This is a genomic window from Streptomyces sp. RG80 (genome assembly GCF_040446465.1).
In the GTDB taxonomy this organism is placed as follows: Bacteria; Actinomycetota; Actinomycetes; order Streptomycetales; family Streptomycetaceae; genus Streptomyces.
In genome coordinates this window covers 782,118-839,788 of the sequence record NZ_JBEAAJ010000003.1, presented here as the reverse complement: position 1 = coordinate 839,788, position 57,671 = coordinate 782,118, and the positions used below count along the sequence as shown (strand labels likewise).

Below are 57,671 nucleotides of genomic sequence, written 5' to 3'. Positions count from 1 at the left end.
CGGCGAGGTCCTCGCGCCGGCCGGGGTGCGTGAGGGACTGCGCGCCGTCCTCCTCGGCGGGGCGGGCGGCGGCTTCGTACGCCCCGACGAACTCGACATCCCGCTCACCTTCGAAGGCGCGCGGGCGGCCGGTACGACACTCGGTGCGGGCGTCGTCATCGCCTTCGACGACACGGTGCCGCTGGCCCAACTGGTGCTGCGGATGGCGGAGTTCTTCCGCGACGAGTCGTGCGGAGGCTGTGTGCCGTGCCGGATCGGGACCGTGCGGCAGGCGGAGGCACTGCGCGGGATCGTGGCGCGGGGCGGCACGGCCGCCGCCGACGATCTCGCCCTGCTCAGGGATGTCGGCCGGGCGATGCGGGACGCCTCGCTCTGCGGTCTGGGGCGGTCCGCGTGGAACGCCGTGGAGTCGGCCGTCGACCGGCTGGGGGTGTACGCATGACCGTGACGGCGTCGGGGGTGTACCCATGACCGTGACAGCGCTGGGGGTTCCGCGCCGGATGCTCGCGATCAGGCTCGACGGCGAGGAGACCAGGGTTCCCGAGGGCGCGACGGTCCTCGACGCCTGCCGGGCGGCAGGCAGGGACGTCCCGGTCCTCTGCCACGGCGAGGCCCTCGCCCCGAGGAGCACCTGCCGCCTCTGCGTGGTCGAGGTGGAGGGCTCGCCCGCTCTCGTCCCGGCCTGTTCCCGCGGGGTCGAGCCCGGGATGGAGGTGCGGACGGACACCGAGCGGGTACGGCACAGCCGCCGCACCGTCCTCGAGCTGCTGGCCTCCGCCGTCGACCTGTCGACGACGCCGGGTGTCGCCGGGTGGATCGACGAGTACGGGGCCCGGCCGGATCGTTTCGGCCCGGCCGCGGCCCGGCTCGACGAGGGGACGAGGGTCGACAACGACCTGTATGCGCGCGAGCCCGGCAAGTGCATTCTGTGCCGGCGGTGCGTGGACGCCTGTGGCGAGGAGCGGCAGCACACGTTCGCGATCTCGGTTTCCGGCCGGGGGTTCGGCGCCCGGGTCACCGTGGAGCACGATGCTCCGCTCACGGAGTCGGCGTGTGTGTACTGCGGGAACTGCGTCGACGTCTGTCCGACGGGGGCGTTGTCGTTCCGGTCGGAGTTCGACCGACGCGCGGCGGGCACATGGGACGAAACGGCGCAGACCAGGACGACGACGGTGTGCGGGTACTGCGGGGTGGGCTGTGGGCTGACCCTGCACGTGCAGGACAATGAGATCGTGAAGGTCACCTCGCCGCCCGACGACCCGGTGACCCACGGCAACCTCTGCATCAAGGGCCGTTTCGGCCACCAGGACGTACAGAACCGGGGCTGATCAGGACATGGGACGAGTCACGGAACGACGCAAGGTGATCCGCATCCGGGACGGGGCGGTCTCCTCCCGACCGGACACGCTGGTCGCCGAGGAACCGCTGGAGATCCGGCTGAACGGCAAGCCGCTCGCGATCACCATGCGCACCCCGGGCGACGACTTCGCCCTGGCGGCCGGTTTCCTGGTCAGCGAGGGTGTACTGGCGACTGCATCCGATCTGCAGAACATCGTCTACTGCGCCGGGGCGACCGTGGACGGCTCCAACTCCTACAACGTGGTCGACGTGCGGACCACGCCCGATGTGGTGATCCCCGACATCACCCTCGAACGCAACGTGTACACCACCTCGTCCTGCGGCCTGTGCGGCAAGGCGAGCCTCGACGCGGTCCGTACGACGGCCCGCTGGCCGATCTCCGACACTCCCCCGGTCCGTCTCGAACCCGAACTGCTCGCGGGCCTCCCCGACCGGCTGCGCGCGGCGCAGAGGGTCTTCGACCGGACCGGGGGTCTGCACGCCGCCGCGCTCTTCACCGAGGACGGCGAACTCCTCGACATACGCGAGGACGTCGGTCGGCACAACGCCGTCGACAAGCTGGTCGGCCGCGCCCTGCAGAACGACGGTCTGCCGCTGTCCCGTGCGATCCTGCTCGTCTCCGGCCGGGCCTCGTTCGAGCTGGCCCAGAAGGCCGTCATGGCCGGCATCCCGGTCCTGGCCGCCGTCTCCGCGCCCTCGTCCCTCGCCGTCGACCTCGCGGCCGAGACCGGCCTCACCCTCGTCGGCTTCCTGCGCGGCTCCTCCATGAACGTGTACGCGGGAGAGGACCGCATCGCCCTGCCGACGGCGGCGGCCCAGAGCTGACCGACCCGATCCTCCGCGGCACGCAGGGCGGGCGTGCACGTCGGACAGCGCCGCGAGTCGACTCCGCACGGACGTCAACTCCGCATGAACGTCAGCTCCGCCGCCCGCGCCACCGACCCCAGTCGCGGGAAGTCCAGCCGTACGGACGCCTCGTGCTCGGCCGTGGTGAAGGCGGCCATGGCGTCCTCGACGAAGACGAGGTCGTAGCCGAGGTCGCCGCCGGCGCGGGCGGTGGACTCCACGCCGAGGTTGGTGGCGATGCCGCCGAACACGAGCGTGGTGACGCCGAGTTCACGGAGGCGCTCGTCGAGGCCGGTGCCCTGGAAGCCGCCGATGGTCCGCTTGACGATCTCGATGTCGCCGTCCCGGGCGAGGCCGGCCACCAGTCCGCTGCCGGGCGGCTGTTCGGCGACTCCGGGACGTTCGACGCGGATCAGGACGACAGGAGCGCCCGCCGCCCGGAAGGCGGTCACCAACTCCTCGGCGACGACGAGGACTTCGGTGCCCTTGCGGGGCTCCAGGGCCAGCGCGACGATCCGGTCCATCAGATCGACGAGGACGAGCGCGCTGCGCGCCGGATCGAGGGTGAGGGGTGCGGTCATGACGGAACGTTATCCGCCGTCAGCCCTCCGTACCGGAAATCCGGATCAACAGGCCTGTGAAAGGCCCGCGTTCGGCCGGCGCCGCCCTCACCGACGCAACGCCCGGCGTCATCCCTGACGCCCCCTCACCACCCGTCCGGCGTAGTCGGCGCCCGTGGCACACCCCGACGGCAAGTGGCTCGTTGAATCCGGTGAGTTCTCCGGGTCGCGTCTTGTCGGAACCGGCCCGTCGTCCAAGTAGGAGGCAGTCCCTTGGATGCCGGCACCACCCTGCTCGGCTCGTTAGTGGCGGCCGCGGGCGTGCTGGGCGCAGCCGCCGTGGCCTATCTGGGCAAGCGCGGGGAGAACGCGCTCAGCGGCTACTCCAGCCTGACCGAGAAGCTCCAGACCGAGCGCGACCGGCTCGAACGCCAGGTCGCCGAACGCGACTCGCGCATCGACGAGTTGACCTCGCTGCACACGGCCGACCAGTCGGAGATCGCGCGGCTCAGGCTCGACATCCACCGACTCGGAGGTACGTCGTGAGAGCTCGCTTCGAGCGGCTGCTCGCCCCGCGCTGGCGCAGTGTCTTCCTCGTCTGCGTACTGGTCGCGCTCTGCGGGATCGCCGTGATCCTGTGGGCGCGTATCGACGCCGGCGACCGCCGCGCCGCCGAGATGCAGGCCGAGGCCGACCGGCGCGGCCAGGCCGTGTCCACGCTGGCGCAGGACGTGCGTGAGCTGCGTGCCCAGGTCGAGGCCGGCGGGGGCACCCCGGCCGCGCCCGACCCCTCGGACGCGGTCGACGACCTGATCGACCGCATCCGGGTGCCCGCGGCGCTGCCCGGCGAGCGCGGCGAGAAGGGCGACCGGGGGGCCACCGGCGCGGGCGGGGCACCCGGCGAACGCGGCGAGCCCGGCCCGTCGGGGCCACCGGGACCGGAGGGCTCTCCAGGGCCGTCCGGTTCGCCCGGCGAGCCCGGGAGTCCCGGGGACCCAGGGGATCCCGGCGACCCGGGCCCCGCGGGTGCCGACGGCTCCGCCGGACCGGTGGGCCCCGCGGGGGTCGACGGCACCCAGGGCTCCGAGGGCCTCCAGGGCCCCAAGGGCGACAAGGGGGACCCCGGCCCGCGAGGCGCCCCCGGCCCCGACTGTCCCGCCGGCTACACCCTCCAGGTCCCCGCCACCGACCCGGACGCCCTGATCTGCCGCAAGGCGGGCGTCACCGACCCGGCACCGGCTCCCAACCCCGCCGCCGTCCTGCCAGTCCTCCCCGTGACACTCCGCCGCCGGGCGGACGCGCGCTCCCCGTGGAATCGGGATCCCGGAGACCTCAACCGGCCTCTGTGACGGGCACATACGAGAAACCGGCCCCTGTGACGGGCACATACGAGAAACCGGCCACCGGCGGCACCCCTACGCACCCCACCGTCCCCCGACTACCCATGGACCAGATCAGCGACAGCCACTAACGTCCCGTGGGTGCCCGACGACGTACGAGCACGACAGCGGACGGGAACGGGGCTCGGCCTGTTGCTGGCCCTGGTTCTCGGAGCCGTGCTGCTCACGGCCCTGCCGGATGACGACGAACGACAGGATGCGGGCGACTGCATACCGCAGACCGTCGACGCGTGGTCGCCGGACGACCGGCTCACCACCGAGTTCGCCCGCTACGGCGACGACGCCACCCGCGCCGACGACTGGACCGGCGGCGACGGCACCCACTCGCTGCGACTGCCGGACGGCCGGGTGCTGTGGCTGTTCTCGGACACCTATCTCGGTCAGGTGTACGCCCCGCCCAACCCGGTCGGCGAGTCCTTCACCTGGCGGGACACCGCCGCCCCCCTGGTCCGCAACTCGGCGGTGCTGATGCGCGAGGGCCGGCTGGAGTCCACCCTGCCCGCCCCGCTGTTCCCCGACCCGGCCCCCAACCAGTGGCGGTGGCCGGTCGCGGCGCGCGTCGAGCCTCGTACCCCCGGATCGGACGAGCGGGTCGTGCGGGTGGTGCTGTGGGTGCGGACGGCGGGGGCGGCGCCGTGGATCTACGGGATGCCCACCGCCACCGAGGTCGCCACGCTGTCGCTGCCCGATCTGCGGGTGGAGTCCGTGACCAAGGTGTTCGACCAGCAGCTGGTCCCGGACGCCTCCCGGCGGGTCCAGTTCGGCACGACGCTCGTACAGGAGGGCGGCTGGACGTATGTCTTCGGCGGCGACGACGGTCAGGCCGCCGCCCGTCCCGTGTCCTCGGCGTACGTGGCCCGGGTGCCGGAGGGCAGGCTCGGGGAGCCGGGCGCTTGGCAGTACTGGAACGGCTCCCGGTGGGCGGCCGGCGCCCGGCCCGTACCGGTGCTGGGCGATCAGAAGCGACGTACCGGAGTGGGCAGCGCCTTCTCCGTCGTACGCGAGGGCGGGACGTACGTCCTGTTCACCATGGCGGCGGGCACCGCGGGTCTGACCACCGTGACCTCGTATTGGGCCTGCTCCCCCACCGGGCCGTGGCACGGGCCGACGAAGGATCTGCCCGCCGCGCTGCCGGACGGCGAGGTGGCGGCGTACAACCCGCAGGTCCATCCCGCTGTTTCCGACGGCGCGGGGGGCGGCGGGGGCCGGCTGGTGCTCAGTTACGACGTCAACTGGCTGGAGCCGACCGCCGCGGCCGCGCAGCTCAACCGGAACGTGTCCCTGTACCGACCGCGGTTCGTGACCCTCCGGCTGAAGCCGCAGGCGTGACCTCGGCCCCCGGACCGTCCGCGGGGAGCGGGTCGTGGGAGCGGCGCTTGGCGATGACCGCGCACACCATCAGCTGCATCTGGTGGAAGAGCATCAGCGGGAGCACGGCCAGCGAGGCCTGCGCGCCGAACAGAACGCTCGCCATGGGCAGTCCGGCGGCCAGGGACTTCTTGGAGCCGGCGAACTGGATCGCGATCCGGTCCTCCCGGCCGAAGCGCAGCGCCTTGGCGCCGTACCAGGTCAGGGCCAGCATCACGGCCAGCAGTACGGCCTCGACGACGAGCAGCCCGGCGAGCCGCAGCGGGCTCACCTGGTGCCAGATGCCCTCGACCATGCCCTCGCTGAACGCGGTGTAGACGACGAGCAGGATCGAGCCGCGGTCGACCAGGCCGAGGGCCTTCTTGTGACGGGTGACGAACCCGCCGATCCAGCGGCGCAGCAGTTGTCCGGCGACGAAGGGCACCAGCAGCTGGAGCACGATCTGGACCAGCGAGTCGGCGGAGAACCCGCCCGCGCTGCTGCCCAGCAGGGCGGCCGCGAGCAGCGGTGTGATGACGATGCCGACCAGCGAGGAGAAGGAGCCGGCGCAGATGGCGGCGGGTACGTTGCCGCGGGCCATGGAGGTGAAGGCGATCGACGACTGGATGGTCGAGGGGACGAGTGCGAGGAAGAGCAGGCCCTGGTAGAGCGGCTGGGTCAGCAGGACCGGGACGAGTCCGCGGGCCGCCATGCCGAGGAGCGGGAAGACGACGAACGTACAGGCCAGGACGGTGACGTGGAGCCGCCAGTGCTTGAGTCCGTCCAGTGCCTCGCGGGTGGACAGGCGGGCGCCGTACAGGAAGAAGAGGAAGGCGATCGCGGCGGTGGAGGCTCCGGAGGCCACGTCCGCACCCGTGCCGCGCGCCGGGAGGAGGGCCGCGAGGCCCACCGTTCCCAGGAGCAGCAGGATGTACGGGTCGATCGGCATCCAACTCGGCCAACGCAGGCGTTTCACGGTGCTCCATCTAGCTTGTGTCTGTCGGGCCCGGCGGCCCATCCGGCTTGTGTCTGTCGGGCTCGGGTCTGTCGGCGGTGCGGGGCCCACAGGGTCCCCCTTCATCGTCCTCCTCCGGCCCGCGATCGGGAATCCTGCATACCGTTCTGACTGTCATCACGTTTTGCGATAGGCCGCGGTAGGCTCCGGGACATGTACGACCCGTCCCAGCTGCGTACGTTCCTGGCGGTGGCCCAGACGCTGAGCTTCACGCAGGCCGCCCGGCGGCTCGGGCTGCGCCAGTCGACGGTCAGCCAGCACGTACGGCGTCTGGAGGACGCGGCGGGGCGGCAGTTGTTCACCCGGGACACCCATTCCGTGGAGCTGACGGAGGACGGCGAGGCGATGCTCGGTTTCGCTCGCCGGATCCTGGAAGTGCACGAGCAGGCGTCGGCGTTCTTCACGGGTACCCGGCTGCGCGGCCGGTTGCGCTTCGGGGCGTCGGAGGATTTCGTCCTGACCCGGCTGCCGGAGATCCTCGAGGGCTTTCGCTACGACCATCCCGAGGTCGACCTGGAGCTGACCGTCGAACTCTCGGGCACCCTGCACGAACAGTTGGCGGCCGGGAAGCTCGATCTGGTGCTGGCGAAGCGGCGTCCGGAGGACCCGCGCGGCGAGCTGGTCTGGCACGACAGGCTGGTGTGGATCGGCGCGGAGCGGCTACGGCTGGACCTGGACCGTCCGGTTCCGCTGATCGTCTATCCCCCGCCGGGCATCACCCGCGCCCTCGCCCTGGAGTCGCTGGAGCGGCAGGGCCGTCAGTGGCGGATCGTCTGTACGAGCGGCAGCCTCAACGGCCTGATCGCGGCGGCCCGCGCCGGCCTCGGTGTGATGGCCCACTCCCGCGGTCTGATCCCGCCGGGCCTGGTCCGCATGCCGGACCGCGCCGGCCTGCCGGAACTCGGCCGCGTCGACTTCGTCCTGATCCACGGCCGCAGGCGTACGGCGGCCCAGGGCGCGGCGGACGCGCTGGCGGCGGCCATCCTGGCGGGCGGCGACCGGCTGCACCGGCGCCAGCGGTAGGGCGCCGACGTCCCGCGGGTGTGACGGATTGGGCCGCGGCGACGCTGGAAGGAGAGACGGCGGCGCGGCGGAATTGATCCTTCCGCGGGCGGCCGCGGGCCGTAGCCGGGACGTACAGATTCGGTGGAGATTACGGGGCCGAAACTTACTCAACCGTCAGTTTTCTGTCCGACCCTTCCCCATGTGAGCGCATTTTCCGGCGCTGACCTGTGCGTACCTGAACATTGCTCGGATCCGCACCCCCTCCCGTCCGGTCGCCGGGTGGGGTAGCTTTCACGGCGCTGTGCGGAGCGTCACCAGGAGCGGGGACCAGGGACCAAGGAGCGGGGAGCGGGGTTTGCGCGAGTTCACCAACCCTCCGTTGGCGTTGCCGGCCCCCGTGGGCGGACTGGCCGACGTCGTCTTCCGGCGTGCCCAGGAGGACCCGCTGCACATCGCGCTCGGCCGCAAGGACGAGCACGGACAGTGGCAGGACGTCTCCTCCGCGGAGTTCCGCGACGAGGTCCTGGCCCTCGCCAAGGGGCTGCTCGCCCAGGGCATCCGGTTCGGCGACCGGGTCGCCATCATGTCCCGCACCCGCTACGAGTGGACCCTCTTCGACTACGCCCTGTGGACGATCGGCGCCCAGGTGGTGCCGATCTACCCCACCTCCTCGGCCGAGCAGTGTTTCTGGACGCTGTACGACGCCGAGTGCACGGCCGCGGTCGTGGAGCACGAGGACCACGCGATGACGATCGCCACCGTCATCGACCGGCTGCCGCAGTTGCGCCGGCTGTGGCAGCTGGACGCCGACGCCGTGCACGAGCTGTACGACGCCGGTGCCGCCATCGACGACGAGGTGGTGCACCGGCACCGGCAGGCGGTCACGCCGGACTCGGTCGCCACGATCATCTACACCTCGGGCACCACGGGCCGCCCCAAAGGCTGTGTCATCTCGCACGGCAGCTTCATGTGGGAGGCGGACACGGTCGCCGAGCACTGGGAGCCGGTGTTCCACTCCAAGAAGGGCGACGAGGCGGCCACCCTGCTCTTCCTGCCGCTCGCGCACGTCTTCGGGCGGATGGTGGAGGTGGCGGCGATCTCACGCGGGGTGCGCTTCGGGCACCAGCCGCAGCTGAACGCGGCGGCCCTGCTGCCGGACCTGGCCGCCTTCAAGCCGACGTTCATCCTCGCGGTGCCGTACATCTTCGAGAAGGTCTTCAACGCCGCCCGCCGCAAGGCCGAGAAGGAGGGCAAGGCCGGTCCGTTCGAGAAGGCCGTGGAGATCGCGGTGAAGTACGCGGAGGCCGTCGAGGCCAAGGCCTGGGGCATCGGACCCGGCCCTTCGGCGGGTCTACGCGTGCAGCACCAGCTCTTCGACAAGCTCGTCTACGCCAAGGTGCGAGCCGCGATGGGCGGCCGGATCCGCAACGCGATGTCCGGCGGCTCGGGGATGGACCGCCGGCTCGGCCTGTTCTTCGCGGGCGCGGGCGTGCAGATCTACGAGGGCTACGGTCTGACCGAGTCGACGGCGGCGGCGACCGCCAACCCGCCCGGCCGCACCCGCTACGGCAGCGTGGGACAGCCCATCCCCGGCGTCACCGTGCACATCGCGGACGACGGGGAGATCTGGCTGCACGGCCCCAACATCTTCCAGGGCTACCTCAACAACCAGAAGGCCACCGACGAGACCCTGCACGACGGCTGGCTCGCCACCGGCGACCTGGGCTCCCTCGACGAGGACGGCTTCCTCACCATCACCGGCCGCAAGAAGGAGATCCTGGTCACCTCCGGCGGCAAGAGCGTGGCGCCCGGGCTGCTGGAGGAACGGGTCCGGGACCATCCGCTGGTCGCCCAGTGCATCGTCGTCGGCAACGACCGGCCCTACGTCGCGGCCCTGGTCACCCTCGACCAGGAGGCCGTCGAGCACTGGCTGGCGATGCGCGCGAAACCGCAGATGACCTCGGCCGAACTGGTGCGTGACGCCGACCTGGAGACAGAGGTGCGGCGAGCGGTGGTGGCCGCCAACACGCTGGTCTCGCAGGCCGAGTCGATCCGGACGTTCCGGATCCTGGCGCAGCCGTTCACCGAGGAGCACGGCCTGCTGACGCCGTCGCTGAAGCTGAAGCGCAAGGCGATCGAGACGACGTACGCCGACGAGGTCGAGGCCCTGTACCGGGCCTGAGGGTCTGCCTGAGGAAGTTTCCGGCGGATTCTGTCCGATTCCGCGGTCAGGAATGCATCGGGGCGGTTGATCGTTGACGATGGGAGTACCACCTGTCGACAACCGTAAGGATCAAGAGCTCGTGAGCAGCAAGGTCCCCCCGATCATCCTCAACAACGGCGTGGAGATGCCCCAGCTGGGGTTCGGAGTCTGGCAGGTGCCGGACGACGAGGCCGAGCAGGCGGTCACCACCGCTCTGGAGGCCGGGTACCGCAGCATCGACACAGCGGCGATCTACGGCAACGAAGAGGGCACCGGCAAGGCGCTCGCCGCCTCCGGCGTCCCGCGCGAGGACATTTTCGTCACCACCAAGCTCTGGAACAGCGACCAGGGCTACGACTCCACGCTCCGCGCCTTCGACACCTCGCTGGCGAAGCTGGGCCTGGACTACGTGGACCTGTACCTCATCCACTGGCCCACCCCTGAGCGGGACTTGTACGTCGACACGTACAAGGCGTTCGAGAAGCTGCTCGCCGACGGCCGTGTCCGGGCCATCGGTGTGTCCAACTTCGAGCCCGCGCACCTCGAGCGGCTGATCGCCGAGACGTCCGTCGTCCCGGCCGTCGACCAGATCGAGCTGCACCCGCACCTTCAGCAGCACGCGGCCCGCGAGTTCCACGCGGAGCAGGGCATCGCCACCGAGGCCTGGTCGCCGCTCGGCCAGGGCAAGGGCCTCCTGGAGGTCCCGGCGGTCGTGGCCATCGCGCAGAAGCACGAGCGCACCCCGGCGCAGGTCGTCCTGCGCTGGCACCTCCAGCTGGGCAACGTGGTGATCCCCAAGTCCGTGACCCCGTCCCGGATCAAGGAGAACATCGAGGTCTTCGACTTCACCCTCGACACGGAGGACCTGGCGGCGATCAGCGCCCTCAACGAGGACCGCCGCCTCGGCCCGGACCCGTCGACGTTCAACATGGCCTGACAGCAAGGCACTTCGAGGCCCGGACGGGACACACCGTCCGGGCCTTCGTCACGTCCCCGCCTCGGGCTCCGGGAACAGCCGCGCGACGGCTGCGGTACGGCTGGAGACGCCGAGTTTGCGGAAGGTGTTCTCCAGGACACCCTCAACACAGGCTCAGCCGTGGACGTCATATCCGGTCTCGGCGGCAACGACACGGTCGACAGCGGTGCGGGCAACGACGTCGTCTGCGGTGACGCGGGGGACGACCGGCTCGCCGGCGGGAACGGCAACGACCGGATCGCCGGCGAGGCGGGCCACGACGTCCTCGGCGGGAACGCGGGCGCCGACCGCCTGAGCGGGTTCGCCGGCAACGACATCCTGCGGGGCCAGGCGGGCGACGACGTCCTGGACGGCGGTGACAGCCACGACTTCGCCCGGAACTGGGGCAACGACGTCCTGGTCGGCGGTGCCGGTCGGGAGGTGCTCAGGGGCAGCGCCGGCAACGACACCTTCTACACCCGCGACGGTGAGGCTGACATCGTCCGCGGCTACGCCGGCAAGGACACCTGCTGGGCCGAGCGCCTGGACGTGATCACCGGTTGTGAGACCGTCCACATCGGCTAGCGATCCTGAGGGGCGTCCTGGTCGGGGGCGCCCCGTCGCCCGATCACCGTGGCGTACGCGCTGACGAGGATCAGCGCGCAGCCGGCCCACTGGGCGAGCGTGGGTCGTTCATCCAGCACCACCGCCCCCAGGACCAGCGCGCCGACGGGTGTGAGCAGCAGCAGGACCGCGCCGACGTGGCTCGGTAGTCGGGGGGAGTAGACGGCGACCATCAGCCAGCCGATGATTCCGCTGGTCAGTGCCGCCAGGGCGAGCCAGGCCAGGGCGGTTCCGGACGGCGTGGGGTCGAAGGCGCCCCAGGCCCAGCCGCCGAGGGCGGAGGCGACGGTGGCCGAGACGACGACCGCGGTGTACGTCGTGCGGACGTGCCCCTGGAAGCCGCCGCGGCGGAGCAGAAAGAGGAACCCGGAGTAGCTGAGGGCCGCCAGGATCGCGTGGATCGTGCCCGCGGCCGGGTCGTCGCCGCTCGCGCCCTGTTCGAACAGCCCGCCGGTGAGCACGACACCGACGACCAGCACCGGCAGCCACAGCAGGAACCGGCCGGGTACCCGCTCGCGGTCCACCAGCCAGGCCAGCAGCGGTACGAGAACGACCTGCACGTTCACCAGCACGGTCGACAACCCGGCGCCCACCTCGGTGATCGCCTCGGTCCACAGCAGCATGTCCCCGGCGAACAGCACCCCGCCGACCAGCCCGTACATCAACTGCCGCCGCGGCGGCGGGCCTTCACGGCGGTACTCCGGGACCACCAGCAGCACCAGCACGGGCAGCGCGAGCAGACACCGGTACACCGACGCCGTACCGGCGTCCGCGCCGGACAGCTCGATGCAGACCGGCGACACGGACAGCGCGACCGCCGCGACCGCCTGCCCCGCACGCGGGCCCATGGACGCCGGGGGCAGGCGCAGACGGTCTCGGGCGATGTCGGTACGAGCCACGGAACAGGGTCCTCGCGACGGGGACGGAGATCCGCCGCGTACCCGCCCACGGAAGGTCCATGCATCGGCCACCGGTCCGGGCGGCGCGGCCGCCAGAACGGTCCGGCGGCGGTCTCCCGCCCCCGTGTCCGTCAGTTGGGCTGACCGATGGGACGTACGACCACGGTGTTGACGTCGACGCCCTCGGGCTGCCGGATGGCCCACACGACCGAGTCGGCGAGCTGGTCGGCGGTGAGGAGGTGGCCGGGCGGGAGGCTGCCGTAGCCGTCCCAGAAGGGGGTCTCGACGCGGCCGGGGGCGATGAGGGTGACGCCGATGCCCCACTCGGTGACCTGGCGGCGGGTGTTCTCGGCGAGTCCGGTCACCGCCCACTTGGTCGCGCCGTAGATGTTGCCGGGCGTGGGCACGAACCCGGCGACGCTGCCGACCAGCACGATCCGGCCGCGCGTCTCCTTCAGGGCGTCGACGGAGGCACGGATGAGCAGCGCCGGGCCGAGCACGTTGGTCAGCACCATCTCGGTCCAGCCGGCGGGGTCGCCCTCGGCGACGGAGTCGTGAGTGGCGATGCCCGCGTTGCTGACGACTGTATCCAGTCGACCGAATTCCTTGAGCGTACGGTCGACCGCCGACCGTACGCTGTCGTAGTCGGCCGCGTCGCCGACGAGCGTCAGCAGCCCGTCCGGGTCGCCGAGCTCCTCGGCGAAGCCGCGCAGCCGCTCCTCCCCGCGCCCGGTGACGGCCACCCGGTGCCCGGCGTCGAGCAGCTGCCGCGCGACGGCGGCGCCGATGCCACTGCCGCCGCCCGTGATCAGTGCGACCGGTGAGTCGGTCATGGTTACCCCCTGTGGTGTCCTGCGGATGCCGGGAGTAGATCACTTGGAGCGTTCTCGAAGTCAAGCATGCGCGACTCAACTTCCGTACGTGCCGCGGCACTCGGCGCCCCGGACGGTGCCGAGGGTTCAGACGGCGCGGACGGCCGTGTGGACCGTGCGGGCCGTCAGGACGAACACGTCCGGGCGGTGGTGGACGCTCGCCTTGTCGTCCGGGTCGATCAGCCGGTCGAGGGTGGCGAGGTCGTCGGCGTCGAGGCGTTCGCCGAGGACCTCGCGCATCCGGGTCAGCGTGGCGACGGCGCAGGTGCGTGCCCGGTCCGTGGTGGGCGCGGGCAGGTCCAGCAGGAAGCTGCGGCTGCCGGTGGGCCTGAGGCCCACGGAGGTGAGCAGCGCCGGCCAGTCCTCGACCTCGTCGACCGTGCCGGGCAGGGCGGCCCGCATCTCGGCGAACCACTCCTCGTGCACCGCGTCGAGCCGGGCCTGGAGACCCGGGCGGCCGATGCCGATGTCACGCGGCAGGTACCGCGTGGGCAGGCCGCCCTCCAGCAGCGCCAGTGTGCCGCCGGGTGCGAGGCGGGCGGCGAAGGCTGCGAGGGCGGCCCGCTGGTCGCCGAGGTGGTGCAGGCTCCAGCTGGCCCAGAGCAGGTCGGCGGGGTAGTCCAAGTCGTCGAGGACGCCGGGCAGTTCACCGGCGAGGGTGCCGAAGCGGTCGGCAACGCCGAGCCGGCCGGCCCGGTCGCGGGCTCGCTCCAGAAGTGGCTCGGAGCTGTCGACGGCGACGATCCGGGCGCCGGTGAACGTCTCGGCCAGCAGGCACGAGACGACCCCGGGCCCGCTGCCCGCGTCGACGACGAGTCCGGGTTCGGTCTGCCGTTTGGCGAGCCATGCCGTGGCCCGTTCGTAGAGCGGCGTGTACAGCTCGGCCTGCTCCTCCAGCAGCGGGGCCATCTCGGCCCAGTCGATGTCGGTGTGGTCGTGATGGCGGTGACCGTGCCCGCCGCCGTGATCGTGCTTGCCGTCGTGACCGTGGTGATCGTGCGCCATGGGAGTCAGCCTCTCGTCCGGGTGCGACCAGCGTGCGCCGACGCACCGTGAAGAGGCCAGTGATGTTGCCGGGACGGCAAAAAAAGGGCGCTCGGATTTCCTGGACGAGCCCCCTGCCGAACCGTCGCGCACCGCCGGGGCCCGGCGCGGGAGGAAGCCCGGGCCCCGGCGGATCAGCCCGCTAGGACAGCGGCGGGTACGCGTTCTGCATCAGCTGCTGGAACTGCGCGGAGAACCAGTGCCCGGACAGCGGCGCGTTGGGCAGCGAACCGGACATGCTGTTGCCGTTGCGCGGGTTGCCCGTGTACGTCGGGTCGCACATCCGGTCGAAGCCCTTGCCCTCGTCGTTGGGGATGGCCGAGCTCGAACCGTCCGACTCCCCCGGGGGCTTGACCCACACATAGGCGTCGATCCCGGCGGCGGGGCTGGCCTGCGGGCGCTCACCGAGGCCGGCTCCGGACTGGTTGCACCAGTTGCCGACGTGGATACGGCGGTCGTAGCGGCCGCCGTTGACGTAGGTGTCGACGTCCGTCGTCGCCCCCGGTCCGGCGGGCCGGGCCGAGCCGCCCCAACCGTTGCGGGAGGTGTCGATCAGCATGCCGATACCGGAGTTGAAGCCGGTGGTGACCAGCTGGTTGCGGAACGCCTGGGCGAACGACAGCTCGTCCACGTACCGGTTCCAGTCGACCCACTTGGACTCACGGACGGACTTGCCCGCCACGGAGTCGTTGATGGTGAAGTTGTTCTCCTTCAGGGCGCTGTAGTTGGCGGTGTTGGCGATGAAGCCGTGCACGTCGTTGACGGTCGCGCCCTCGGAGGTCGCGGCCTCCTTCATCACGGTGGCGCTGGCGGCGAAGTTGTCGTCCCAGCCGATCCAGCCGTGGTGGCCGGCGTCGATGTAGTTGTAGACGTTGGCGACGTCGCCGAGCTTGTTCAGGGCGTAGCCGACGCCCTTCTGGTAGTTGCCGTTGGCCTTCATGACGTCGCACTGCGGGGTGGCGGTGGGACGGCTGCCGGTGTTGGTGACGAGGTTGGGCAGCGAGTCGATCTCGATGGTGGTGACGATCCTGAGGCCCGCGTACTTGGAGTCGGCGAGGATCGCGGCGATCGGGTCGATGTACTGCGTCTTGTACTTGTCGATCTCCGTCGGGCCGAGTTCACCGTTGGAGGCGAGGGCGGCGCAGTCACGGCCGGGCAGGTTGTAGATGACCAGCTGGACGACGAGTTCGCCGGAGCCCTTCTGGGCCAGGGCGGCGTCCAGGTGGGCGCGCAGGCCCATGCCGCCGTTGACGCCGTTGATCGCGGCGATCCGGTCCAGCCAGACGGCGGTCGGCTGGTTGGCGATGCGGCTGCCGCCCGGTTCGGCGGCGGCCTTCGCGGACCACTCCGGGTTCACGTACACCTTGGCGCCGCTGTACGGGTTGTCGACGCGGGTGCCGGTTCCCGGGCCGGGCGGGTTGGTCGGACCGCCGCCACCGTCGTCGACGTTGCAGGTCACGCCGTCGAGGGTGAAGGTGGCGGGGATCGCGTTGGTGCCGCTGTAGGTGCCCTGGAAGCCGAAGCTGGTCGAACCGCCGGTGGCGAGGGTGCCGTTGTACGTCTCGTTGGCGGCGGTGACGGCCGTCCCGCTCTGGCTGATCTTCGCGTTCCAGCCGTTGGTGACCTTCTGGCTGCCGGCGTACGACCACTTGACCGCCCAACTGCTCTTGGCGGCACCGTTGTTGGTGATCGTGACCGCGGCGGTGAAGCCGGAGCCCCAGTCGTTCTGGATCTTGTAGTCCACGGTGCAGGGGATGGCGGCGGCGCCGACGTCCGCGGGATTGACGGCGAGCGCCGTCCCGGAGGCCCCGGCGACCAGGGCCATGGCTGCGAGGAGCGCGGTTCTGGTACGACTCATGAGTGCGGGTTTCCTTCTTCCGTTGCGAGATTCTCGGATGTCGGTCGTGGCTGAGGGGTTATCCGTTCAGGGAGCGCAGGTGGTCGCGCAGCCCGATGCCGAACGCCGTCGGCGTACCGTCGTAACCGGAGATCAGGGCGGGTCCCGAGGAGCAGTTCCAGGTGTTCCAGGTCCAGCCCAGGTAGGACAGGCCACGCTCGTCGAACCACTTCATGACCTGGTCGATGAACGCGTGTCCGCAGGTGTTCTCGCCGATCTCCCCGGCCACCAGCGGCACTTGGGCCGCCACCGGGGCGAGCTGGGAGTTCCAGCAGCTCTCGTCGGCACAGGTGTTGAAGTTGTAGACGTGCCAGGCGGCCGCGAGATTGTTCTTCGGGTCGCTGGGCCGGTACGTCAGCCACTGGCTGAGGTCGTTGGAGTACGCGATCCCGCCGGCCAGGATCAGGTTGCCGGCGCCGGTCGCCCGTATGGCGTCGACGAGATCCTGCATACCGGCGACCTCGTACCCGATGCCGGAGCAGGTGCCGCCGTCCCGCCAGCACTGCCACGCCTGGGTGGTCGTGGCCGTCGCGCGGTCCGGGTAGGGCTCGTTGAACAGGTCGAAGACGACGGTCGGGTCGGACTTGAAGGTGTTCGCCACCGACGTCCAGAAGGACGGGGTGTACTGCATGTCGGGCATGGGCTTCTGACAGCTGGCGTGCACGTCGGAGCAGCCCGCCGAGTTGCCCGTGTACTGACCGTGGGACCAGTGCAGTTCGAGCATCGGCGTCATGCCGTTCGCCTTCACCTTCGCCACCAGGTCCTTGACGGCGTCGATGTAGTTCGAACCGGCGTACTCCGGCTTGATGTTGGACAGGCCGAGCCAGCACTCCTCGTTCAGCGGGATGCGGACCGTGTTGGCGTTCCAGTCGGCGATCGCCTTGATGGCGGCGTCGTCGACCGGGCCGTCCCAGATGCCGTGGCCCTGCACACACATGAACTCGCCGCCGGAGCGGTTGACGCCGAGCAGACGACGGGTCGTGCCGTCGGCGTCCACGAGCTTGTTGCCGGAGGCTTTGAGCACCGGCGGTCCGCCGTCACCGGTGTCCGGTGGATCGGTGGGCGTCGGTGTGGGTGTCGGCGTGGGCGAGGGGTCCGCGCCGGCGTTGCACGGGGTGCCGTTGAGCTTGAACGAGGTCGGTACCGGGTTGCTCCCCGACCAGGAGCCGAGGAAGCCGGCGCTGACGCTCGCGCCGGTGGTCAGCGTGCCGTTGTAGCTCTCGTTGGCAGCCGTCACCGTCGTACCGGACTGGGACCACTTGGCGTTCCAGCCCTGATTGAGCTTCTGACCGGCCGTCAGATCGAAGGCCAGGCTCCAACTGCTTACGGTGGCGCTGTTGTTGGTGATCGTCACGGCACTCTGGAAGCCGGTGTCCCACTGGCTGGTGACGGAGTACTCCACCGTGCAGGCAGGGGTGGCTCCCGACGCCGTGACCACCGGCACCGTCACGGCCCCGAGAAGGGCGACCGCGCCGGACACGGCTAAAAGTACTGAACGCGGGGGGTGTCGCATGAGCGACTCCTTGCAGATCAGCGCGCCGTGACGGACGCGTCGACTGATGGAATCGCTCCCACTGGTGCTTTTGAAGCTAGCGCCAAGTGACGGCAAAGAACAGAGGAGTCACTTGACTTTTCCTCAACCACGTTCGTCGAATCTTTTCGACTCTTCAAGCACCTTGACCCCTCACACCCTCGTCCTCACTATGGGAGCGCTCCCACTGGTTCAAGCCTTGACTTCTCCGAGCCGCGAGGAGGAACCAGCACATGGCCCCCAGAAAGAGACGCCGGACTGTCCGGCGCTTGTGGACGGCTGTAGTGGCCGCCCTGGCCCTGCCGATCGCGATGTTGAGCACGGGTTCAACTCCCGCACAGGCAGCGGCAGTTCAGTGCAGCGTCGACTACAAGACGAACGACTGGGGCTCCGGCTTCACCACGGACGTGACGATCACCAACCGTGGTACGGACGCCATCAGTGGCTGGACCCTGACGTACGCCTACACGGGCAACCAGAAACTGAGCAACGGCTGGAACGGCACCTGGTCCCAGTCCGGTCAGACGGTCACGGTGAACAACGCGACGTACAACGGGAACATCGCGGCCGGCGCCGCCGTGTCCACCGGCGCGCAGTTCACCTACAGCGGCACCAATGCCGCCCCGACGTCCTTCGCGATCAACGGCACCACCTGCACCGGCGCCCACCAGCCGCCGATCACGGTGCTGACCAGCCCGGCCGCGGGCGCCGTCTACACGCAGGGCAACGCCGTCCCGCTCGCGGCGACCGCCGCGGCCGCGGACGGTGCGACGATCAGCAAGGTGGAGTTCTACGACAACACCACGCTGCTGGGCACCGACACCACGTCGCCGTACTCGCTCTCGGTCTCAAGTTTGACCGTGGGCAGTCATTCGCTCCTCGCGAAGGCGTACGACAGTCTGGGCGCGTCCGGGGAGTCCACCCCGGTCGGCATCACGGTCGCCTCGGGTCCCGCCGTGGTGGCCTCGGCCACCCAACTCGCCGTGCAGCAGGGCGAGACGGGCACGTTCGGGGTGAAGCTGTCGACGCAGCCGTCCGCGAACGTGACGGTGACGACCGCTCGCGCGAGCGGCAACTCGGGTCTGTCCGTGACCGGCGGGGCTTCCCTGACCTTCACCCCGTCGAACTGGAACACCGCCCAGAACGTCACCATCACGGCCGCCGCCTCCGGCACCGGGGCGGCGACCTTCGAGTCCTCGGCCACCGGACACGCCAAGGCGTCGGTGACAGTCACCCAGATCGAGGCGGCGGGTGAGTACGACGCCCGCTTCCTGGAGCTGTACGGGAAGATCACCAACCCCGCGAACGGCTACTTCTCGCCCGAGGGCATCCCCTACCACTCGGTGGAGACGCTGATCGTCGAGGCGCCGGACCACGGTCACGAGACCACCTCGGAGGCGTACAGCTACCTTCTCTGGCTGCAGGCCATGTACGGCAAGGTGACCGGCGACTGGACCAAGTTCAACAGTGCCTGGGACATCATGGAGAAGTACATGATCCCCACGCACGCCGACCAGCCGACGAACTCCTTCTACAACGCCTCCAAGCCGGCGACGTACGCACCCGAGCTGGACACGCCCAACGAGTACCCGGCCAAGCTGGACACCGGGGTGTCGGTGGGATCGGATCCGATCGCCGGTGAACTGAAGACCGCATACGGTACGGACGATGTCTACGGTATGCACTGGCTCCAGGACGTCGACAACGTGTACGGCTACGGCAACTCGCCCGGCAAGTGCGAGGCGGGTCCGTCCGACACCGGTCCGTCGTACATCAACACCTTCCAGCGCGGTGCGCAGGAGTCGGTGTGGGAGACGGTTCCGCAGCCGACCTGCGACGCCTTCAAGTACGGCGGCAAGAACGGCTATCTGGACCTGTTCACGGGTGACGCCTCCTACGCCAAGCAGTGGAAGTTCACCAACGCCCCGGACGCCGACGCCCGTGTCGTGCAGGCCGCGTACTGGGCCGACAAGTGGGCGGACGCGCAGGGCAAGGGCAGCCAGATCTCCGCGGCCGTGGGCAAGGCCGCGAAGATGGGCGACTATCTGCGCTACTCGATGTACGACAAGTACTTCAAGAAGATCGGCAACTGCGTCGGTCCGAGCACCTGTGCGGCCGGCACCGGCAAGGACGCCTCGATGTACCTGATGTCCTGGTACTACGCCTGGGGCGGCGCCACCGACACCTCGGCGGGCTGGGCCTGGCGCATCGGCTCCAGCCATGCGCACGGCGGCTACCAGAACCCGATGGCCGCCTACGCGCTGAGCAGTTACGCCGATCTGAAGCCCAAGTCCGCGACAGGGGCCGCCGATTGGGGCACCTCGCTGACCCGGCAGATCGAGTTCTACCGCTGGCTCCAGTCCAACGAGGGCGCCATCGCGGGCGGTGCGACCAACAGCTGGGCGGGCCGGTACGCGCCCCCGCCGGCCGGGAAGTCGACCTTCTACGGCATGTACTACGACCAGCAGCCCGTCTACCACGACCCGCCGTCCAACCAGTGGTTCGGCTTCCAGGCGTGGTCGATGGAGCGGGTGGCGGAGTACTACCAGCAGACGGGCAACGCGGCCGCGAAGACCGTGCTCGACAAATGGGTGGACTGGGCGCTGTCCAAGACCACGATCAACCCGGACGGCACCTACCAGATCCCCTCCACCCTCCAGTGGTCGGGCCAGCCCGACACCTGGAACGCGTCAAGTCCCGGCTCCAACAGCGGACTTCACGTCACCGTCGCCGACTACACCAACGACGTCGGTGTGGCCGCCGCGTACGCCAAGACCCTGACGTACTACGCGGACCGCTCCGGTGACACCGAGGCGGCGACCACGGCGAAGGCGCTTCTGGACGGCATGTGGGACAACCACCAGGACGCGCTCGGCATCGCCGTGCCGGAGAACCGGGCCGACTACAACCGGTTCGACGACGCGGTGTACATCCCGAGCGGCTGGACCGGCACCATGCCGAACGGCGACGCGATCAACTCCTCGTCCACCTTCGACTCCATCCGGTCCTTCTACGAGGACGACCCTGCCTGGTCGAAGATCGAGGCGTATCTCGCGGGCGGCGCGGTGCCGTCGTTCACGTATCACCGGTTCTGGGCCCAGGCGGACATCGCCCTGGCCATGGGTTCGTACGCGGAGCTTCTCGAATAGCCCCCGCGAAGCGCTCCGCGGGAAGGCCGGTGGTCGAAGTGCGGGCCGTCTGTGGCTGGTCGCGCAGTTCCCCGCGCCCCTGAAGGGGCGCGGTGGGCACCGTCCCTTCCCCGGAACCGCTTATGAGTTCCGCGTACGAGGTCTCGTCACCTGACGGCGGGACCGACTCCGCCGGGCGGCCCCCTCCCGCACTGGGGGTCGCCCGGCACCTCTCGCGCCATGTGGTAAGCGCTTGCTATTCGCACCTTCCCCTCCTCCCCCGCATCCCCCACGTCCCCGGAAAGGACCCCCCGTGCGAAGAACACGCATCCTCACCGCCGCGCTCGCGCTCGCGGCCGGCCTGCTCGCGGGCACCCCGCCCGCGCTCGCCGCCGACAGCGCGCGGGTGGCCATCGCCGCCGACAGCTACACCTGGAAGAACGCCCGGATCGACGGTGGCGGATTCGTCCCCGGCATCGTCTTCAACCGCAGCGAGAAGAACCTCGCCTACGCCCGCACCGACATCGGCGGCGCCTACCGCTGGCAGGAGTCGAGCAAGACCTGGACCCCGCTGCTGGACTCGATCGGCTGGAACGACTGGGGGCACACCGGCGTGGCGAGTCTCGCCACCGACTCCGTGAACCCGGACCGGGTGTACGCGGCCGTGGGCACCTACACCAACAGCTGGGACCCGGGGAACGGGGCGATCCTGCGCTCCTCGGACCGGGGCGCCAGCTGGGCGAAGACCGACCTGCCGTTCAAGCTCGGTGGGAACATGCCGGGTCGTGGCATGGGTGAGCGGCTGGCGATCGACCCGAACAAGAACAGCGTGCTGTATCTGGGCGCGCCCAGCGGCAAGGGCCTGTGGCGGTCGACGGACTCCGGGGTGACCTGGTCGCAGGTGGCGAACTTCCCCAACGTCGGCAACTACGTACAGGATCCGAGCGACACCTCCGGCTACGCCAACGACAACCAGGGCGTCGTCTGGGTCACCTTCGACGAGCGGACGGGCAGCGCGGGCAGCGCCACAGGGACTATCTACGTCGGGGTGGCGGACAAGGACAACGCGGTGTACCGCTCGACGGACGGGGGCGCGACCTGGTCGCGGCTGGCCGGGCAGCCGACGGGGTATCTCGCGCACAAGGGTGTACTGGATACCGTCAACGGCTATCTGTACATCGCATACAGCGACAAGGGCGGTCCGTACGACGGCGGCAAGGGCCGGCTGCTGCGGTACGCGACCGCCACCGGCACCTGGACGGACATCAGCCCGGTCGCCGAGGCCGACACCTACTACGGCTTCAGTGGGCTGAGCGTCGACCGGCAGGACCCGGGCACGTTGATGGCCACGGGCTACAGCTCCTGGTGGCCGGACACCCAGATCTTCCGTTCCACCGACAGCGGCGCCACCTGGACGCGCGCCTGGGACTACACCTCCTATCCCAACCGCTCGAACCGCTACACGATGGACGTCTCGTCGTCGCCGTGGCTGACCTGGGGCGCGAATCCCTCGCCGCCCGAGCAGACGCCGAAACTCGGCTGGATGACCGAGGCGTTGGAGATCGACCCGTTCAACTCCAACCGGATGATGTACGGGACGGGTGCGACGGTCTACGGCACGGAGAACCTCACGAACTGGGACTCCGGCAGCCAGTTCACCATCAAGCCGATGGTGCGGGGCCTGGAGGAGACCGCGGTCCTCGACCTCGCCTCTCCCCCGTCCGGCGGCGCCCAGCTCTTCAGCGGTCTGGGCGACATCGGCGGCTTCCGGCACACGGACCTGACCAAGGTGCCGGCGATGATGTACACCCAGCCGAACTTCACCACGACGACGAGCCTGGACTTCGCCGAGACCAACCCGAACACGGTGGTGCGGGTCGGCAACCTCGACTCGGGCCCGCACATCGCGTTCTCGACGGACAACGGCGCCAACTGGTTCGGCGGCAGCGACCCTTCGGGGGTCAGCGGCGGCGGCACGGTCGCGGCGGCCTCGGACGGCAGCCGCTTCGTGTGGAGTCCGGCGGGCACCGGTGTGCAGTACACGACGGGCTTCGGTTCGTCGTGGGCGGCCTCGAGCGGGATCCCGGCCGGTGCGATCGTCGAGTCGGACCGGGTCGACGCGAAGACCTTCTACGGCTTCAAGTCGGGGAAGTTCTACGTCAGTACGGACGGCGGTGCGACCTTCACGGCCTCGGCCGCCACCGGGCTGCCGAGCGGCGACACCGTCCGGTTCAAGGCACTGCCCGGCACCAAGGGCGATGTGTGGCTGGCGGGCGGTGCGACGGACGGCACGTACGGGCTGTGGCACTCGACCAACGGCGGTACGTCCTTCACCAAGCTGTCCAACGTCGAGCAGGCCGACACGATCGGCTTCGGCAAGGCGGCGACGGGGGCGTCGTACCAGACGCTCTACACCAGCGCGAAGATCGGCGGGGTCCGCGGCATCTTCCGTTCCACGGACCAGGGTTCGTCCTGGACGCGCATCAACGACGATGCCCACCAGTGGGGTTGGACGGGCGACGCGATCACCGGTGACCCGCGGGTGTACGGCCGGGTCTACGTGTCGACCAACGGCCGTGGCGTCATCTACGGCGACTCCTCCGACTCGGGCGGTGGCGGTGGTGGCACCGACCCCACACCGACGCCCACGGGTGCCTGCGCGGTGACGTACAAGATCACGAATCAGTGGTCGGGTGGCTTCCAGGCGGACGTCCAGCTCAGCAACACGGGCTCAAGTGCCTGGAGCGGCTGGTCACTTGGCTGGTCCTTCCCCGACGGGCAGACGATTGGTCAGGTGTGGAACGCCGAGTACACCCAGTCGGGTGCGGCGGTGACGGCGAAGAACGTCGGCTGGAACGGGAACGTGGCGTCGGGCTCGTCCGTGAGCTTCGGCTTCACGGGCAACTGGTCCGGCAGCAACACGAAACCGGCCGCGTTCAAGGTGGGCGACCAGACCTGCAAGGTGAGTTGACGCACAGCGCGCACGAGGAGGCCCCGTCCGTTCTCGGACGGGGCCTCCTCCTTGGGGTGCGTCAGGGTTCTTCGGTCGAGGCGCGTCAGGGTGTGTAGACCGTCGGCCGTGGTGCCGTCGCCATCCCGTTGCCGATGAAGAAGCTCGGGTGCGGGGGCTGGTTGTAGGCGGTGTTCTGCCAGGCCAGGCCCGTACGGTACATCGTGTCGTGCAGCAGGGTGGTGATCTTGGTGGTGGTCTCGTGGGGGGTCGAGTAGATCCTGAGGGCCGTGTTGTCGGACGTCGGCCAGACGACCTCCTCGCGCCAGTCCCCGAAGAGGTCGCCGGACAGGGACGGTGTGGCCTTGGTGCTGTTGTTGGAGTGGACGCTCGCACCGGTCAGCAGGCGGGTGTCGGAGGAGGTGCCGTACTTGTCGATGTGGGTGCCGTCGAGGAGTTCGCGGGTGGTGTCGCAGTCCCACCAGGACAGGAAGTTGACCGACGAGGGTTCGCGGCCCTTCGAGGCGCCGGCCTCGTCGCGGATGGAGGTGTCGGAGGCGGACCACATCTCGGCGCCGTCGTTGCCGGCGTAGATGTCACCGGCGACCCCGCGGCCGTTGTCGCAGCAGGCCGCCAGCTTCCAACGGATCGCTCCCGTGGCGGGGTTGATGTACAGCTCGGCGGGCTGGGAGGTGGACTCGGAGACCTTGAAGTACTCCAGACCCGATGTCGAGGGGTCGAGGTCACCAAGGTGCTGTGCGTCGCCGTGGCCGGTCCTGGTGGTCCACAGGCCGCTGCCGTTGTCGTCCACGGCCATCGCGCCGTAGACGATCTCGTCCTTGCCGTCGTTGTCGACGTCCCCGACGGAGAGGCTGTGGGAGCCCTGACCGTCGTACCCCTTGCCGGAGTTGGTGGAGGAGGAGCTGTCGAAGGTCCAGCGGCGGGTGAAGGCGCCGCCGCGCCAGTCCCAGGCGGCGATCACGGTACGGGTGTAGTAGCCGCGCGCCATGATGACGGACGGTCGGGCGCCGTCGAGATACGCGGTGCCCGCGAGGAAGCGGTCGACGCGGTTGCCGTAGGAGTCGCCCCAGGAGCTCACCGTGCCGCGGGCCGGGACGTAGTCGACGCTCTGCATCGCCTTGCCGGTCTGGCCGTTGAACATGGTCAGGTACTCGGGCCCGGACAGGACGTACCCGCTGGAGTTGCGGTAGTCGGCCGACGAGCTGCCGATCACCGCGCCCGTCCCGTCGACGGTTCCGTCGGCGGTCTTCACGGCGACCTCGGCCTTGCGGTCACCGTCGTAGTCGTAGACCTGGAACTGTGTGTAGTGGGCGCCGGAGCGGATGTTGCGGCCCAGGTCGATGCGCCACAGCCGGGTGCCGTCGAGCTTGATCCCGTCGAGGATCGTGTTGCCGGTGTAGCCGGACTGGGAGTTGTCCTTGGCGTTGGTGGGCTGCCACTTGAGGACGAAGTCCAGCGCCCCGTCGCCGTCGAGGTCGGCGACGGAGGCGTCGTTGGCCTCGTAGGTGTAGGCGACGCCGTCGGGCGTGGTGCCGCCGGCGGGCGGGCTGATGGGCACGTCCTTGTAGCCGGTGCGGAACTGGATCGCGTGCACCGAGTCGGCCTGTTCCACACCGCCGACGATCGCCCGGATCGTGTAGTCGGCCTGGGAGGGGGCGCCGGAGTGGAAGTAGTTGGTGGAGCCGGTGATGGGGGTCGGGTTGACCTTGGTGCCGGCCCGGTAGACGTTGAACGACACGTCGTTCGGGTCGGTGCCGAGCCAGCGCCAGCTGACCAGGTTCCCGGCGTCGGTGTGGACGCTGACGACGCCGCGGTCAAGTGCCTCCACCTGACGGGCGGTTGCGGCCTCGGCGGTGCCGGTGGCGAGGTGGGTGAGTCCGGCGGCGACGAGCGCCGTGGCGGCGGTCAGTGCGGCGAGGACGGCTTTTCGTCTGCGGCGCGGACGCGGGTTCGGCTGCTGGTCCGGCTGCGGTTGCGGCTGTGGACGCCGCGGCTGGTGCTGGTACGAATGCAGGTGCGGGTGCTGCACGAGACGTACCTCCTGGGAGGACGGACGGATTCCGTTCCTCAGTGGCCGCCGCGCGCGCTGGAGTTGCCGTACATTTCGGCCAGTTGTGCCACTGTCCGCGCGAGGCGTTCGCGCAGTTCGGGCGGCTCCATAACCTCGATGTCCGTGCCCATGCGCAGGAATTCGCCGAGGGCGTGGTCGATCGACTCGACGGGGACGGTGGCCAGGGTCCAACCGTCCGTGCTCTCACGGACGTTCACCGCCCTCGCCATCCGCACGCCCGGTGCCAGCCGCACCACCGCCTCCCCCCGATACAGCCGCTCGTGGAAGTCGCGTTGGTACGCCTCCCAGTAGGCGGCCAGGTCGAAGTCCTCGGGTCGGCCGAACTCCTCGTCCGACGTGGCGAGTTCGAGGATCTGGTCGACACGGAAGGTGCGCGGTCCCGGCCCGGCGACGACGTACCAGCGGCCCGCCTTCAGCACCAGACCGTACGGCTCCAGGCGGCGCTCCACGTCGGTGGGTGTACGCCAGCGACGGTATACGATATTCAGTACACGATTGTTCCAGACCGCGTCGGCGACCGTGGCCAGGTACGGCGTCTCCTCCGCCTCCGCGTACCAGCCCGGCGCGTCCAGATGGAAGCGACCGCTGACCCGGTCGGCATGCGCGCGCAGCTCCGTCGGCAGCGCGGCCCGCACCTTGAGCTGCGCGGCCGCCAGCACCGACCCCAGTCCCAGCTCGGCGGCCGGCCCGGGCGCGCCGGCGAGGAAGAGGGCCTCGGCCTCGTCGGTGGTGAGGCCGGTCAGACGGGTGCGGTAGCCGTCGAGCAGGCGGTAGCCGCCGGCGTGCCCGGCGTCGCCGTACAGCGGCACACCGGCCGCGCTCAGCGCCTCCACGTCCCGGTAGACCGTACGCACCGACACCTCCAGCTCCTCGGCGAGCTGGGCGGCGGTCATCCGGCCCCGGGTCTGGAGCAGCAGCAGGATCGAGACGAGGCGACTGGACTTCACCGTCACAGAATCCCAGACTTCACTGACACAGGTTGTCAGTGAAGCCGCTCTAGCGTCCCGCCATGAGCTTCACCGAGAAACTCCTGACCGTGCCGCCGCCCATCGAGGTGGCGGGCCGGCACATCAAGCGCTACCACGTCACCAGCGATCCCGCGGGCATCACGCCCGACGTGGCGAAGGCGGCGTACGAGATCCTTCCGGAGCTGCTGCCGGAGCCGGACGGCACTCCGCCGGCGACCTTCGTCGTGCTGCACCGCGGTGGCGACGACGGCGCCTACCTGAACGCGTACAGCTGGGTGTGGGACAACGTCCTGCACTTCCGGGGCGCTTCGGCGGGCCAGCCCGTGCTCGGCTGCCCGGACGACGACCCCACCCACTTCATCAAACCCGACCTGCCCTGGATCGGCTGTGTCTGGGAGCTGCCGCCGATCCTGCACGAACGGGACGCCTGGGTACGGCATCTGCTGACGCCCGAAGTCCCTGATCTTCAGGCCTACTTGGCCGACTCCCTGCCCGCAGGAACCACTGGAGACCGTTCATGAGCAGCTCGCACGACTTCGACTTCTTCCACGGCGACTGGCAGGTCGTGAACCGCCGCCGCACCGACTTCCTGGACCCGGACAGCGGCTGGGAGGAGTTCCCGGCGACGAACCGCTGTTGGCCGCTGTTCGACGGCGCCGCGAACGTCGACGAGATCGACATGCCGCACCTCGGCGCGAAGGGCGCGCCCCTGCGGCTCTTCGACCACGAGAGCGGACAGTGGTCGCTCAACTGGGCCTCCAGCCGCAGCGGTTCGGTTTTCCCGCCGGTCTACGGCCGGTTCGAAGGTGACCGTGGCGAGTTTTACGGGGACGACACGCACGAGGGCAAGGACGTGCGGGTGCGGTTCGTCTGGTCCGACTGCTCCGCCACCGGGGCCCGTTGGGAGCAGGCCTTCTCGCTGGACGGCGGAGAGAGCTGGCTGACCAACTGGGTCATGGAGTTCACTCGGGCTTCCTGAAGGCCCGCAGCGCGAACACGGGGTCGGGGCGCGGCCGGTCCTGGTCCGGCAGGGACTCCAGCCGCGCGGCGAAGCCGTCGGTGCGCGGGTCGCCCGGCGGGAGCAGCGTGAACCAGCCGCGCCGCAGGTCGGCGGCCGTGCGCCGGGGGCTGCGGCCCTGTCCCCGGCCCGGGAAGCGGGCCCGCCCCGCGTCGACGAGGCCCTGTGCGGCGGCGTACGCCTCGACGCGGGGCTCGGCGTCCGGGGCGGGCCGGCGGGGGCGCGGGGCGAGCACGGCGTCGATGTCGCTGCCGACGTCGTGCGCGGCGGCCTTGTCGACGGTGGTGACGTAGACCCCGCCGGGCCGCAGCACCCTTGCGCACTCGGCGACGATGCTGCGCACGTCGTCGGCGTCGTCGATCAGGTGCAGCAGCCACACGCTGGTCACCGCGTCGAACACCCCGTCGGCGAAGGGGAGTCGGCGGCTGTCGCCGAGCACGATCGCGCCGGGCAGCCGGGCGGCCGCCATCCGGGCCATGCCGTACGTCAGGTCGGCGCCCACCACCCGCAGCGCGGGCCGCGCCCGGGCGAGGCGCCGGGTGACGATGCCGGTGCCGCAGGCCACGTCGAGGAGGCGGCGGGCACTGTCGGGGAGGAAGCCGAGGACGGCGTCGGCGGCCGCGGCGGCGCGGGGTTCGCCGCCGCGGGTGACGTCGTAGGCGTCGGCCTCCTTGTCGTAGTCCAGCACCGCTACCGGGCCCCGTGGCCGGGGGCGAGCGCCTCCACCTTCTGCGCGAGTTCGAAGTCCTTGTCGGTGACCGCGCCGCCCACGCTGTGCGTGTTCACGGTCAGGGACACGGTGTTGTAGCCGAGGGTGAGGTCGGAGTGGTGGTCGAGTTCCTCCTGGACCTGGGCGATGTGGACGACCATCGCCGTGGCCGCGAAGTGCGAGGCGAGGCGGTAGGAGCGGGCCAGGCGGTCACCGTCGAGCGACCAGCCCGGCAGTTCCGCCAGTCGGTCCTCGATCTCCTTCTGCGACAGCGGTTCGACGGGCATGGGGGCGCTCCTTCCGGGGCTGCGGGTTCTCCTTCAGCGTGCCACACCGAGCCCGCCGAAGCCCTGGTCAGAAGGGTCCCCGCTGCTCTTTTCCCGCCCCGGTCCGCTCCGGGCCGCCGGTTCGTCGTCTACGGTCCTCGTATGACGACCACTGCCGCCGACAAGGGCGTCGGCCCCCTGCTGCGGGCCTGGCGGGAGCAGCGCCGGGTCAGTCAGCTGGAGCTGGCGCTGCGGGCCGACTCCTCCGCCCGGCACATCAGCTTCGTCGAGACGGGGCGTTCCCGGCCGAGCGAGGAGATGGTGCTGCGGCTGGCCGAGCACCTGGACGTGCCGGTGCGGGAGCGCAACGCGCTGCTGCTGGCGGCGGGTTACGCCCCGCGCTATCCGGAGACCCCGCTCGACGATCCGGCGCTGGACGCCGTGCGGGCGGGCATGGAGCGCCTGATCCAGGGCTACGAGCCGTATCCGGCGCTGGTGTTGGACGCGATGTACAACGTGCTCGCGGCCAACCGGGGCATCCTGATGCTGCTGGAGGGCATCCCGGACGAGCTGCTCGAACCGCCACTGAACGCGATGCGGCTGACGCTGCACCCCAAGGGCATGGCGCCCCGGATCCGCAACCTCCGTGAGTGGCGCGGGCATCTGCTGGCGCAGATGGAGCGGCAGATCGCGCTGCACCGCTCGCAGCCGCTGCGGGAGCTGTACGAGGAGGTGGCGGCGTATCCGGTGCCCGACACCGACCCCGGTGAACCGCTGGAGGACGTCCCGTACTTCGCGCTTCCGATGCAGATCGAGCTCGAGGGGCGGGTGCTGTCGTTCATCTCGTCCATCTCCACCTTCAACACCCCGATGGACGTGACCGTCGCCGAGCTGGCCATCGAGACGTTCCTCCCGGCCGACCCGGCGACGGTCAAGTACCTTCAGTCGCTGATGTCCTGATGTGCCCTCAGGGTCGCGTGCTCCTCAGGGCCGCGTACTGGAGTGCGGCGAACCCGGCGACGGTGAGCGCCTGGAGGACGGCCCACACGCCGCCCGTCGCGGTCGGCGACAGCCACAGGGCCAGGGCGAGGCAACTCAGCACGGACCAGGCGAGGTTGGCCTCGATGACCGCCCGGACCGGGAGGGCGGCGGGGCGGGTCCGGGAGGCCAGCAGGCCGACGGCGCCCGCGTACACGGCGAGGAACGCCCCGAGTGCGAGCAGCAGAGCGTCCTCGACGCCGAACAGGCTGCCCAGCGGCCCGGAGAGGGCCAGATAGGCGAGGGCGTTCGCGCCGGTCACGGCCGCGTCGAGGGCGAGGAAGCGGCGCAGCGCGGTGGTCGGGTCGGCTGTCCGGGCGAGGGCGGAAAGCTGGATGGCGGACATGGCGGATCACCCTCCGGCGAGGTCGAATTGAAGTCGTGCAAGGCATCGGGACCCGGGTTCCGGACCGGAGTGCGCCGGCCCGGAACCCGGTGTCACCACGATCCCGCCGCCGGGCGGCACGGTCGATTACCCCCGAGGTAATGACCACACGTGGCGAGCGCCTCACCGCGGACCCCGTGAGACCGACGGCGGAACATGACACACTGCCCTGCGTACTTCGGCGCGTAGGGGAGGCGTGGCGTGAGTGAGCGGCGGCCTGCGCCCACCGTGGGTCAGGTGGTGCTCGGCAAGCGGCTTCAGGAGTTGCGGGAGGCGGCCGGGCTCAAGCGCGAGGAGGCCGCCAAGGTCCTGCGCGTGGCACCCGCGACCGTACGGCGCATGGAGATGGCCGAGGTCGCCCTGAAGATCCCGTACGTGCAGCTGCTGCTGTCCACGTACGGCGTCTCGGAGGAGGAGACCGAGGCCTTCGTCGCGCTGGCCGAGGAGGCGAACCAGCCGGGCTGGTGGCAGCGGTTCCACGATGTGCTGCCGGACTGGTTCAGCCTGTACGTGAGCCTGGAGGGCGCCGCCCGCATCATCCGCTCCTACGAGCCGCACTTCGTGCCCGGGCTGTTGCAGACCGAGGCGTACGCGCGTGCCGTCATGGAGGCGGGCACGATCGCGCAGCAGGGCTCGGAGACCATCGAGCGGCACGTGTCCCTGCGTATGACCCGGCAGCGGCTTCTGGAGAAGCCTGATCCGCCTCATCTGTGGGTCATCATGGACGAGACGGTGCTGTGCCGGCCGGTCGGCCAGGGCGGCGAGATCATGCGTGAACAGCTCGACAGGCTCCTGGAGTTCGCCGACCGCGACCGGGTCACCCTCCAGATCGCGGAGTTCGCGGCGGGCCCGCACCCGGGGACGTACGCGCCCTTCTCGCTGTTCCGCTTCGCCGAGCCGGAACTGCCCGACATGGCGTTCACCGAGTACCTGACCGGCGCCCTGTATCTGGACTCCCGCACGGAGGTCTCCGCGCATCTGGAGGTCCTGGACCACATGACGGCGCGCGCCGCGTCGGCCGAGCGCACCAAGAAGCTCCTGCGGGAGCGCCGGGCGACCTACTGACGCCGGGCCTGTCGAGCGGCGTACGGCAGCCTGTCGACCGCCCACCGACGACTGTCGACCGTATGCACGGCGCGTCGGCGACGACGAGCACCCCGAGGACCGAGGACCGAGGAGACCCCATGACCGGATCCGAAGCCGCGCCCACCCCCGTCGACACGAGCCGGCCACATCCGGCGCGGGTGTACGACTGGTGGCTGGGCGGCAAGGACAACTACCCGGTGGACGAGGAGCTCGCGCGCAGGATCCTCGCCTCGGACGGCACGGTGGTACGCGGGGCCCGCGCGAACCGCCGGTTCATGCACCGGGCGGTGCGCACGGCCGCCGAGGCCGGGATACGCCAGTTCCTGGACATCGGCACCGGCATCCCCACCGAGCCGAACCTCCACCAGGTGGCGCAGGAGGTCGCCGCGGACTCGAGGGTCGTGTACGCCGACAACGACCCGATCGTCCTGCGGCACGCCCAGGCGCTGCTGCACAGCACCCCCGAGGGTGCCACGCACTACGTGCACGCCGACGTCCGGGACCCGGACACGATCCTGCGGCCGGCCGCGGAGACGCTGGACTTCTCGCGGCCCCTCGCGCTGTCGCTGGTCGCGCTCACCCACTACCTGAGCGAGGAGCCGGACGGCGACGACGTCCACGGTCTGCTGAAGCGGTATGTCGCCGAGCTGGCGCCGGGCAGTTTCCTGATCCTCTCGCAGGTCACCCCGGACCTCAGTCCGGAGGCCGTCGGGAAGGCCGCGGAGCACTTCCGGGCCGTCGGCACACCGTTCTATCCGCGGTCCCTGGCCGAGTTCACGCGCTTCTTCGACGGTCTGGAGCTGCTCGGCCCCGGCGTGATCCCGGTCTCCGGCTGGCGGCCGGGCCCGGAGGACGTGGCGGCGCAGGCCGAGGGCATCGTGCCGGTGTACGCGGGGGTCGCCCGCAAGGTGTGACCTGACCCGAACGGGTGCCGCCGGCAGGTGCGCTCCCCTGCTCAGCCCTAGCTTCGAAAGGCACGGGCCCAGCAAGGGAGCGCATGTGACCGACACCCAGACCCCGCCCACACCGCCCTCGGAGCCGGGTGCGGCGCTGCTGCGGGCCGGGAGGTTCTTCCGGCCCGGCAAGGCCGCGCCCGACCTGCACAGCATCGGGCTGACGGGCGGCCGCGAGGCGGACGCGTTCTACCGGGACCGGTGGAGCCATGACAAGGTCGTGAACTCCACGCACGGGGTGAACTGCACGGGTTCCTGCCGCTGGAAGGTGTACGTCAAGGACGGCATCATCACGTGGGAGACCCAGCAGACGGACTATCCGAGCGTCGGTCCGGACCGTCCCGAGTACGAGCCGCGCGGCTGCCCCAGGGGCGCCGCGTTCTCCTGGTACACGTACTCCCCCACCCGGGTCCGCTACCCGTACATCCGCGGTGTGCTCCTGGAGCTGTACCGAGAGGCCCTCGGCCGGCTCGGCGACCCGGTGCTGGCCTGGGCGGACATCCAGAACGACCCCGAGCGCCGGCGCCGCTACCAGCGGGCCCGCGGCAAGGGCGGTTTGGTGCGCGCCACCTGGGACGAGGCCGTCGAGATCGTCGCGGCCGCGCACGTCCACACGATCAAGACCTACGGCCCCGACCGCATCGCCGGCTTCTCCCCGATCCCCGCGATGTCGATGGTGTCGCACGCGGCGGGTGCCCGTTTCCACTCCCTCATCGGCGCGCCGATGCTGTCGTTCTACGACTGGTACGCCGACCTGCCCGTCGCCTCCCCGCAGGTGTTCGGCGACCAGACCGACGTGCCCGAGTCGGGCGACTGGTGGGACGCCGCGTATCTGATGATGTGGGGCTCGAACGTCCCGGTGACCCGTACGCCGGACGCGCACTGGATGGCGGAGGCCCGCTACCGGGGCCAGAAGGTGGTCGTGGTCGCGCCGGACTACGCGGACAACGCCAAGTTCGCCGACGAGTGGCTGCACCCGCACCCGGGAACGGACGGTGCGCTGGCCCTGGCGATGGGGCACGTCGTCCTCAAGGAGTTCTTCGTGGACCGCGAGACGCCGTTCTTCGCGGACTACGTACGGAAGTTCACGGACCTGCCGTTCCTGGTGACGCTCGACGAGAAGGACGGCGCCTACGTCCCGTCCAAGTTCCTGCGCGCCACCGATCTCGGCCAGGACGGCGAGGGCGCGGAGTGGAAGACGGTCGTGCTGGACGCGGCGAGCGGCCGCGCGGTCGTCCCGAACGGTTCCCTCGGTTTCCGCTGGACCGAGTCCGGCAAGGGCCGCTGGAACCTCGAACTCGGCCCGATCGAACCGACGTTGACCCTGCACGGCCAGAAGATCTCCAGCGGCGTCGAGGTCCTCCTGCCCCGCTTCGACACCGACGGCGGCGAACACGGCCAGGGCCGCGGTGACGTCGTACGGCGCGGGGTGCCGGCGACCCGGCTGGGCGGCGCGGGCGGCCCCCTGGTGACGACTGTCTACGATCTACTGCTCGCGCAATACGGTGTACGGCGTCCCGACCTCCCCGGCACCTGGCCCGCCTCCTACGAGGACGCCGAGGCGCCCGGCACCCCCGCCTGGCAGGAGGTGCACACCTCCGTCCCGGCCGCGAAGTGCGTCAAGATCGCCCGGGAGTTCGCGCGGACCGCCGAGCGCTCCAAGGGCCGCTGCATGATCCTGATGGGCGCCGGCACCAACCACTGGTTCCACTCCGAGACCATCTACCGCGCCTTCCTGGCCCTGCTCCAGCTGACCGGCTGCCAGGGCCGCAACGGCGGCGGCTGGGCCCACTACGTCGGCCAGGAGAAGTGCCGCCCGGTGACCGGTTGGGCGACCCTGGCGGCCGCCTCCGACTGGTCGCGGCCGCCGCGGCAGATGATCGGCACGGCGTACTGGTTCCTCAACACCGACCAGTGGCGCTACGACCGCTTCACCGCCGACGTGCTCGCCTCGCCGCTCGGCGAGGGCCGGTTCAAGGGCATGACGGGCGCCGACTGCCTTGCCCTGTCGGCGCGTTCGGGCTGGATGCCGTCGTACCCGACCTTCGACCGCAACCCGCTGGAGCTGGGTGCCGCCTTCGGTGATCCGGTGGCGAAGGCGGTGGCCGAACTCCGTGCCGGGACACTGAACTTCGCCTGCGAGGACCCGGACGCACCGGAGAACTGGCCGCGCGTGCTGACGCTGTGGCGGGCCAATCTGCTCGGCTCGTCCGCGAAGGGCGCCGAGTACTTCACCAGGCATCTCCTCGGCACCCACTCGTCGTTGAGCGCCCAGGAGGCCGATCCCGCCGAGCGGCCGAGGGATGTGACCTGGCGGGACGAGGCCCCCGAGGGCAAGCTCGACCTGCTGCTGTCGCTGGACTTCCGGCAGACCTCCTCCACGCTGCTCTCGGACGTGGTCCTGCCGGCCGCGACCTGGTACGAGAAGCACGACCTGTCCAGCACGGACATGCACCCCTACGTGCACTCCTTCACCCCGGCGGTGGACCCGCCCTGGCAGGCCCGCACCGACTTCGACACCTTCAAGGCGCTGGCCGACCGGCTCAGCGAGATGGCCGTGCTGCACCTCGGCGTCCGCAAGGACCTGGTGGCGACCCCGATGCAGCACGACACCCCGGGCGAGATCGCCCAGCCCGGCGGGGTGGTCCTGGACTGGAAGCGCGGCGAGTGCGATCCGGTGCCCGGCAGGACGCTGCCGAACCTCACGGTGGTGGAGCGCGACTACACGGCGATCGGCGCGAAGTTCCGGGCGCTCGGCCCGCTGGTCGAGCAACTAGGGCTGCCCTGCAAGGGAATCGCCCTCCGCCCGGACGAGGAGGTCGACCACCTGCGTGAGCTCAACGGCGTGGTCCGCGAGGGCCCCGCCGCCGGACGCCCGTCCCTCGACACGGCCGTGAAGGCCGCCAACACCATCCTCACCCTCTCCGGCACCACCAACGGCCGCCTCGCCACCCAGGGCTTCCACACCCTCCAGGAGCGCACCGGCCAGGAGATGGCCCACCTGTCCGCCGAGCACGAGGGCAAGCGGATCACCTATGCCGACACCCAGGCGGCGCCCGTCCCGGTGATCACCTCACCGGAGTGGTCCGGCAGCGAGGCCGGCGGTCGACGGTATACGGCCTTCACGCTGAACACCGAGCACCTCAAACCGTGGCACACCCTCACCGGCCGCCAGCACTTCTTCCTCGACCACGACTGGATCCACGAACTGGGCGAGGCGCTCCCCGTCTACCGCCCACCGCTCGACATGAACAAGCTGTTCGGCGAACCCCGGCTCGGGACGGACGGGCAACGGGAGGTGACGGTCCGTTACCTGACCCCGCACAACAAGTGGTCCATCCACTCCGAGTACCAGGACAACCTGTTCATGCTCGCTCTCTCCCGCGGCGGCCAGTCCATCTGGATGTCCCCGCAGGACGCGGACGCGATCGGCGTGAAGGACGACGACTGGATCGAGGCCGTCAACCGCAACGGCGTCGTCGTCGCCCGCGCCATCGTCTCGCACCGCATGCCGGCCGGCACGGTCTACATGCACCACGCGCAGGAGCGCACCGTGAACGTCCCGAAGACGGAGACCACCGGGAAGCGCGGCGGCATCCACAACTCGCTCACCCGACTGATCCTCAAACCGTCCCATCTCATCGGCGGATACGCCCAGTTGAGCTGGGCGTTCAACTACCTGGGCCCGACGGGCAACCAGCGCGACGAGGTGACGGTCATCCGCCGTCGCAGCCAGGAGGTCGAGTACTGATGCCCCGTGACGGAGTCACCGTCGGACGCTGTATGGCCCAGATCGCGATGGTCATGAACCTCGACAAGTGCATCGGATGCCACACCTGCTCGGTCACCTGCAAGCAGGCGTGGACCAACCGGCAGGGCATGGAGTACGTCTGGTTCAACAACGTCGAGACCCGCCCCGGCCAGGGCTACCCGCGCCGCTACGAGGACCAGGAAAAATGGCGCGGCGGCTGGGAGTTGAACAAGCGCGGCGCGCTCAAGCTCAAGGCGGGCGGCCGGTTCCACAAGCTCCTCGGCATCTTCTCCAACCCGAAGCTGCCGGAGATCAAGGACTACTACGAGCCCTGGACGTACGACTACAGGAACCTCACCGACGCCCCGCTCGGCGACGACTTCCCCGTCGCCCGGCCGGTGTCGCAGATCGACGGCAAGCCGATGAAGATCGAGTGGTCCTCGAACTGGGACGACAACCTCGCCGGCGCCCCCGCCTACGGCGACCTCGATCCGATGGTCGAGCGGACCCGACAACAGGCGGCGGACAAGGTGAAGTTCGAGTTCGAGCAGACCTTCATGTTCTATCTGCCGCGCATCTGCGAGCACTGCCTCAACCCGTCCTGCGTGGCCTCGTGTCCGTCGGGCGCGATGTACAAGCGGGCGGAGGACGGCATCGTCCTGGTCGACCAGGACCAGTGCCGGGGCTGGCGGATGTGCGTGACCGGATGCCCGTACAAGAAGGTCTACTTCAACCACCGCACCGGCAAGGCCGAGAAGTGCACGATGTGCTATCCGCGCGTCGAGGTCGGCCTGCCGACGGTGTGTTCGGAGACGTGCGTGGGCCGGCTGCGCTACCTCGGCGTGATCCTCTACGACGCGGACAGGGTGACCGCCGCCGCCTCCACACCCGACGACAAGGGCCTGTACGAGGCCCAGTTGGACGTCTTCCTCGACCCCGACGACCCCGCCGTGCAGCGGGCCGCCGAGGAGGCGGGGATCCCGTACGACTGGATGGAGGCGGCCCGCCGCTCCCCCGTGCGGGCCCTCATCAGCAAGTACAAGGTGGCGCTGCCGCTGCATCCGGAGTACCGCACCATGCCGATGGTCTGGTACATCCCGCCGCTGTCGCCGGTCGTGGACGCGCTCACGGAGACCGGGCACGACGGCGAGGACGCGGGCAACCTCTTCGGCGCCATCGACACCCTCCGTATCCCGCTGGAGTACCTCGCGGAGGTCTTCACGGCGGGCGACACGGCTCCGGTGCGGGCGTCCCTGGAGAAGCTGGCCGCGATGCGCGCCCACATGCGGGCGATCAACCTCGGCGAGGACCCCGACCCCGCGGTCAGCGAGGCGGTCGGCATGAAGCCGAGCGAGATCGAGGACATGTACCGGCTGCTGGCGATCGCCAAGTACGAGGACCGGTACGTGATCCCGACCGCGGCCGTGGGTGACGCCCGCCGGCTGGAGGAGTCGGCGCTCCCCGACGAGTGCAGCCTGGAGTACGACGGCGGCCCGGGCATGGGCGGCGACGGGCCGTTCGGCCAGGACTCCGGACGCAAGCTGCTCCCGGTGGTGTCCGTGGAGAACTTCCACGGCCTGCGCAGACGCCAGACGTCCGACGACCCCGCCGACGCCGAGGAGGTCTGATGCCGTCGTACGCCGTGCTGTACCAGGCAGCCGCGCTCTGTCTGACCTACCCCGACGACGACTTCCGCGCCCGGCTGCCGCTGCTGCGTGAAGCGGCCCCGCAACTGCGGGAGTTCGTGGACCACGCGGCGCTCACCGAGCCACAGGAGCTGGCCGCGCACTACGTCCAGGTCTTCGACTTCAAGAACCGCCACAGCCTCTACCTGAGCTGGTGGCAGGACGGCGACACCCGGCGGCGCGGCATGTCGCTGGTCCGCTTCAAGGACGTCTACCGGGCGGCGGGCCTGGAGTTCACCGGTGAGGAGCTGCCCGACTTCCTGCCCGCGGTCCTGGAGTTCGCGGCCCGCACCGGCGACACCGGCCTGCTCACCGAACACCGGGAGGGCCTGGAGCAGCTCCGCGCCCGGCTCACCGCCTTCGGTACGCCGTACGCATCGGTCCTGGATGCCGTATGCGCCACACTGCCGACCGCATACACCGGGGTGCGCTCATGACCACACTGCTCTGGGGCGTGCTGCCGTACGTCGCCCTCGCTCTGCTCGTAGCCGGTCTGGTGTGGCGCTACCGCTACGACAAGTTCGGCTGGACGACCCGTTCCTCGCAGGTCTACGAGTCGAAGCTGCTGAACATCGCCTCGCCGGCCTTCCACTACGGGATCCTGTTCGTGTTCGCCGGGCACGTCATGGGCCTGTTCGTGCCGATGTCGTGGACCGACAAGCTCGGGATCAGCGAGCACACGTACCACCTGCTGTCGCTCTACGGCGGCACGGCGGCCGGGGTGCTGGCGGTCGGCGGGATCCTGTTGCTCGTATACCGTCGACGGACGAAGGCGCCCGTCTTCCGCGCGACGACCGCCAACGACAAGCTCATGTACCTGGTGCTGCTCGCGGCGATCGCGATGGGCATGATCGCCAAGCTCTCGCACGCCTCCGGCGACGGCTACAACTACCGCGAGACCATCGCGCCCTGGACGCGCAGCCTGTTCACGCTCCGGCCGGACGTCGACCGGATGGCGGGCGTGCCGGTGCTGTACCAGGTGCACGCGGTGATCGGGATGGCGCTGATCGCGTTCGTGCCGTACAGCCGGCTGGTGCATATGTTCAGCGCGCCGGTGCAGTATCTGTTCCGCCCGTATGTGGTGTACCGCAGCCGCGACCCCAGGCAGTTGGGGCCGCGGCCGGAGCGGCGGGGTTGGGAGAAGACGGACGCCTAGCCTCGTCAGCCGCCGTCGATGTGACCGGCGGGGGCGGCGCCTCCGTCGTAGTGGCCGGTCGTGCCGTTGTCGTGGTGGCCCGCCGGTGCCGCCTCCACGGAGAAGTCCCGGTTGTCCACGGAGAAGTCGCGGTTGTCCGGCGAGTCCACGATCCCTGGCACGCCCACGGCCGCCGCCCCCGCCAGCAGTGATCCGGCCGCCAGCGCCGCCCACCGTGTGCGGCGTTTCCTGAGTTCACTCATGCTCGTGTCCCTCCGTGAAGTCCGGTACTGGTGACCAGCATTGGGCTTCAGGAGGGCACAGGCGACACGTTGCGGAGCATCTTCACAAGGGGAATCTCAGGCGGCCCCGCCCTTTTGGTCCTTGTCGTCGTCGACGATCTCCGCGTCCACCACGCCGTCCTCCTCGGGGGGCGGGGTGTGCTGTTCCTCTGCGGTCGGCTCGGACTGGGCCTGCGCGTACATGGCCTGGCCCATCTTCTGGCTGACGGTGGCGAGTTTCTCGACGCCGGTGCGCAGGGCGTTGGTGTCGGCGCTCTGCTCCAGGAGCGTCTTCAGCTCGGTGATCGCCGACTCCACCTCCGTCCTGGTGTCGGCGGGGACGCGTTCGTCGTTGTCGCGGATGAACTTCTCGGTCTGGTAGACGAGTTGCTCGGCGTGGTTGCGGGTCTCGGCGGCCTCCCGGCGGCCCCGGTCCTCCTCGGCGTACTGCTCGGCCTCCCGCATCATGCGGTCGATGTCGTCCTTGGGGAGCGCCGAGCCGCCGGTGACCGTCATCTTCTGCTCGCGGCCGGTCGCGAGGTCCTTGGCGGAGACGTGCATGATGCCGTTGGCGTCGATGTCGAAGGCGACCTCGACCTGCGGGACGCCGCGCGGGGCGGGCGGGAGTCCGGTCAGGTCGAAGACGCCCAGCTTCTTGTTGTACGCGGCGATCTCTCGTTCGCCCTGGTAGACCTGGATGCCGACGGAGGGCTGGTTGTCGGTGGCCGTCGTGAAGATCTCCGAACGGCGGGTCGGGATCGTGGTGTTGCGCTCGATGAGCTTGGTCATGATGCCGCCCTTGGTCTCGATGCCCAGGGACAGCGGGGTGACGTCGAGGAGCAGGACGTCCTTGACGTCGCCGCGGATGACGCCGGCCTGGAGGGCGGCGCCGACGGCGACGACCTCGTCCGGGTTGACGCCCTTGTGCGGGTCCTTGCCGGTGAGTTCCTTGACGAGGTCGGTGACGGCGGGCATCCGGGTGGAGCCGCCGACGAGGATGACGTGGTCGACCGCGGCGAGCTTGATGCCGGCGTCCTTGACCGCCTGGTGGAAGGGGGTCTTGCAGCGGTCGAGCAAGTCGGCGGTCAGCTCCTGGAACTGAGCGCGCGTCAGTTTCTCGTCGAGGTGCAGGGGGCCTTCGGCGGAGGCGGTGATGTAAGGGAGGTTGATGGTCGTCTCGGAGGAGCTCGACAGCTCGATCTTGGCCTTCTCGGCGCCCTCGCGCAGCCGTTGCAGGGCCATCTTGTCCTTGCCGAGGTCGACGCCGTACTGCCCCTGGAACTTCTTCACCAGGTGCTCCATGACCCGCTGGTCCCAGTCGTCGCCGCCGAGGTGGGTGTCGCCGTTGGTCGCCTTGACCTCGATGACTCCGTCGCCGATCTCCAGCAGGGAGACGTCGAAGGTGCCGCCGCCGAGGTCGAAGACGAGGACGGTCTGCTCCTCGCCACGGTCGAGGCCGTAGGCGAGGGCGGCCGCGGTGGGCTCGTTGATGATCCTCAGGACGTTCAGTCCCGCGACCTCCCCGGCCTCCTTGGTGGCCTGCCGCTGGGCGTCGTCGAAGTAGGCCGGGACGGTGATCACCGCGTCGGTGACGTCCTCGCCGAGATAGGACTCGGCGTCCCGCTTGAGTTTCTGCAGCACCCGCGCCGACAGCTCCTGCGCCCGGTAGCGGGTACCGTCGACGGAGCCCTCGTCCGGGAAGCGCCAGCTCGTGTCGCCCATGTGGCGTTTCACCGAGCGGGCCGTGCGCTCGATGTTCGTCACGGCCTGCCGTTTGGCGACCTCCCCGACCAGTACCTCGCCGTTCTTGGCGAAGGCCACGACCGACGGTGTGGTCCTGGCCCCCTCCGCATTGGCGACGACCGTGGGGTCGCCGCCCTCCAGGACGGCCACCACGGAGTTCGTGGTCCCCAGATCGATCCCGACCGCGCGTCCCATCGCTGTCCCCTTCCGCCAGGGCACTTCCCGGACTCCAGCACAAAACTTGAGTGCGCTGTTGTCAATGCCGCGTACCCCGAAAGCCGGGTACCCCGGAAAGGGCCGATGCCGCGCTCCCCGGTCGGGAGCACGGCATCGGACGCGTACGAGAACGTCAGGCGAGCTTGGCCGACAGGGTGATCGGCACGGTCTTGAGGGCCTGGCTGACGGGGCAGTTGACCTTGGCCTCCTCGGCCGCGGCGACGAAGGCGTCCTCGTCGAGGCCCGGCACGGTGCCCTCGACGGTGAGGTGGATGCCGGTGATGCCCTCGCCGGGCTGGAAGGTGACGTCGGCGGAGGTGGTGAGCTTGGTGGGCGGGGTGCCTGCCCCGGCCAGGGCGTGCGAGAACGCCATGGAGAAGCAGCTGGAGTGGGCGGCCGCGATCAGCTCCTCGGGGCTGGTCTTGCCGTTGGCCTCCTGGGCGCGGGAAGCCCACGTCACCGGCTGCTGGGCGATGGCGCCGGAGGAGTCGAAGGAGACGACTCCGTTGCCCTCGAGCAGGTTGCCTTCCCAGACGGTGTGTGCGGAGCGCGTGGTAGCCACGGTCAGTCCTTTCATATGGTCCCGGTTCCGGGTTGTGGGGCCCATCCGATCACACTCGGACGCGGCTCACCTCGAAGACCGGCCCTCGGGGGCTGAAGGGCAGCCGCGCCCCCTCGGGGATCAGATACGCGTGCTCGCGCCGCACCCGCAGAACGTCGCACCAGCCGTCCGTGATCACCAGGACGGGTGCGCCGGGCGGGAAGTCGTCGGCGCGGTGCAGCAGGTCGATCCCCGGCTGCAGGACCGTACCGCCGCGGCCGCGCACCCGGACCCGGCCGGCGATCTCGGTGACCGGCAGATAGCCCGCGTCGTAGGGGGCGGCGTCGCAGAACACGACCCGGGCGGCCGGTACGTCGCGGGCCTGGGCGTAGGAGGCGATGGCGCCGAGCGCCTTGCCGAGCAGGGTGCGGTCCATGGAGGCGGAGGTGTCCAGGACGACGCCGAAGGTGCAGCGGGCGACCTCCTCGGGCGGGAACCAGCGGCCCGCGCGCGGGATGTCGGGGGTGGACGACTGGCGGCGGGAAGGCCGGGCGTACGAGCGCAGTGCCTCGGGGCGGGGGACGAACTCGTCGAACCAGCGGGCCAGTCGCGCGTCCCAGGGCAGCGGCGGATGGCTGAGCGCGCGGATCTCCTCGACCAGGCCGCCGGGCAGGAAGCCGCGTTCCTGCTGCTGGTGCAGGTCCAGGCCGTGGCCGAGGCCGCGGCGGTAGAACTCGTCGAGGTCGACGTAGTCGCGGGGTGAGCCGAGCGGACCGCCGAGGACGTCGCCGAGGCCCTTGCCGCGCAGGGTGCCCAGCCGGCGCAACCGGCGCAGGTCGCCGGCGATGCGGTCGTAGACCTCCTCGGCGGAGAGGTCCTTGAGCTCGGGGTCGTGCAGGAGGCCTTCGGGCATGGTGCCGATCTGCATCTCGGTCAGCCAGCCGTTGACGACGTAGTCGCAGGCGACGTTGAAGAGGTAGGGGTCGCGGGTGCCGCAGCGGTCGCCGTGGCGCAGGGCGGCATGCAGCATCTCGTGGGCGAGGACGAACCGCCATTCCTCGTCGTCGAGTTCGCGCAGCGGGTTGATGTAGATCTCGGCGAGTTCGGCGTTCACCGCGGCGACGGAGATGTCGTGGGCGCGGGCGAGTTCGGCGTCGGCGACCAGGGTGATGCCGGCCGCGATGCCGCCGAGCAGCGGATAGGAGGAGACGAACCAGCTCAGGGCCCGCTCCCAGGGCCGGCGCGGGGTGGTGCCGCCGCGCATCGACCTACGGCGGCCGCCCGCGACGTCCATGGCAGTGGCGACGGTGCGGGTGAGGGCGTGGGCGAACGCCAGCTGCCAGTTCGGCGGGGTGCCGCCCCGCCAGGTGTCCCAGGGCACCAGCAGCTGGTCCGGTTCGTGGCCCGCGGTGCCGCAGTGCTCGTACACGGGTGGGATGCCGTCGCGGCGCCAGCGGGCGGCGAGCTGTTCCTCGTCGCCGTCGGGGTAGGCCGGCGGCAGGTCCTCGGGGGTGCGGCCGACGGGGAAGCCGAGCAGGAAGCGGTTGACGACGGCGCAGCGGGCGGCGAGGTCGTGGCGGTCGGGCTGGGTGCGGCGGCCCTGCTTCGCCGGGACGTGGCCGAAGCCGAGGTGGATGACGGCGTGGGCGACGGCCCAGGCCCAGTCGGCGGGTTCGGCGCGGCGGGTGGGGTGGGCGTGGACGATGCCGTCGGAGTCGACGCGGACGAGGCCGGTGTGCGGCGCGTGCGGGCAGTCGTCCTTGCGGCAGGTGCTGAAGCCGATGGCGGCGAGCGCCCGGTTGGCCCGCACCAGCCGCATGCCCTCCGCGAACGCCTCGGCCGCCAGGTCGGTCTTGGGTCGCTTCGGACCGCGCGTACGGCTCACTGCGGCTCCCCCTTCGAGGTCCGCGCGCCACCGGACAGGCGCACCGGGCCCTTCGATGCGCGCCGGGTACGGGAGCGGCTCACTGGCGTGCCTCCACCAGCCGTGGCATGTCGCGGGCCGCCTCGACCAGGAACCAGGCGGGCAGCAGCGGGTTGCCGTCGTCGTCCGGGGCGATGACGCCCTGCGCGACCTCCACCGAGATCTCGGCGAGCTGCACGAGCAGCGACTTGGCGCGGTACGCCGTCTGCTGCCCTCCGCCGGAGAGGTGCTCCTTGCTGGCGGGGAGCTCCTTGACCAGGCGGCCGCGGAAGGACTCGGCGAGGTAGTAGAGCAGGTCGCGGTCCTCCATGCGGTGCGGCCAGCGGGCGTCGCCCTTGATGATGGCCTCGATGCCGAACCGGCTGCGCACGATCTTGACGTAGCCGCAGAACGCGGTGGCGTGCGCGGGGGTCAGGGTGCCGTGTGCGACGACCTTCAGCGTCTCCTCGTCGAGGCCCTGGCCGAAGGAGTGCAGGGCGTCGGAGAGCATGTGCCAGGAGCGGGGTGTGGAGAACGGTTCCTCGGTCTTGGGCGGCTTGGACCACAGGTGGTCGGGCCGGTCGGTGAGGTGGTCCAGGATCCAGGGGTGGATGTCGTGGCCCGCGGCCCAGGTCAGCCAGTCCTTGGCGGAGGCCTCCAGGTGGACGTGGGCGAGCCGGTTGACCAGCGCGGAGGCGATGGGGCGGGCGAGGGCGTTGTCGGTGGCGCGGTTTCCGGCGCCGATCACGATGGAGCCGGCCGGGAGGTCGTAGTTGCCGATCCGGCGGTCCAGGATCAGCGAGTAGAACGCCTTCTGCACGTCCGGGGTGGCCGCGTTGAGCTCGTCCAGGAACAGGCAGTAGGGCTCGTCGCGGGCGATCGCCTCCGGCGGGCAGAACACCGAGCGTCCGTCGCGGATCTGCGGGACCCCGATCAGGTCCTCGGGAGCGAGCTGGGTGCCCAGCAGGCTCACGCACTCCAGGCCCAGGGACTCGGCGAACTCCCGTACCAGGGAGGACTTCCCGATGCCGGGGGCGCCCCAGATGAAGACCGGCCGTACGGTCGCGAGGCCGAGGAGGAGCTCCGGGATACGGGCGGGAGTGACGGTGACGGCTGCCTGCAAGAAGTGGCTCCAGGGAATGTTCGAGGAGGCCGCGCCGGTGGGCGGGGTCCGATACGCACAGTGTGTGCGGGAGCTTTTCCGGGCGCACTCGATTTTCGGGGCCGGCGGCGTGCGGGGCGTGCCGTGGGAGGCGTTGACGGGTGGGGCGGGAGGGCATGTCCGGGGCGCTCGGCGGTGACCGGAATGTGCCCTGGGCAAACCCGTGCCGCGGTGACACGGTGTGCGCGGTCCTCCATGTGAGCCGCTCCTCCGTTCATGGGGGTACGGAGGGGCGGCGGATCCCGGCGGATCCCGGCGGACTAGGCGGCGCGCCGGTCCTCGTCCTGACGGGTCGTCAAAGGTACCTGGGGGCCGTCCGATTCGCGCAGCCAGCGGCGCAGGACGCGGTGGATGTGCTCGGCGCCGACGAGTTCCTCGGCCTCCGCTACGGGCGCGGACAGCACGACGGGCGACATCAGGAACGGCCGTCCCTGCGCCCCGCCGAGGCCGCCGTGGGAGCCGATCTGCTCCTCGAAGGCGAGGACTTCGCCCTCGGCCGGGTCGTACCAGGAGTTGACCATGATGTCGGCGGTGTGCGCGAAGCCGTGCGTGCGGCGTACGGCGTCTGCGGCGCCCGGCCCGAAGGCGGCCAACGGGCCCGGATCCGCGTCGAGTTCGTCGAGCGGGATCTCGGTGCCGAACGGGCCGAGGACCACTCCGCCGTGCTCCTCGCTGCGTACGAGGAGGAAGCCGATGCCGGGATGGTTGGCGAGCGTGGTCAGCAGGGCGGGGTGGCGGGCGTCGATCTCCTCCTTGCTCATGCGGTGCGGGACGTCGGGGAAGGAGACCAGGCCGAGGTTGCCGGAGGCCAGCACGAGCGGCTCGGAGCGGCGGCTGGGGCGGTGCTGCTCGCCGCCCTCCTCGACGGGGATGCGCAGGGCGGCGCGTACGGCCGCGCGGGCCTCGGCGCCGCTGTGGGTGCGCTGCGCCTTGCGCGGCACGGGCAGTCCGCAGCCGGCCCGCACCAGGTCGCCGAGGGAGAGGCCGTAGCGGGTGCGGAAGGTCTCGCCGGGGCTCTGGCCGTGGTCGGACAGGACGACGATCCGGTACGGGCGCGGGGCGTGCTCGGCGACCTGCTCGATCGACGCCAGGGCGCGGTCGAGGCGTTCGAGGACCTTCTCGGTGTCGCGGCTGTGCGGCCCGGAGTGGTGGGCGACCTCGTCGTAGGCCACCAGGTCGGCGTAGACGGCGGTGCGGCCGGCGAGCATGTCGCCCATCACGGCGGCGACCACGACGTCGCGTTCGACGACGGTCGCGAAGGCGCGGATGAAGGGGTAGAGGCCGCCGCGCTTGACGTGCGGGCGGGCCCGGCCGAGGCGGGCCCGGGTGGACTGGCCGATCTCCCGGCCGACCTCGGCGAAGAAGGACAGGGCGGTGCGCACGGCGTTGGCGGGGTCGGAGAAGTAGGCGAAGTAGCCCGCGCGCGAGCGGGTTTCGCGGCTGCGGCGACGGGTGGCGATGGACAGGACGAGGGCCTGTTCGTCGGCGCCGCCGCTGAAGAGGTTGCCGCGGCTGGCGCCGTCGGCGCTGAGCAGCCCGCCGTCGCCGGTGCGTTCGACCGCCCGGCGCTGGAGTTCGGCGGCGCTGGTGGGGCGGTTGCAGACCATCACCTCCCGGCTGTCCTTCTCGTACCAGCGGAAGGCGGGCACGTCCTCGTTGCTGCCGTGCAGGATGCCGAGCTGGCTGGCGCCGGTCTGGCTGGACCAGTCGGTGCGCCAGGGGGTGAGGCGGTGGGTGCCGTCCAGCCACTGGGCGACGGTGGGCATCAGGCCCTTCTTCACCGCGGCTTCGAGAACGTCGTGGCCGACGCCGTCCAGCTGGAGGAAGAGCGTCCCCGGCGTGGACGGGCCGGCCGGGCCGGATCTGCGGCGGCGATCGGCGAGCCGGTAGAGGCGGCGCCGGTAGGCGTCGTCGTCGCGTACGGCCAGCGCGGCGCCGGTGGCGGAGGCGACGGCCGACATCACGGCGGCCACCACGACCGCGGTCTCCGGAGCGGCCGCGCCGCGCTCGGCGGGGTTCAGGCTCAGGGCCAGCAAGAGCAGCGCGCCGTTGAGGAAGAAGACCAGCAGGCCGAGGACGAGGGCGGGCACGAGCAGCAGGAGGCGTACCAGGAGCGGCCAGACGAGGGCGGAGAGCACACCGAAGGCGCCGGCGCCGAAGGCCGCGGTGACGGCGATGTCGGTGGCGCTGTCGCCGTCGGCGGACCTGAGCCGGAAGTCCGGCAGGATCCCGGCGAGCACGAGCATGGTGAGGGTGGAGACCGCCCACACCGCGACACTCCGCCCCGCCTGACTGGCGACCCGCCGCCAACGCCCGCCTCGCACGCCCCGCACCTCACGTCCCGGCCCGTCGTCGGTGCGGGCCTGTTCCCACACCCTGTCACAACGGACCAAGGCCCCCCGGTGTCCCCGCGGAGTTGTCAGCGGCCGTCGTACCCGGCCGTCGGCATCGACAGCCGGCGGTGGACCCGGGCCTTCATCTGGGCGTCGTACGACGGTTCGGCGCGGCCCACCGTCTCCACGCGCACCCCGCGGCGGGCGCATTCGGCGGTGAACTCCTCGACGGAGGACAGAGCGCTCTCCAGGACCCGGCGGCTGGGCGCGACGAAGAGGTCGGTGCCGGGGCGGACGCCGTCCCACAGGACGCAGTGGTCGGCGCGCAGGCCCCGTACGAGCAGTTCCCGGCTGACGATGTAGCCGCGTTCCGCCGCCCAGCGGGCGCACATCGCGTGCTGGCTGCGGGAGTCCACCAGGAAGGGGTCGGCCTCCAGCTCCTCCAGCGGCGTCAGACTCGCGATCGCCGTGACGCGAACCGGTCCCATGGCGTCCCCCTCACCTCCGGGTTTCGCCGCCGACCCTACTCCTGCCCGTAGGCTTCGGGGAGTCGCGCGAAGGAGGCAAAGAGGTGCCGGTGGAGATCACCTGGTGGGGCCACGCGACCTGCACGGTCGAGGACTCGGGCGTCCGTGTGCTCACCGATCCTCTGTTCGCCCGCCGGCTCGCGCATCTGCGCCGCCGCCGGGGCGCGCTGCCCCCGCCGACCGCCTGGCGCGCGGACGTGGCGCTCGTCTCCCATCTGCACGCCGACCACCTGCACGTGCCCTCGCTCCAGCGGCTCGCGCCGGGCACGCGCCTGCTCGTGCCCCGGGGCGCGCCACGGGCCGTGCCGGGGCTGCGCCGGCTCGCGCATCTCCAGGTCAGCGAGGTGTCGGCCGGTGACGAGACGGTGATCGGGGACGTGGTGGTGCGGACCGTGCCCGCGCGGCACGACGGACGGCGGCTGCCGGTCGGACCGCACCGCTCCCCCGCGCTCGGATTCGTCGTCCAGGGCGAGGCGCGCACCTACTTCGCCGGCGACACCGGTCTGTTCGAGGAGATGGCGAAGGAGGTCGGTCCGGTCGACGTGGCGTTGCTGCCGGTGGGCGGCTGGGGGCCGTATCTCGGTGAGGGGCATCTGGACGCGGGGCGGGCGGCCGAGGCGCTGGCCCGGCTGGATCCGGTGAGCGCGGTGCCGGTGCACTACGGCACGTACTGGCCGATCGGGATGGACGCGGTGCGCCCCCATGAATTCCACGCCCCCGGCGAGGAGTTCGTCCGGCTCGCGGCGGAGCGTGCGCCCGGCGTGGCGGTGCATCTGCTGGGGCACGGGCAGAGTGTGCGCCCCCGGGTGGCGCGGTGAGCTGGCTGGCGGTGGCCGCGACGACCGTGCCGACGGAGTCGACGCAGCAGGCGCTCGGGTATCCGTCGCTGTTTCTGCTGGTGCTGATCGGGGCGTTGGTGCCGGTGGTGCCGACGGGGGCGCTGGTGAGTTCGGCGGCGGTGGTGGCGTTCCATCAGACGGCGCCGTTCGCGCTGGCCCTGGTGTTCGTGACGGCGTCGCTGGCGGCGTTCCTGGGGGACGCGACGCTGTACTGGCTCGGGCGGCGCGGGATGAGGTCGAAGAACGGCTCGCGGTGGCTGGAGGCGATCCGGTCCCGGGCGCCGGAGGAGCGGCTGACGCAGGCCCAGGACAAGCTCGTCGAGCACGGTGTGATGGTCCTGGTGCTGTCCCGGCTGGTGCCCGCCGGCCGGATTCCGGTCATGTTGGCCTGTCTGATGGCGAAGTGGCCGATGCGCCGGTTCGTCCGCGGCAACTTCCCGGCCTGTCTGGCCTGGGCCGTCACCTACCAGCTGATCGGGATCCTCGGCGGTTCGCTGTTCAGCGAGCCCTGGGAGGGCGTGGTCGCGGCGATCGTACTGACCGTGGTGATCAGCGTGGCACCGGGTGCGTGGCGCCGGGTGCGCAGGACCGCGAAGGCCTGAACGCTCCGCTGGGAAGTGCCGCGATGGAGGTCGATTGCCTGCGGCGCCATCGTGGCTGGTCGCGTCCACGCGGCGGCATCGGCGCAGCCTCGCGCCGCTTGGGGTGTCGCCGAACCGCCGTTGACTTCGCGCGGCCCGCTCAGGGACCGTCGGCGCCGGCCGCGCGCAGGAGGGCCGCGGTCTCGGGGTGGGGGCCGTTGTTCGCCCAGGCCAGGGGCGCCCAGCCGGTGCCGTGGTCCTCGCGGAGGTTCGGGTCGGCGCCGTGGGTGAGCAGTTCGCGGACGGTCTCGGTGTGCCCCCAGCAGGCGGCCGCGCACAGGGCGGTGCCCTCCGAGCCCATGCCCTCGCTCTGGGTGTCGGGGGCGGCCCCCGCTTTCAGGAGCAGGCGGGCGACACCCGCCTCGCCCTGCACGGCGGCCAGGTAGAGCGGGGTGGCCCCGTCGTCGTACCGCCGCTCCGGGTCCGCGCCGCGCCTGAGCAGCGCCGCCACCCGGGCGAGGTCACCGTCCAGGGTCGCCTCGTACAGCTGACGGGAGAGCTTCTTGCGGCGCCGCTGGTTCATGGTCGGCGAGGCTAGCGAGCGCGGGCGCGGGACGGCCAGTCATTTCCGCGCGCCGGGGTCAGCGTCCCTGGCCCAGGATCCGGGACCCTCCCACCGGCAGGTCCCACAGGTCCTCGCGGGCGAGGCCCGCCTGGTCCCACGCCGCCCGGACCCGGGTCAGCGGTTCCAGCACCGGTTCCGCCGACAGCACGAACGTCCCCCAGTGCATCGGCGCCATTCTGCGCGCGCCGAGGTCCTGGGCGGCCCGCACCGCCTCCTCCGGGTCGCAGTGCACGTCGCGGAGCCACCAGCGGGGGTTGTAGGCGCCGATGGGCAGCAGGGCGAGGTCGATTCCGGGGTAGCGCCGGCCGATGCGGGCGAACCAGTGGCCGTAGCCCGTGTCACCGGCGAAGTAGACGCGCCGGCCGTCCCGGTCGGTGAGGATCCAGCCGCCCCACAGGCTGTGGCAGGTGTCGGTGAGGCTGCGCTTGGACCAGTGGTGGGACGGGACGAAGTCGAGGCGGACGCCGTCCAGTTCGGCCGCCTCCCACCAGTCCAGCTCGGTGATGTGCGTGAAGCGGCGGCGGCGGAACCAGGCGCCGAGTCCGGCGGGTACGAACACCGGGGTGTCGCGCGGGAGTCGGCGCAGGGTGGGGGCGTCCAGGTGGTCGTAGTGGTTGTGGCTGATGACGACGGCGTCGACGCGCGGCAGGGCGTTCCAGGCGATGCCGACCGGGGTGATGCGGGCCGGGGTGCCGAGGATGCGGCGGGACCAGACGGGGTCGGTGAGGATGGTCAGCCCGCCGATCCGCACCACCCAACTGGCGTGTCCGGCCCAGGAGACGGCGACCGTGCGGGCGTCCACGCGGGGCAGCGGGCCGGGTTCGAACGGCAGCCGCGGGATGTCGGCGAGGCCGTCGCGGCCGGGGCGGACGGCGCCCTCGCGGGCGAACCGGGCCATGGCCTTCAGGCCGGGCAGCGGGGCGGTCAGGCGGTCGTGGAAGGTCCGCGGCCACACCCGGCGTTCGCCCGGCGGCCGGGGTTCGGTCAACGGCGGGACGGGGGGCGCGAACAGTGTCGTGGCCGCCGGGTCGTCGGCTTCCCGGGTGGTCGTACGCGTGCTGGTCGACTCGGACTGCTGCGTCATCGAGGAGGCTCCCATCGCTGAGCTTCGTCGCGGAGGTCGTCGAAGACCGACTTCAAGGTGATCAACGCACGGTGCACGTGCGGCAGTTCCAACGGTGTGGGTGAACTGAGGCATTCCTCGAGTTCCCGGTCCGTCCCGGCGAGCAACGAGCCGGTGGACAGCCGTACCCGCAGGGCGTTCAGGTCGTCGCCGAAACGATGGCCGCCGGGGGCGGGCAGGCCCAGCCGGGCGCTGAGGAACTCCTCCAGGTCCTGTGCGTCGCCCACGCCGTGCGCGCCGAGCGCGCCTCGCAGCGGGCCGAGGTCGACGTAGAGATGCCGGCCGGCCCGCGGGGGCCGGGCCAGGGCGCCCGCCGAGACGACGGCGGTGTGCGCGGCGGCGGCCACGCGCGCGTGCAGTCGTACGGCGGCCCGTACGCGCGCGGTGACCGGTTCGGGTTCGGTGAGCGCGTGGCCGGCCGCGGCGGCGACGGGGGCGGCGACCCGGGCGCCGAGGGCGGTGAGGATGTCCAGCACGCGCGCGTGGAGGCCCGTCCCGACCTCGCCGGCGGGGAAGCGGGCGACGGCGGCGGGCCAGCCGGGCGGGAGCAGGGCGCCGGCCAGGTCGGTGACGACGGTGACCTGTTCGGGGAGCATCTCGGCGGGGCCGATCAATACGGTGTCGTGCGGCGCGTGCACGGTGTCGCGCCAGGTCTCGTCGCTGACCAGGTGCAGTCCCTCGCCGGTGGCCGCCTCCACGGTCTCGTGCAGCACCTCGGGGGGCGCCACGGTGGCGGTGGGGTCGTCGGCGACGGACAGCACGAGCAGCCGGGGGTCGCCGCCCTCGTCACGGACCCGGCGCACGGTCTCCAGCAGGGCGTAGGGATCCGGGACACCGCCGCACTCGGCCGGTGTCGCCACGTGGAACACGGGTCTTCCCAACAGGCGTGCGTACGGCGCCCACCAGGCCGCGCACGGCCGGGGCACCAGGACGTCGCCGCCGAGCGCGGCGGTCAGGGCGAGCAGCAGCGAGGGCGCGCCGGGGGCGGCCACCACGCGGTCGGGCCCGGCGGGCAGTCCGCGCCGGGTCCAGTAGCCGCTCGCGGCCTGGAGGAGGGCGGTTCCGCCGCCGACGGGCTCGCTGTCGCCGCGGGCCGCGGCCGCGGCGAGCACGGCCGACAGCTCGGGGAGCACGGGCAGTCCGTCGTCCGGCAGCGGCGGCCCGTAGCGGACGGGGCCGTGGCCTTCCAGATCCGTCCGCCGCATCCGTACCTCCGGGTGAGCTGCTGTGTCGCGGTGCCGTCCGGTGTGCTCCCCGGTGCTCCCTCTGTACGACGGGGGCGGCGCCCTCGGAGTCCGGGTACCCAGGGTGGCGTACGCCGATGGGGATCCGCTCGAATTGCGCCGGTCACACGCCCCGGCTCAGGCCCGGGTGCGGGGTCCCTTGCGGCGCACCCGGTACCCGGCGGCGCCGAGGGCGCCCGCGATGAGGAGGCCGCCGGTGACCAGGGCCGGTACGGAGCCGGTGAAGGCGCCGCCCTGGCCGGCCCGGACGCCCCGCTGGACCGGGGCGGGGGAGCACTGCTCGGTGCGCGGTTCGGTGCAGGAGTGGCTCTCGCCGCCGCCGTTGGTGACGGTGAAGGTCGCGCTCCACTGCTTGCCCTGGCCGCCGGGTGCGGCCGGACAGGTGCCGTCGACGGTCCACGCGGAGTCGTCGCCGACCCCCTCGGGGCCGCCCTCCAGGTCCTGGGCGGAGGCGATGCGGGCGGTCCCCCGGTAGGCGGGTCCGGACACCGCTCCGGCGTTGCCGGGGACCAGCTGGAGCGCCACGGCCTCCTCGTCGAAGGCCTGTGAGGTCGCCTCGATGCTGGTGGGCGCCGTGCCACCGCTGGAGTCGCAGGTGACGGAGACGGTGACGCTGCCTCCCGGGTGGGCGCTGCTCGGGCTGACCTCCGCGGCCGGGTCCGCGAAGGCGACCGGCACGGCGACGCCCACGGCGACACCGGCCACGACGGCGACGGACAGGGCACGGGCGGTGCGGCGCATGGGGTGGGCTCCTTGGGCCGGCGGCTGCGAGGGCACGCAGCCATCACAGCCCGCCGGGCCCGGACCCGCGCGCGGCCGGACCCCATTAGCGGGACCCGCTCGGCCGACCGGGTGACCCCCGGGCCCCACCTGCGGCCCGGCCAGGGTCCTACGCCACGTCCCTCATCACTTGCTCCCGGACCCGTCCGCAGCACCGGCTGATCAGCCGGGAGACGTGCATCTGCGAGATGCCCAGCTGCTCGGCGATCCGCGACTGCGTCATGTCGCCGAAGAACCGCATGTACAGGATCGCCCGCTCGCGTTCGGGCAGTGCGGCGAGCCGTGACCTCACGGCCTCCCGGTCCACGACCGTGTCCAGGGCCGGATCGACCGAGCCCAGCGCGTCGCTCAGCGAGTATCCGTCCTCGCTCCCGGGCAGTTCCGCGTCCAGGGACAGCGCGGTGAAGCTCTCCAGCGCCTCGAGGCCGACCCGCACGTCGTCCTCGCTCATCTGCGCGTGCTCGGCGATCTCCGCGACGGTGGGCCTGCGCCCCGAGATGGTCTGCGAGAGGTCCTGCCCGGCGAAGCGCACGCGGTTGCGCAGGTCCTGGACCCGGCGGGGCACGTGCAGGGTCCACATGTGGTCGCGGAAGTGCCGCTTGATCTCGCCGGTGATGGTCGGTACGGCGTAGCTCTCGAAGGCGTTGCCGCGTTCGGGGTCGTAGCGGTCGACGGCCTTGATCAGGCCGAGGGCGGCGACCTGGCGCAGGTCCTCGAAGCTCTCGCCGCGGCTGCGGAAGCGTCCCGCGAGCCGGTCGGCCATGGGCAGCCACGCCTCGACGATCCGTTCGCGCAGTGTGTCGCGCTGCGGGCCGGCGGGCAGTGCCGCGAGCCGGCGGAAGTCCTCCACGGTGTCGGGGGCGTCGTCGTGCGGGTGGTGCCTAGCGCTCACTCGAGTGGACATGGTGCGTCGCAACTCCCTTGGTCGCGCTGCGGTTTGGCAGGTCACCGTGGGAGCGCGGCCGCGACCGGAAGACAGCCGGGGCGGCTCTGGGCCTCTCCCACGGGCGTGCCTCCGGTCCGAAGCACTGTGTGTGCGCCTGCCCCCGGCCCTCGGGCGCAAACCAGGGCCCAGGTTTTCCCGGAGCCCGTGCGGTCACTCGTAAGGCGCCCGTATGCCCCTATGCCCGGGAGGTCCCGTCCATGAGCACCAAGGTCTCCGACCACGTCCTGCAACGGCTGCGCGAGTGGGGTGTGGACCATGTGTTCGGTTATCCCGGTGACGGCATCAACGGCCTGCTCGCCGCGTGGGGGCGGGCCGAGAACGAGCCGCGGTTCGTGCAGTCGCGGCACGAGGAGATGTCGGCGTTCCAGGCGGTCGGCTACGCCAAGTTCAGCGGCCGGCTCGGCGTGTGCGCGGCGACGTCGGGACCCGGCGCGATCCATCTGCTCAACGGTCTGTACGACGCCAAGCTGGACCATGTGCCGGTGCTGGCGATCGTCGGCCAGACGCACCGCACCGCGATGGGCGGCTCGTACCAGCAGGAGGTGGATCTGCACACCCTGTTCAAGGACGTCGCCTCGGACTTCGTGGAGACGGTGACGGTCCCCGAGCAGCTGCCGAACGTCCTGGACCGCGCGATCCGCACCGCGTACGCGCGCCGCTCCCCCACCGCGATCATCATCCCCGGCGACGTCCAGGAGCTCGAATACTCCGCGCCCACCCACGAGTTCAAGATGGTGCCGTCCAGCCTGGACCGCAGTTCCTGGACGGCGGTGCCGTCCGAGGAGTCGCTGCTGCGCGCGGCCGAGATCCTCAACTCCGGCGACAAGGTGGGGATCCTGGTCGGTCAGGGCGCCTCGGGCGCGCGGGCCGAGGTGCGGCGGATCGCCGAAATGCTCGGCGCGGGCGTCGCCAAGGCGCTGCTTGGCAAGGACGCGCTCAGCGACGAACTCCCGTACGTCACCGGGGCGATCGGTCTGCTGGGCACCCGCCCGTCGTACGAGCTGATGCGTGACTGCGACACCCTGCTCACCATCGGATCGTCCTTCCCCTACACGCAGTTCCTGCCGGACTTCGGCCAGGCGCGCGGGGTGCAGATCGACATCGACCCGCACATGGTCGGGATGCGTTATCCGTACGAGGTGAATCTCGTCGGGGACGCGAAGGCGACGCTTCAGCGGCTGATCCCCCTGCTCAACGGGGAGGAGCGCGGGCGCGAGTGGTACGACACGGTGTGCGACAACGTGACGCGCTGGCGTGAGGTGAGCGAGCGGCGCGCGCTGCTGTCGGCCGATCCGATCAACCCGGAGTACGTGGCCCACGCCCTGGACCCGCTGCTGCCGGGCAACGCGATCATCAGCTCCGACTCCGGTTCGGCGGCCAACTGGTACGCGCGGCACCTGACGATGCGCGACGGCATGCGGTCCTCGCTGTCGGGGACGCTCGCGACGATGGGCTGCGGAGTGCCGTACGCCATCGGTGCGAAGTTCGCTCATCCCGACCGGCCGGCGATCGCGCTGGTCGGGGACGGGGCGATGCAGATGAACGGGCTGGCGGAGCTGATCACGGCGGCGAAGTACAAGCACCTGTGGGAGGACCCGCGGCTGGTGGTGGGCATCTGGAACAACCACGACCTGAACCAGGTGACGTGGGAGATGCGCGCCATGGAGGGCGCCCCGTCCTTCCTGCCCTCGCAGGAGCTTCCGGACGTGCAGTACGCCGCGTTCGCCCGCTCGCTCGGTCTGACCGGCATCCGGGTGGAGAAGCCCGAGGACGTCGAGGCGGGCTGGCGCGCGGGCCTCGAGGCCGACGGGCCGGCGGTGATCGAGTTCCTCACCGACCCCGCCGTACCGCCGATCCCTCCGCATGCCACCTGGGACCAGATGGAGGCCACGGCCGAGTCGATCCTGAAGGGCGACGCGGACCGCGGGTCCATGATCAGGCAGGGGTTCAAGGCGAAGGTGCAGGAGTTCCTGCCGGGCCGGGAGAAGAAGTAGCCGGCAGCGCCACTGGTTCCTCCCGTTCCTCGGGCAGCAGCAGCTCCTCATAGCGGCCCAGTGCCAGCACCACGCCGAGCATGAGAAGCGGGATGAACACAGCGAGGACCGCCATGACGTTCTCCCTCTCCGGGATCGCGTGGGGGGTGTCCGGCCGGGTCTCCCCCGAAGCGGAGGACAAACCCCCGTGTCGGGGTCCTGTCCTCGGGTACGCGGAGGCCACTTCTCGAAGATCTGGAGGGAGCACCATGCAGCGAGGCAGCGACCGGCTCGGGGTCCACCGCGACGACGAGATGAAACACGAGCTCCAGGGGCTGCTGCGGTCCGGTCACCCCACGCGGGCCGAGGAGTGGCACGACCCCGAGCCGACCGCCGACGACGATCCGGTGCTCGCGGGCGGGCCCGTGGCCCCGGGGCGCCCGGGGGCGTCGCTGGGCGCGGTCCGGCTGGAGCTGGCCCGGCATCTGAACCGCAGCGCGTTCCCGGCGAGCCCACGGCACCTGGCGATGGAGGACTTCCACTTCCGGGAGAAGCTCACCCGCTTCGACCACGAGCGGATCCCGGAGCGGGTGGTGCACGCGCGGGGCGCGGGCGCCTACGGGTACTTCGAACCGTACGAGTCGTGCGCGGAGTTCACCCGTGCCGCCTTCCTCCAGGACCCCGCCGTGCGCACGCCGGTCTTCGTCCGGTTCTCCACCGTGCAGGGGCCGAAGGGCTCGGCGGACACTGTGCGGGACGTGCGCGGTTTCGCGACCAAGTTCTATACGTCGGAGGGCAATTACGACCTGGTCGGCAACAACTTCCCGGTCTTCTTCATCCAGGACGGCATCAAGTTCCCCGACTTCGTGCACGCGGTGAAGCCGGAGCCGCACAACGACATCCCCACGGGCGCCTCCGCGCACGACACCCTGTGGGACTTCGTGTCGCTCCAGCCGGAGACGCTGCACGCGATCATGTGGCTGATGTCGGACCGGGCGATCCCGCGCAGCTACCGCATGATGCAGGGCTTCGGCGTGCACACCTTCCGGTTCGTGAACGCCGACGGGCGCGGCACGTTCGTGAAGTTCCACTGGAAGCCGCGGCTCGGGGTGCACTCGCTGGTGTGGGACGAGGCGCAGGAGTGCCAGGGCCGCAACCCGGACTTCAACCGCGGTGACCTGTGGGACGCGATCGAGGCGGGCGAGTACCCGGAGTGGGAGCTCGGTGTCCAACTGGTGCCGGAGGAGGACGAGTTCGCCTTCGACTTCGATCTGCTGGACGCCACGAAGCTCATCCCGGAGGAGCAGGTGCCGGTGCGGCCGATCGGCCGGATGGTGCTGGACCGCAACCCGGAGAATTTCTTCGCCGAGACCGAGCAGGTCGCCTTCCACACGGCGAACGTCGTGCCCGGCATCGACTTCACCAACGACCCGCTGCTCCAGGCCCGCAACTTCTCCTATCTGGACACCCAGCTGATCCGTCTCGGCGGCCCCAACTTCGCGCAGCTGCCGGTGAACCGGCCGGTGGCGCCGGTGCGGACCAACCAGCGCGACGGGTACGGGCAGCACACGATCCACAGCGGCACGAACTACTTCCCGAACTCGCTCGGAGGCGGCTGTCCGGCCCACGCGGGCGTCGACGGGTCCGCGTACACCCACTACGCGGAACGGGTCGACGGCGCCAAGATCCGTCGGCGCAGCCCGAGTTTCCAGGACCACTACAGCCAGCCCGCGCTGTTCTGGAAGAGCATGTCCGACTGGGAGCGGCAGCACATCGTCGCGGCCTTCCGGTTCGAGCTGGGCAAGGTCGACGCGCTGGCGGTACGGGCCCGTACGGTCGAGCAACTGGCGCAGGTGGACGGCGAGTTGGCCGTCGAGGTGGCCCGCGGTATCGGGGTCCCGGAGCCGGCCGCGCCCGGCGAGACCCCTAGCAAGCCGCTCTCCCCCGCGCTGAGCCTGGAGTCGCTGCGCGGCGACGGCTCGATCCGTACCCGGCAGATCGCGGTCCTGGTGACGGACGGTGTGGACGCCGAGCAGGTGACGTCGGTACGCGAGGCGCTGGCCGCCGAGGGGGCGATCGTGGAGGCGCTGGCGGCGACGGACGGCACGATCGAGGGTGCCGACGGTGAACGGT

The 57,671-nt window shown here is 71.0% G+C and carries 49 protein-coding genes and 1 pseudogene (2 of these 50 cut by a window edge); 26 read left to right on the top strand and 24 right to left on the bottom strand.

Annotated elements, in window-relative coordinates; translation table 11 throughout:
* The 3 genes in view from ABKA17_RS13840 to fdhD are tightly spaced (at most 25 nt apart) and all read left to right on the top strand, a layout consistent with a single transcriptional unit that may run on beyond the window.
* Window positions 1-442: the 3' end of an NAD(P)H-dependent oxidoreductase subunit E gene (locus ABKA17_RS13840; protein WP_353692293.1), read on the top strand. 1,385 nt of this gene lie to the left of the window's left edge; the window shows 442 of its 1,827 coding nt (coding positions 1,386-1,827); its start codon lies beyond the left edge, outside the window; it ends in the stop codon at window positions 440-442.
* Between the two features lie 25 nt (window positions 443-467).
* Complete coding sequence (locus tag ABKA17_RS13835; RefSeq protein WP_353692292.1) at window positions 468-1,328, top strand: 2Fe-2S iron-sulfur cluster-binding protein; 861 nt, start codon at window positions 468-470, stop codon at window positions 1,326-1,328.
* A 7-nt stretch (window positions 1,329-1,335) separates the two neighbouring features.
* Window positions 1,336-2,184 carry a formate dehydrogenase accessory sulfurtransferase FdhD gene (gene fdhD, locus ABKA17_RS13830; protein ID WP_353692291.1) on the top strand — a complete coding sequence of 283 codons (849 nt, stop codon included), beginning with the start codon at window positions 1,336-1,338 and terminating at the stop codon, window positions 2,182-2,184.
* Between the two features lie 74 nt (window positions 2,185-2,258).
* Here fdhD and ABKA17_RS13825 read toward each other — a convergent pair whose 3' ends face one another.
* Window positions 2,259-2,786: an isochorismatase family protein gene (locus ABKA17_RS13825; protein WP_353692290.1), complete on the bottom strand. Its 528-nt coding sequence runs from the start codon at window positions 2,784-2,786 to the stop codon at window positions 2,259-2,261.
* 252 nt (window positions 2,787-3,038) lie between these two features.
* Here ABKA17_RS13825 and ABKA17_RS13820 point away from each other — a divergent pair, with 252 nt between their 5' ends.
* From ABKA17_RS13820 to ABKA17_RS13810, 3 genes are all read left to right on the top strand, one after another.
* Window positions 3,039-3,311, top strand: coding sequence for a hypothetical protein (locus ABKA17_RS13820; protein ID WP_353692289.1), 273 nt, complete (start codon window positions 3,039-3,041; stop codon window positions 3,309-3,311).
* Entirely contained in the window at window positions 3,308-4,114 is an 807-nt protein-coding gene (locus ABKA17_RS13815; RefSeq protein WP_353692288.1) for a collagen-like protein, read from the top strand. The genes ABKA17_RS13820 and ABKA17_RS13815 overlap by 4 nt, the downstream gene beginning before the upstream one ends.
* 132 nt (window positions 4,115-4,246) lie before the next feature.
* Window positions 4,247-5,494 (top strand): DUF5005 domain-containing protein, encoded by a 1,248-nt coding sequence (locus ABKA17_RS13810; RefSeq protein ID WP_353692287.1) that lies wholly within the window; start codon window positions 4,247-4,249, stop codon window positions 5,492-5,494.
* Here the strand turns inward: ABKA17_RS13810 and ABKA17_RS13805 are convergent.
* Window positions 5,430-6,461, bottom strand: a complete 1,032-nt coding sequence (locus ABKA17_RS13805) for a bile acid:sodium symporter family protein (protein ID WP_353692347.1) — start codon at window positions 6,459-6,461, stop codon at window positions 5,430-5,432. The genes ABKA17_RS13810 and ABKA17_RS13805 overlap by 65 nt on opposite strands.
* A 219-nt stretch (window positions 6,462-6,680) precedes the next feature.
* Here ABKA17_RS13805 and ABKA17_RS13800 point away from each other — a divergent pair, with 219 nt between their 5' ends.
* The 5 genes and pseudogenes from ABKA17_RS13800 to ABKA17_RS47940 all read left to right on the top strand — a co-directional run bounded on the left by ABKA17_RS13800 (window position 6,681) and on the right by ABKA17_RS47940 (window position 11,275).
* Window positions 6,681-7,550, top strand: coding sequence for a LysR substrate-binding domain-containing protein (locus ABKA17_RS13800; protein WP_353692286.1), 870 nt, complete (start codon window positions 6,681-6,683; stop codon window positions 7,548-7,550).
* 337 nt (window positions 7,551-7,887) lie between these two features.
* On the top strand, window positions 7,888-9,714 hold the full coding sequence (locus ABKA17_RS13795) for an AMP-dependent synthetase/ligase (RefSeq protein WP_353692285.1): 1,827 nt from the start codon (window positions 7,888-7,890) through the stop codon (window positions 9,712-9,714).
* A 121-nt stretch (window positions 9,715-9,835) separates the two neighbouring features.
* Entirely contained in the window at window positions 9,836-10,672 is an 837-nt protein-coding gene (locus tag ABKA17_RS13790) for an aldo/keto reductase (protein WP_353692284.1), read from the top strand.
* A 147-nt stretch (window positions 10,673-10,819) separates the two neighbouring features.
* Window positions 10,820-10,993, top strand: a pseudogene (locus tag ABKA17_RS47945) (calcium-binding protein); the annotation flags it as partial.
* 9 nt (window positions 10,994-11,002) lie between these two features.
* Entirely contained in the window at window positions 11,003-11,275 is a 273-nt protein-coding gene (locus ABKA17_RS47940) for a hypothetical protein (protein WP_502994226.1), read from the top strand.
* Here ABKA17_RS47940 and ABKA17_RS13780 read toward each other — a convergent pair.
* The 5 genes from ABKA17_RS13780 to ABKA17_RS13760 form a co-directional block, all read right to left on the bottom strand.
* The gene (locus tag ABKA17_RS13780; protein ID WP_353692282.1) at window positions 11,272-12,213 is read right to left on the bottom strand and encodes a DMT family transporter; all 942 of its coding nucleotides are present in this window, start codon (window positions 12,211-12,213) and stop codon (window positions 11,272-11,274) included. The two genes, ABKA17_RS47940 and ABKA17_RS13780, sit on opposite strands and share 4 nt — an antisense overlap.
* A gap of 131 nt (window positions 12,214-12,344) precedes the next feature.
* Window positions 12,345-13,046: an SDR family oxidoreductase gene (locus ABKA17_RS13775; RefSeq protein ID WP_353692281.1), complete on the bottom strand. Its 702-nt coding sequence runs from the start codon at window positions 13,044-13,046 to the stop codon at window positions 12,345-12,347.
* 126 nt (window positions 13,047-13,172) lie between these two features.
* Window positions 13,173-14,090 (bottom strand): class I SAM-dependent methyltransferase, encoded by a 918-nt coding sequence (locus ABKA17_RS13770; protein WP_353692280.1) that lies wholly within the window; start codon window positions 14,088-14,090, stop codon window positions 13,173-13,175.
* Between the two features lie 181 nt (window positions 14,091-14,271).
* A complete protein-coding gene (locus tag ABKA17_RS13765; RefSeq protein ID WP_353692279.1) occupies window positions 14,272-15,987 on the bottom strand; it encodes a glycoside hydrolase family 6 protein in 1,716 nt (571 codons plus the stop codon).
* 58 nt (window positions 15,988-16,045) lie between these two features.
* Window positions 16,046-17,539 (bottom strand): cellulase family glycosylhydrolase, encoded by a 1,494-nt coding sequence (locus ABKA17_RS13760; protein ID WP_353692278.1) that lies wholly within the window; start codon window positions 17,537-17,539, stop codon window positions 16,046-16,048.
* Between the two features lie 251 nt (window positions 17,540-17,790).
* On the opposite strand from ABKA17_RS13760, the gene ABKA17_RS13755 reads away from it, so the two are divergent.
* Both ABKA17_RS13755 and ABKA17_RS13750 read left to right on the top strand, forming a co-directional pair.
* A complete protein-coding gene (locus tag ABKA17_RS13755; protein ID WP_353692277.1) occupies window positions 17,791-20,706 on the top strand; it encodes a glycoside hydrolase family 48 protein in 2,916 nt (971 codons plus the stop codon).
* A gap of 292 nt (window positions 20,707-20,998) precedes the next feature.
* Window positions 20,999-23,656 (top strand): cellulose binding domain-containing protein, encoded by a 2,658-nt coding sequence (locus ABKA17_RS13750; RefSeq protein ID WP_353692276.1) that lies wholly within the window; start codon window positions 20,999-21,001, stop codon window positions 23,654-23,656.
* Between the two features lie 85 nt (window positions 23,657-23,741).
* Here the strand turns inward: ABKA17_RS13750 and ABKA17_RS13745 are convergent, their stop codons facing one another.
* On the bottom strand, window positions 23,742-25,565 hold the full coding sequence (locus tag ABKA17_RS13745) for a rhamnogalacturonan lyase (RefSeq protein WP_353692346.1): 1,824 nt from the start codon (window positions 25,563-25,565) through the stop codon (window positions 23,742-23,744).
* A 158-nt stretch (window positions 25,566-25,723) separates the two neighbouring features.
* Window positions 25,724-26,674: a helix-turn-helix transcriptional regulator gene (locus ABKA17_RS13740; RefSeq protein WP_353692275.1), complete on the bottom strand. Its 951-nt coding sequence runs from the start codon at window positions 26,672-26,674 to the stop codon at window positions 25,724-25,726.
* A gap of 62 nt (window positions 26,675-26,736) precedes the next feature.
* Here ABKA17_RS13740 and ABKA17_RS13735 point away from each other — a divergent pair, with 62 nt between their 5' ends.
* The gene (locus tag ABKA17_RS13735) at window positions 26,737-27,216 is read left to right on the top strand and encodes a hypothetical protein (protein WP_353692274.1); all 480 of its coding nucleotides are present in this window, start codon (window positions 26,737-26,739) and stop codon (window positions 27,214-27,216) included.
* Window positions 27,213-27,674, top strand: coding sequence for a hypothetical protein (locus tag ABKA17_RS13730; protein ID WP_353692273.1), 462 nt, complete (start codon window positions 27,213-27,215; stop codon window positions 27,672-27,674). The genes ABKA17_RS13735 and ABKA17_RS13730 overlap by 4 nt, the downstream gene beginning before the upstream one ends.
* On the opposite strand, the gene ABKA17_RS13725 is transcribed toward ABKA17_RS13730, so the two are convergent.
* Complete coding sequence (locus ABKA17_RS13725; protein ID WP_353692272.1) at window positions 27,658-28,401, bottom strand: class I SAM-dependent methyltransferase; 744 nt, start codon at window positions 28,399-28,401, stop codon at window positions 27,658-27,660. The two genes, ABKA17_RS13730 and ABKA17_RS13725, sit on opposite strands and share 17 nt — an antisense overlap.
* A gap of 2 nt (window positions 28,402-28,403) precedes the next feature.
* Window positions 28,404-28,709: a 4a-hydroxytetrahydrobiopterin dehydratase gene (locus ABKA17_RS13720; protein WP_353692271.1), complete on the bottom strand. Its 306-nt coding sequence runs from the start codon at window positions 28,707-28,709 to the stop codon at window positions 28,404-28,406.
* A 141-nt stretch (window positions 28,710-28,850) separates the two neighbouring features.
* On the opposite strand from ABKA17_RS13720, the gene ABKA17_RS13715 reads away from it, so the two are divergent.
* Window positions 28,851-29,648 (top strand): helix-turn-helix domain-containing protein, encoded by a 798-nt coding sequence (locus ABKA17_RS13715; RefSeq protein ID WP_353692270.1) that lies wholly within the window; start codon window positions 28,851-28,853, stop codon window positions 29,646-29,648.
* A 7-nt stretch (window positions 29,649-29,655) separates the two neighbouring features.
* On the opposite strand, the gene ABKA17_RS13710 is transcribed toward ABKA17_RS13715, so the two are convergent.
* Window positions 29,656-30,072 (bottom strand): hypothetical protein, encoded by a 417-nt coding sequence (locus ABKA17_RS13710; protein WP_353692269.1) that lies wholly within the window; start codon window positions 30,070-30,072, stop codon window positions 29,656-29,658.
* A 240-nt stretch (window positions 30,073-30,312) separates the two neighbouring features.
* Here ABKA17_RS13710 and ABKA17_RS13705 point away from each other — a divergent pair, with 240 nt between their 5' ends.
* The 6 genes from ABKA17_RS13705 to narI all read left to right on the top strand — a co-directional run bounded on the left by ABKA17_RS13705 (window position 30,313) and on the right by narI (window position 38,742).
* Entirely contained in the window at window positions 30,313-31,176 is an 864-nt protein-coding gene (locus tag ABKA17_RS13705; RefSeq protein WP_353692268.1) for a Sco1979 family transcriptional regulator, read from the top strand.
* Window positions 31,177-31,295: 119 nt separating this feature from the next.
* A complete protein-coding gene (locus ABKA17_RS13700) occupies window positions 31,296-32,111 on the top strand; it encodes an SAM-dependent methyltransferase (RefSeq protein ID WP_353692267.1) in 816 nt (271 codons plus the stop codon).
* 85 nt (window positions 32,112-32,196) lie between these two features.
* On the top strand, window positions 32,197-35,901 hold the full coding sequence (locus ABKA17_RS13695) for a nitrate reductase subunit alpha (protein WP_353692266.1): 3,705 nt from the start codon (window positions 32,197-32,199) through the stop codon (window positions 35,899-35,901).
* A complete protein-coding gene (narH, locus tag ABKA17_RS13690) occupies window positions 35,901-37,529 on the top strand; it encodes a nitrate reductase subunit beta (RefSeq protein WP_353692265.1) in 1,629 nt (542 codons plus the stop codon). The genes ABKA17_RS13695 and narH overlap by 1 nt, the downstream gene beginning before the upstream one ends.
* Complete coding sequence (narJ, locus tag ABKA17_RS13685) at window positions 37,529-38,023, top strand: nitrate reductase molybdenum cofactor assembly chaperone (RefSeq protein WP_353692264.1); 495 nt, start codon at window positions 37,529-37,531, stop codon at window positions 38,021-38,023. The genes narH and narJ overlap by 1 nt, the downstream gene beginning before the upstream one ends.
* Complete coding sequence (gene narI, locus ABKA17_RS13680; RefSeq protein ID WP_353692263.1) at window positions 38,020-38,742, top strand: respiratory nitrate reductase subunit gamma; 723 nt, start codon at window positions 38,020-38,022, stop codon at window positions 38,740-38,742. The genes narJ and narI overlap by 4 nt, the downstream gene beginning before the upstream one ends.
* 5 nt (window positions 38,743-38,747) lie before the next feature.
* Here the strand turns inward: narI and ABKA17_RS13675 are convergent, their stop codons facing one another.
* The 7 genes from ABKA17_RS13675 to ABKA17_RS13645 form a co-directional block, all read right to left on the bottom strand.
* A complete protein-coding gene (locus ABKA17_RS13675) occupies window positions 38,748-38,984 on the bottom strand; it encodes a hypothetical protein (protein ID WP_353692262.1) in 237 nt (78 codons plus the stop codon).
* A 96-nt stretch (window positions 38,985-39,080) separates the two neighbouring features.
* A complete protein-coding gene (dnaK, locus tag ABKA17_RS13670) occupies window positions 39,081-40,940 on the bottom strand; it encodes a molecular chaperone DnaK (protein WP_353692261.1) in 1,860 nt (619 codons plus the stop codon).
* Window positions 40,941-41,094: 154 nt separating this feature from the next.
* Window positions 41,095-41,523: an OsmC family protein gene (locus tag ABKA17_RS13665; RefSeq protein WP_353692260.1), complete on the bottom strand. Its 429-nt coding sequence runs from the start codon at window positions 41,521-41,523 to the stop codon at window positions 41,095-41,097.
* 49 nt (window positions 41,524-41,572) lie between these two features.
* Window positions 41,573-43,387 (bottom strand): vWA domain-containing protein, encoded by a 1,815-nt coding sequence (locus ABKA17_RS13660; RefSeq protein WP_353692259.1) that lies wholly within the window; start codon window positions 43,385-43,387, stop codon window positions 41,573-41,575.
* A gap of 79 nt (window positions 43,388-43,466) precedes the next feature.
* A complete protein-coding gene (locus ABKA17_RS13655) occupies window positions 43,467-44,528 on the bottom strand; it encodes an ATP-binding protein (RefSeq protein WP_353692258.1) in 1,062 nt (353 codons plus the stop codon).
* A gap of 299 nt (window positions 44,529-44,827) precedes the next feature.
* Window positions 44,828-46,900, bottom strand: a complete 2,073-nt coding sequence (locus tag ABKA17_RS13650; protein ID WP_353692257.1) for an alkaline phosphatase family protein — start codon at window positions 46,898-46,900, stop codon at window positions 44,828-44,830.
* Between the two features lie 86 nt (window positions 46,901-46,986).
* Window positions 46,987-47,388: a hypothetical protein gene (locus ABKA17_RS13645; RefSeq protein ID WP_353692256.1), complete on the bottom strand. Its 402-nt coding sequence runs from the start codon at window positions 47,386-47,388 to the stop codon at window positions 46,987-46,989.
* Between the two features lie 83 nt (window positions 47,389-47,471).
* Here ABKA17_RS13645 and ABKA17_RS13640 point away from each other — a divergent pair, with 83 nt between their 5' ends.
* Both ABKA17_RS13640 and ABKA17_RS13635 read left to right on the top strand, forming a co-directional pair.
* A complete protein-coding gene (locus ABKA17_RS13640) occupies window positions 47,472-48,245 on the top strand; it encodes an MBL fold metallo-hydrolase (protein WP_353692255.1) in 774 nt (257 codons plus the stop codon).
* Window positions 48,242-48,868, top strand: a complete 627-nt coding sequence (locus tag ABKA17_RS13635) for a DedA family protein (RefSeq protein WP_353692254.1) — start codon at window positions 48,242-48,244, stop codon at window positions 48,866-48,868. The genes ABKA17_RS13640 and ABKA17_RS13635 overlap by 4 nt, the downstream gene beginning before the upstream one ends.
* Window positions 48,869-49,007: 139 nt before the next feature.
* Here the strand turns inward: ABKA17_RS13635 and ABKA17_RS13630 are convergent, their stop codons facing one another.
* The 5 genes from ABKA17_RS13630 to ABKA17_RS13610 form a co-directional block, all read right to left on the bottom strand.
* Complete coding sequence (locus ABKA17_RS13630) at window positions 49,008-49,430, bottom strand: ankyrin repeat domain-containing protein (protein ID WP_353692253.1); 423 nt, start codon at window positions 49,428-49,430, stop codon at window positions 49,008-49,010.
* 58 nt (window positions 49,431-49,488) lie between these two features.
* Entirely contained in the window at window positions 49,489-50,556 is a 1,068-nt protein-coding gene (locus tag ABKA17_RS13625) for an MBL fold metallo-hydrolase (RefSeq protein ID WP_353692252.1), read from the bottom strand.
* Window positions 50,553-51,800, bottom strand: coding sequence for an aminotransferase class I/II-fold pyridoxal phosphate-dependent enzyme (locus ABKA17_RS13620; RefSeq protein ID WP_353692251.1), 1,248 nt, complete (start codon window positions 51,798-51,800; stop codon window positions 50,553-50,555). Before ABKA17_RS13620 ends, ABKA17_RS13625 begins: the two co-directional genes overlap by 4 nt.
* A 156-nt stretch (window positions 51,801-51,956) precedes the next feature.
* On the bottom strand, window positions 51,957-52,580 hold the full coding sequence (locus ABKA17_RS13615; RefSeq protein WP_353692250.1) for a hypothetical protein: 624 nt from the start codon (window positions 52,578-52,580) through the stop codon (window positions 51,957-51,959).
* A 148-nt stretch (window positions 52,581-52,728) separates the two neighbouring features.
* Window positions 52,729-53,523: an RNA polymerase sigma factor SigF gene (locus tag ABKA17_RS13610; RefSeq protein WP_353692249.1), complete on the bottom strand. Its 795-nt coding sequence runs from the start codon at window positions 53,521-53,523 to the stop codon at window positions 52,729-52,731.
* A gap of 239 nt (window positions 53,524-53,762) precedes the next feature.
* On the opposite strand from ABKA17_RS13610, the gene ABKA17_RS13605 reads away from it, so the two are divergent.
* Together ABKA17_RS13605 and ABKA17_RS13600 are read left to right on the top strand one after the other, a co-directional pair.
* On the top strand, window positions 53,763-55,559 hold the full coding sequence (locus tag ABKA17_RS13605) for a thiamine pyrophosphate-requiring protein (protein WP_353692248.1): 1,797 nt from the start codon (window positions 53,763-53,765) through the stop codon (window positions 55,557-55,559).
* A 248-nt stretch (window positions 55,560-55,807) separates the two neighbouring features.
* Window positions 55,808-57,671, top strand: the 5' portion of a protein-coding gene (locus ABKA17_RS13600; RefSeq protein WP_353692247.1) for a catalase. 353 nt of this gene lie beyond the right edge of the window; 1,864 of the gene's 2,217 nt are visible here — the first part of the coding sequence; it begins with the start codon at window positions 55,808-55,810; its stop codon lies off the right edge, out of view.

What these genes read in the sequence shown, in the direction of transcription:
- ABKA17_RS13835 (WP_353692292.1), top strand. Translation starts at nt 468, where the DNA reads ATGACCGTGACAGCGCTGGGGGTTCCGCGCCGGATGCTCGCGATCAGG.
- fdhD (WP_353692291.1), top strand. Translation starts at nt 1,336, where the DNA reads ATGGGACGAGTCACGGAACGACGCAAGGTGATCCGCATCCGGGACGGG.
- ABKA17_RS13825 (WP_353692290.1), bottom strand. Translation starts at nt 2,786, where the DNA reads ATGACCGCACCCCTCACCCTCGATCCGGCGCGCAGCGCGCTCGTCCTC.
- ABKA17_RS13805 (WP_353692347.1), bottom strand. Translation starts at nt 6,461, where the DNA reads ATGCCGATCGACCCGTACATCCTGCTGCTCCTGGGAACGGTGGGCCTC.
- ABKA17_RS13800 (WP_353692286.1), top strand. Translation starts at nt 6,681, where the DNA reads ATGTACGACCCGTCCCAGCTGCGTACGTTCCTGGCGGTGGCCCAGACG.
- ABKA17_RS13775 (WP_353692281.1), bottom strand. Translation starts at nt 13,046, where the DNA reads ATGACCGACTCACCGGTCGCACTGATCACGGGCGGCGGCAGTGGCATC.
- ABKA17_RS13770 (WP_353692280.1), bottom strand. Translation starts at nt 14,090, where the DNA reads ATGGCGCACGATCACCACGGTCACGACGGCAAGCACGATCACGGCGGC.
- ABKA17_RS13765 (WP_353692279.1), bottom strand. Translation starts at nt 15,987, where the DNA reads ATGAGTCGTACCAGAACCGCGCTCCTCGCAGCCATGGCCCTGGTCGCC.
- ABKA17_RS13760 (WP_353692278.1), bottom strand. Translation starts at nt 17,539, where the DNA reads ATGCGACACCCCCCGCGTTCAGTACTTTTAGCCGTGTCCGGCGCGGTC.
- ABKA17_RS13755 (WP_353692277.1), top strand. Translation starts at nt 17,791, where the DNA reads ATGGCCCCCAGAAAGAGACGCCGGACTGTCCGGCGCTTGTGGACGGCT.
- ABKA17_RS13735 (WP_353692274.1), top strand. Translation starts at nt 26,737, where the DNA reads ATGAGCTTCACCGAGAAACTCCTGACCGTGCCGCCGCCCATCGAGGTG.
- ABKA17_RS13730 (WP_353692273.1), top strand. Translation starts at nt 27,213, where the DNA reads ATGAGCAGCTCGCACGACTTCGACTTCTTCCACGGCGACTGGCAGGTC.
- ABKA17_RS13720 (WP_353692271.1), bottom strand. Translation starts at nt 28,709, where the DNA reads ATGCCCGTCGAACCGCTGTCGCAGAAGGAGATCGAGGACCGACTGGCG.
- ABKA17_RS13715 (WP_353692270.1), top strand. Translation starts at nt 28,851, where the DNA reads ATGACGACCACTGCCGCCGACAAGGGCGTCGGCCCCCTGCTGCGGGCC.
- ABKA17_RS13710 (WP_353692269.1), bottom strand. Translation starts at nt 30,072, where the DNA reads ATGTCCGCCATCCAGCTTTCCGCCCTCGCCCGGACAGCCGACCCGACC.
- ABKA17_RS13700 (WP_353692267.1), top strand. Translation starts at nt 31,296, where the DNA reads ATGACCGGATCCGAAGCCGCGCCCACCCCCGTCGACACGAGCCGGCCA.
- narH (WP_353692265.1), top strand. Translation starts at nt 35,901, where the DNA reads ATGCCCCGTGACGGAGTCACCGTCGGACGCTGTATGGCCCAGATCGCG.
- narJ (WP_353692264.1), top strand. Translation starts at nt 37,529, where the DNA reads ATGCCGTCGTACGCCGTGCTGTACCAGGCAGCCGCGCTCTGTCTGACC.
- narI (WP_353692263.1), top strand. Translation starts at nt 38,020, where the DNA reads ATGACCACACTGCTCTGGGGCGTGCTGCCGTACGTCGCCCTCGCTCTG.
- ABKA17_RS13675 (WP_353692262.1), bottom strand. Translation starts at nt 38,984, where the DNA reads ATGAGTGAACTCAGGAAACGCCGCACACGGTGGGCGGCGCTGGCGGCC.
- dnaK (WP_353692261.1), bottom strand. Translation starts at nt 40,940, where the DNA reads ATGGGACGCGCGGTCGGGATCGATCTGGGGACCACGAACTCCGTGGTG.
- ABKA17_RS13645 (WP_353692256.1), bottom strand. Translation starts at nt 47,388, where the DNA reads ATGGGACCGGTTCGCGTCACGGCGATCGCGAGTCTGACGCCGCTGGAG.
- ABKA17_RS13630 (WP_353692253.1), bottom strand. Translation starts at nt 49,430, where the DNA reads ATGAACCAGCGGCGCCGCAAGAAGCTCTCCCGTCAGCTGTACGAGGCG.
- ABKA17_RS13625 (WP_353692252.1), bottom strand. Translation starts at nt 50,556, where the DNA reads ATGACGCAGCAGTCCGAGTCGACCAGCACGCGTACGACCACCCGGGAA.
- ABKA17_RS13620 (WP_353692251.1), bottom strand. Translation starts at nt 51,800, where the DNA reads ATGCGGCGGACGGATCTGGAAGGCCACGGCCCCGTCCGCTACGGGCCG.
- ABKA17_RS13615 (WP_353692250.1), bottom strand. Translation starts at nt 52,580, where the DNA reads ATGCGCCGCACCGCCCGTGCCCTGTCCGTCGCCGTCGTGGCCGGTGTC.
- ABKA17_RS13610 (WP_353692249.1), bottom strand. Translation starts at nt 53,523, where the DNA reads ATGTCCACTCGAGTGAGCGCTAGGCACCACCCGCACGACGACGCCCCC.
- ABKA17_RS13605 (WP_353692248.1), top strand. Translation starts at nt 53,763, where the DNA reads ATGAGCACCAAGGTCTCCGACCACGTCCTGCAACGGCTGCGCGAGTGG.